Genomic DNA, 57,671 nt, shown 5'->3' on the forward strand with positions numbered 1-57,671 from the left:
CGATTTTTGGAGTCATTATCGTGATTGCCATGTCTTACATGGGGGTTTATTCATTAATCAATGGAATCCCTGAGCTATTTAAATAAGCATGAAAGGAGATTTTTATATGAACTCCCCTTTTCAATTGAATCCCGATGAGGCACGCAGATTGATCCGTGTCCAGGATTGGGATAAACCAACTGCAGGAATGGCAAATGGCTTTATTCAAGCCAATCTGGCTATATTGCCAAAGGAGCTGGCCTTTGAATTTCTGCTCTTTTGCCAGCGTAATCCTAAATCCTGTCCAATCATCGATGTGACTGAACCAGGATCACCGGTGCCAATGCTGTCAGCTCCAAATGCTGATATTAGAACCGACCTGCCAAAATACAGGGTATATAAAAACGGAGAGCTCGTTGAGGAGCTTTCAGACATAACCTCTTATTGGAATGATGATATGGTAGCATTTCTGATCGGCTGCAGTTTTACGTTCGAAGACGCATTGCTCAAAAATAATATCCCTATCCGCCATATTGAGGAAAATCGGAATGTCCCGATGTATAAAACAAATATTGGGTGTGTGGGTGCAGGCCAATTTGAAGGCCCTATGGTAGTGAGTATGCGGCCGATGACAGAGAAGGAAGCGATTAGAGCTGTACAGGTGACAAGCCGCTTCCCATCTGTCCATGGGGCTCCTGTCCATATTGGAAATCCTGAAGCAATCGGAATTAACAATATTCAGCATCCTGATTTTGGAGACTCTGTGACCATTAAGGAAGGAGAAGTACCAGTTTTCTGGGCCTGCGGGGTTACCCCTCAGGCAGTCGCCATGCATGTGAAGCCGGAGATTATGATTACTCATGCTCCGGGACATATGTTTATTACTGACTTGAAAAATGAAGAATTTTCGGTTTTATAGGAAAAAGGCGTCCAGTGGGCGCCTTTTACTTTTTATTTTTCAAATAATTAAGGGCATCATGATGATCCTTTTTCATAATCTGTTCAATTATTGGGTCTGCGGGTATGACTTCCCTGCTTTTTTTATTGATTGTCCGGTAAACGGGCCTGATCGACGAAACACTGCTTTTCACTTTCCATTCGCTATCCTGGAAGACAATTTTCAAATCGATGAGACCGAGATGATTGCCCCAGTATCCAGCCTGGACAGCAGCAGTCCCGTTAATGGTACCAGCCTTTAAGTCAATGCCAGGCAGCTTTTGCAGTTCATCTTTGACAGGAAAAACTGAATGGCTGTGCCCGAATAGAATGGCATCTAATCCTTTAACTTTGCTGAGGGCATGAACTGAATTGCCCTTTTTTTCATCCAGCCCTTTATCAGATTGGAGACCGGTATGGGCTAGAGCCACAATGATATCTGCCCCTTTACTTTTCATAATAGGAATAAAATGCTCGGCAGTTTCCTTAATATTTTTCACTTTAAGGTTTCCGCGAAAATACTCTTTATTCCATTCCGCCACAATCGGTGTGATAAAGCCGATGACTCCAACTTTCAGCTTATGCTTTTCCCCGGCTGTATCTGTGACCTCTTTCTCTATGATGGTATAGGGATTAAAATAATTCAGATCATCCTCATCGATCTGATTGCTGTCTTCAACATATATATTGGCATTGACATAAGGAAAGTTAGCTCCCCTGATACTTTCTTCCATAAAATCAATTCCGTAATTAAATTCATGATTTCCCACCGTCGCAGCATCATAAAGTAAAGTATTCATGGCTTTAAAAACAGGATGGACATTAGCCATGTCAAGCGGATGGCTTCTATAGGCATATTCATCCAGTCCATTCCCTTCAAGAATGTCTCCATTATCAAATAGAAGGGAGTTAGGCGACTCATTTCTTGCCTTTTTAATCAAGCTGGCCGTTCTTGAAAGCCCAAACTCCACTGTCTTCCTGCGGTCTTCGTAATCATAACCAATCATGTTCCCATGCAAATCAGTGGTTTCCAACAGGCGCAGATGGATGGTTGGCGGTCCGGATACTTCAGCTTCCGTCTGGTTCCAGACAATCAGCAGGGCTATGAATAATAACAGCGTGATTAAGTATTTTTTCATTCCCTTTTTCATTCCATCTCCCCCAGATGATCAAAGATTAGTTTTCTTATTTTCTCTAGATGCAAGAAAATTAATCAGAGATTGGGGACTTAAGTAAAAAGAAGATAAAAAGGAAAATTTTGAAACTTTTTATCATTCTATTCGTTATAAAAGAAAAAGAAAAAAGGAGGTCATGCATGGTTAAACAAAAAAAGTTCCTGGTTTGGTCATTGTTATTTTTTATTTTAGAATCAAATTTAGCAGCAGGTATTTCATTTTTTCTTCACTTTCCTCTGCTTGATACTCTTGCCTACAGCAGCTTTATTCTTTTTGCATTCAGCTTATTTGCTTTTTCACAGGGTGATGCCTGGACAAATAATGTGATTGCAGATTCAAAGCTGAATCTGATGACTCATATGAATGAAGAAGAAAGAGCGGATTTCTTCATTCATTTCAATCCGTTTCTTACAGGGACTTTTGCTTTTTTTATCGTTGGAATAATTATTACCGGGTATTTGTTTATAAGTTAATTTTATTTTTATGATAGGCTGTTTTTTTAGTTTTTAATGATGTCCGTTACGTTCCGCGGGGAGGAATGAAAGCCTATTCGGGTTCGCCTGCGGGATCTCTCATTCCCCTCTCCTCCCGCAGTACATTGAATTGTCTTCCGTAAATCATCACCGCACGAAGAAAATGCATAAGCATTTTCGAGGATCAAGTACTCTCCGCTCCAATCAACTCAGCAGATTAAATAAAATTTAGAGTTAAAACTTTAAAAAAACTATTATTGTTTGTAGAGAGTTTTTAATATGATTTTCTCCCAGCTTTTCCAGTTCATAAGGTTTTTCAGGCGTATTCTTGTGCGGACACCCTTTCCTGCCGGATACCTGAGTGCAGGTTCTTTTTCTCTGAGGATGCTCACTGCTTTTTTCGCAACGATTATCGGATCTTCATAAAATGGCTCTCCTTGTTCAAGGTAATGTTGAATTTTTGTCATATATGGATAATAAGGTGAGTCTTTTTTCAAGGATGATTCAGCTATCTTTTTTCCAGTTGTCCAGATGCCGGTCCTGAAGGATCCTGGCTCAATCAGCACAACATTTACGCCAAACGGTTTCATTTCAAGTCTAAGTGATTCACTCCATCCCTCTACAGCAAATTTTGATGCGGCATATGGCGATAAGCCTGGAAACCCGATTCTTCCGCTTATAGAACTCACATTTATGATGGTTCCTGTTCTTTGTTTCCGCATAAATGGCAGAACCGCCTGAGTAACTGCAAACGTTCCAAAAACATTTGTCTCAAATTGATTTCTATACTCCTCCAGCGGTATTTCTTCCGCAAATCCTGCTCCTGCATAGCCGGCATTATTGATTAGAACATCAATGGAAGGCAATTGAAGGATCAGGTTTTTAAACATTTCAATGGATGAGGACGAGGTGACATCCAATTCGTGAATGGATATCTGTTCATGAACTCCCTCTTGTCTAGCTTTCTCCATTAACTTATTGCTTTTATCCGTGTTTCTCATTGTTGCAATAACTTGAAAATCATCCTTTGCGAGCTCAATGGCCATCAAGGCTCCAAACCCGCTGGAACAGCCTGTAATGGCAGCATATTTCCTATCCAACTATCATCATCCTTTCTGCGTAATGATTTTTTCCATTTCGACTGTAAATAGATATATAATTAAATGAAAAAGTATTATAAAATAGTAAATATATTGATAATAAGAGGATGAACAAGGTGGCACACATATTTTTCAGCATTTTCCTGCTTGTATCCGGTTTGTCTTCATCTGTGCAGCAAAGCCAGGAGCCGATTGATTTCAATGTACATCTGAAGGAAAATGCCATTGTTATTGATTTACCTGCCCTAAAAAGCCCTGCTTTGAGTAGCACTTTAGCAGCTCCAGTAAAATTAACGGTGAAGCTGACCTATTATAAAGTATACCGGACACATTTTCAGGCACTAAACTCCGATGCAATTCACAGAAGTAATCAATATATGATCCCATATATGTTCCAGAGTAATTATCTCCGCATTTCCTGAAATTTTAAAGAAACTTAAAAAGTGTGGAGGAATGAAGTTGGAAACGATTAAATCATTTTTAAATAATAACGGCATAAAAAGATTCATCATTTTTGGAATTATAGTCCTGGCTCTTTACCTGTTGAGGAGCATGATTAATTTAATTCTGATTACATTCATATTTTCATTTTTGATGGATAGGCTTGTGAAGCTTGTCCTTTCGAGATTTAAACTGAATAGAAAACTGACTGTCATTACCCTTTACATGGGAATTATCGGCCTGCTTTCTATAGGGATAATCAAATATCTTCCTTTGATTGTATCTGAAATATCACAGCTGTTTAAACAGGTTGAAAGCTTTTACACCCAAAAACATGACAATATAGTAATTACATATATTGTTCAAATGCTCGAAACAAATGAAATTACGAAATATCTTGAACAGGGATTTGCCTTCCTGCTTCAGTATTTTTCCGATATTAGTCATATTGCCATCCAGGTATTGCTGTCTCTAATACTTAGTTTGTTTTTCCTGCTCGAAAAACCGAAACTTATCGAATTCACCTTGAAATTTAAACACAGCAAAATCGCTGACTTTTATAATGAAATCGAGTATTTTGGAAGTAAATTTGTGCAAACATTCGGAAAGGTAATCGAAGCGCAGTTTGTCATTGCCACTGTGAATTGTATCCTGACAACACTTGCACTGTGGATCATGGACTTTCCTCAGCTAATGGGATTGTCGATTCTTATTTTCCTGCTGGGATTAATTCCTGTTGCGGGTGTCATCATTTCGCTTGTCCCGCTATGTACAATCGCCTATTCTCTCGGCGGATTCATCCAGGTATTTTATATAGTACTTGTCATTATGGTGATCCACGCCATTGAAGCGTATATTTTAAATCCGAAGCTTATGTCTTCCAAAACGGATTTGCCTGTCTTTTATACCTTTATTGTCCTGATTTTTTCTGAACATTTCTTCGGTGTTTGGGGATTAATCGTAGGTATACCAGTGTTTGTGTTTATGCTGGATGTTCTTGAAGTCAAGAGCAACCCGCCGAAAATACAGTAATTTAAAAACACACAGTCCCGCTGTGTGTTTTTTTATCTTTTTAGAATCCCTCTTTTATTATCGGGCTGCTTCAGCCAATGCCTGAGCCCTTTTCCTGCGTGTAGTTCATCATTATATCTGGGAATGACGTGCAGGTGGCTGTGAAGAATGGATTGATTTGAAGCATCGCCCACATTCCAGCCAAGCGTATATCCATCTGGAGCATACTTTTTATCTAAATAATCCTTGGCTTTTTGCAGAAGTTCATATGTATCATTCCACTCTTCCGCCGTCAGGTGAAAAGCATCGGAATGGTGCGCTTTTGGCACTATGACCCCACAGCCCTCCAATACGTCCTGTTCTTTATCGTGCTGAAGAAAATAACAAGTGCTGTTTTCAAAAATGATATGTTGAAGAGGGTCCTGGTGCGGTCTGCAAAAAGGACAATGCTCCTGATAAGGCACTTAATTTTCCCCTTTCTGTGCAAGGTGATTTATCAGCAAATTCACTAAAGCGGCTTTATGTGAATTCTCATCGAATGCTGAGTTATTGATTACAGCCTTTCGGATGGACAGCTCCTTCAAAATTTCCTCTTCAGCCTTCCTCCTGGCTTCAAGAATCTTTAAAGTGCCTTCTGCCCCGCTTAAATGATTTTTCTTACCATATCCTTGACCGGTATAATAATGGATAAAACCTTCAGACCAGGATGGCGGCCGTTCATTTATCGCTTTCCTGAAAGACAAGTCAAGGTTATCCTGACTGACATAAATTAATATCGGATTCAGCTTTTTCACGGATTTTTCCAATGCTAATACATAATTCCGAACCTTTGTAAGGGGAGCTCCATATTTAATCATACCGACTGTAACTGGATTCTGTAAAAAACAGCATTCAAAAATATGTACCTTTTTGCCGCTGGCAGCTCGATTGGAAAATCGTTCCCAATTATTGATTATAAGTTTCATATTTTGCTCCAAAGGAAGCTCATAGATATCATTTTTAGATACTTTCTCATAAAATGTGTCTGGCATATCAGGTCCAATCTTTTTATACGGCACTAAATAGCCAGTATCTTCCGGAAAACTTTTTTCAATCATCCGGTCTCTGAATGCACTGTATTCTTCAAGCAATCGATGCCACTGGTCGTTTTCAAAATAGGCGACGCTCTCATAATCTGCCGGGTGATCCAGATCACCTTCGCAGAATAGCTCTGATTCAATACCGTTTTGCATCAAAACTTCATGAACCAATCTTGCGGTAGTAGATTTGCCTGAACCAGGGAGACCCTCAATTAAAATTAATTTTGTATCCATAGAATCACCTTCATAATATTTAGAATTCCCATTCTATTGTAATGCATAAAAAGAAAAACAAACAGCATTATTAACTGTTTGTCTCTTGGATGATGTTTATTTTATTTCCGTAAAAGCATTAAACAGATTTATCCAGACAGGCAATCAGGCGCTGCTCGATATCTAAAGCCAATTCTTTTAGATTCTGGTTATCAATCATGCTTATTAACGCGCTTGGCCTTGGCAGCCCTATCTTTGTTTTCCCTTTTTCTTTATATACGACAATTTTACATGGGAGAAAATATCCAACAATTTTATCTTCTTTCAGTACCCGCTCAGCCTCCTGCGGGTTACAGACTTCTAGCACCTTAAATTCCTCTTCCAATTGAAAGCCTTTTTCTTCAAGCTTTTCTTTAATATCAAAAGTCCAAAGCACACCAAACTGTTCATCTTTTAAATGTATTTCCAATGCTGTAATTGCTTCTTCAATGGATTTCTCTGTTTCAATAGTGTAAGCAAAATTCATGGCAGTCACCTCTTTTTATTTCCTTCTTAATGTAAACAGGCTGCTGTTTTTTACTATGGAATATTAATGGTTTTGGGGAACTGCCAAAATGTTTTTTATAACAACCATTTGTTGGTGTGCGGCTGAATTTCCGTCGCCATGATCATATAAAAGCCGGCACTCAAATTATTTGCGTTGTTTGTTAATTTCCATTATCAAAACAGTCAGTGCATCGCTCATTGGGGAGGCTTGCATGTTATTAATGATTTGTCCTCTTCTTTTTTCAAGTTTATCCAGGGACTCAATCAGGCTGTCTTTTGTTAAGTTCTCTTCTTTCAATGTAAGCGAGAATCCTTTTTTTAAGAAAGATTCTGCATTTAGTATTTGGTCTCCCCTGCTTTGTTTTTTGGTTAGCGGGATGATGAGCATTGGGATTTTTAAAGACAGGAATTCAAAGATGGCATTTGATCCTCCCCTGGTGACGACAGTATCTGTAGCAGCGAGGATATCAGCAAGCTCATTGCTAATGTATTCGAATTGTCTGTACCCTTTAACATTTATTAAACTGTCATCCTTCTGCCCTTTGCCGCAAAGATGAACAATTTGGTATATAGCAGTCAGCTCCTGAAGGGATGCCCTGATTGTTTCATTAATTTTCTTAGCGCCCAGACTGCCTCCCATTACAGTCATAATTGGTTTTTCATCTGTAAACCTAAGAAACTCCTTCCCTCTCTCCTTATCACCTGAGAAGATTTCCTTTCTGATCGGAGATCCTATGGCCTTAGTCTTTTTCGCAGGAAAATGTGCTGCTGCTTCATCAAATGAAGTAAAAATCCTGTCAGCAAACCGCTGGGAAATTTTGTTTGCAAGTCCTGGCGTCAGATCACTTTCATGAATATAAATAGGTATTTTTAATGAGCTTGCCGCAATAATAACAGGCACCGATACAAATCCGCCTTTTGAAAAGACAAGCTTTGGCTTCAATCTTTTGAGCAGCTTTCGAGCTTCGATAATCCCTCTTAACACTCGAAAAAAGTCTTTTGCATTTTCTTTATCCATGTAACGCCGGAGCTTTCCGCTGCTAATTCCGTAATATGGTATGTTAATCTCAGAAATCAATTCTTTTTCGATTCCTCTTATCGAACCGATATAGTGAATATCCCATTCTTTTTGAGAAAGTTCATTTATTATGGCAATATTCGGAGTCACATGCCCGGCAGAGCCGCCCCCTGTAAAAACGATTTTATTTTTCTTCATTTCCTACCTGCCTATACAATTTTTAATTCCATTATATATCTAAGATACCAGTTTAAGTCCGATTGCTGCACTTAATACCATTGCAATAAAAAATATCCGTTTGGCATCTTTGGGCTCTCCGTACAGAATCATGCCAAGAACAGCTCCTCCAGCGGCACCAATTCCAGTCCAGACCGCATAAGCTGTACCCATTGGCAGCTCTTTCATGGCCAGCGCAAGGAACAGGAAGCTGGCGCCAAAACCGCCAACCAGCAGGAATAAGGATTGCCAATTCCGTTTTTTGTGCAGGCTGTTAATCATGGTTACACCTGTCATTTCAAAAAGGCCAGCCAGAATTAAAAACACCCAGCTCATGAACTTTCAGCTCCTTTTGATTCATCTTCATTTGTCACTAGCTTTAAGCCCAGAACACCTAATAACAAAATAAGAACCAGTATTATTTTAGATAATTTCAAAGGCTCTCCGAAAAATATGATTTCAGATAAAACTGTACCAGCAGTGCCTAAGCCAACAAAGACAGCATAAACCGTTCCCACAGGCAGGACTTTGCCAGCCATGATCATCAAATAAAAACTGACTGCTATGCATAGAATGGTCCCTGCCCATGATAATGGATCATCCGAATGCTTTAAACCAATCACCCAAAACACTTCAAAAAATGCGGCTATAAATACCTTCAGCCACTGCATGAAATCAGCCCCTTTTAAACGAATAGTATTCCCGGAAAAAGAAAAAAGCCCGGAAGATATCTGATGAACAGTATCTCCCAGGCTTTTATCCTTCCGTGGCATAGCTAATATTGCTATGAGTTTTCTCTCGGACCAGGCCAGCAGCTGCTGCGGAACCCTAGAAAACCTTTTTATTAGATTTACTGGCATTATAACAAAATAAAATCAGCTTTTCCATAATAATAGATGAAAATAAATATCAAGACACATGATCAGCAAGGACATATTCTTTTTCCCATTTCCTGCTGTCTGACATTTCAGCTGATAAAGAATGCGGTGAGCACGTGGATGCAAGATGGCTGATTGATGGCGGATAGGGACTTATCCTAATATGGCCTTTAATATAGCTCAAAGCCATTTCATAGTCGAAATCACGGCAATAATCAAAATAATAATGAACGATTTCGTTTTTAATCCGAAATGAGGGATAGATTCTTTCAATAAGAACCAAAAGCTTCAGCATCTCTGTTTTGTTCATTTTACCAATCCTTTATTATTATGTTAATTCAATTATTGCCTTTTTTACTAAAACAAAACCCCTGCATCTCCGCAGGGGTTTCGCTTTACATATCCAATTCAAGCGCTACCGGGCAATGATCGCTGCCCATAATGTCGCAGTGAATCTGTGAATCTAGTATTCTTTCTTTTAGCTTTTCGGACACGATAAAGTAATCAATCCTCCAGCCGATATTCCGCTCTCTAACCTTGGCCATATATGACCACCAGGTATAAGCTCCCTCAGCATCAGGATATTTATAGCGGAATGCATCAACAAACCCGGAACCCAGCAATCTGGTCATTTTTCCGCGTTCTTCATCCGTAAACCCTGAGTTGCCCCTGTTGGATTTAGCATTTTTTAAGTCTTTTTCGAAATGTGCCACGTTTAAGTCCCCGCACATGATCACAGGCTTAATTTTATCCAGGCCGAATAAATACTCCCGAATCCGCTCTTCCCACTCAAGGCGGTATGGAAGCCTGGCCAGGTCACGCTGTGAATTCGGAGTATAGACATTGACGAGATAAAAGCCATCATACTCAAGCGTGAGGATCCTGCCTTCAGGTTCTGTTTCCTCATCATTCAATCCATAGCGGACAGAAAGCGGCTCTTTCTTTGTAAATACAGCTGTACCGGAATACCCTTTTTTTATCGCATAATTCCAGTATTGGTAATAGCCTTCCAGTATAAGTTCGATCTGTCCTTCCTGCAGTTTGGATTCCTGAATGCAAAATATGTCTGCATCCACTTCTTTGAAATAATCCATGAATCCTTTTTTCACACATGCCCTTATGCCATTCACATTCCATGAAACGAGTTTCATTGTTATTATATCCCCTTATGTTAAAAAATCTGCCTGATTACAACATTACCATGGAAATTCAATACTTGCACAGTTAAAGTACTGTAACAGGAACGGCAATTCACAAGAAAATGCATCCTATTTTTATAAGCGTTGCTTTATTGCCTGAATATCATGGTACCGGCATTCATCTGCACTAATTTGATCTTTTCCCCCCGCTTAATACTTTCATATAATGATGCCGTCAGCTCAAAGGATTTGCCATTATCCAGCCGTATCCAATATTCTTCATGGGTGCTAAAGTTGCTTAAGTAATTATCAACCGAAGTCAGACGATATTTCTCATCTATTTCCCCTTCGTATTCAGTCATTTTGGTCTCCGCAGCTACAAGACCTGAAATGAACCCGTAATAGACGACCAGCAATACGGCTGCCATTTGAATGTAAAGACCTGATTCCATCCACTTTTTCAATTGTTCATCCCTCTGTTTCTATTGTTTGTAGTGAGCTACCCTCAATAGATTGGGATAAACCTTAGAATTTCAAACGTCTATACAATAAAAAATGCCCAAATTAGTGGGCATTTTTCACATTATTCTCTTACTGCATCATATAACAGTATGGCTGCTTTTTCAGGTGAATCAGCCTGGCTGATTGCAGAAATAACAGAAACACCGTCAGCCCCTGCCTTAATTATAGGAGGTGTATTTTCAGGAGTAATTCCGCCTATTCCTACAACAGGAATTTGGATATGAGCAGATCTTAATTCTGTCAAAAAAGTAAGTCCCTGAACGGCTTTGGCATCTTCCTTTGTGGATGTGGGATAAATAGGACCTATCCCAAGGTAATCTGCGCCTTGACGGATCGCTGTTTCCGCTTCCTGCATGCTGTGCACTGAGACTCCCAGGATTTTGCTGCCAATTTTCCTGCGGACCGCATCGGCTGGTTCATCGTCCTGGCCTATATGGACACCATCTGCATTTATTTTAAGTGCCAATTCGATATCATCATTTACAATAAAAGGGATACTGCTCTCTTTGCAGATTGCTTGAAGCTTTTTTGCGAGCGATTCCTTTTCTTTGCCATGAAGGCATCCTGCTCCTTTTTCACGGAATTGAAATAACTTAATTCCTCCTTTGATGGCCGATTGAAGGACTTTTTCAGGATCCTGATGGCAATTAGTGCTGCCCATTATAAAGTATACTTTTAATAAGTTTCTCATTGCCTGCGGATTAACGGCCATAAACTTCAGTCTCCTTCTTCCTTCTATTGAACGCCCAGTGATTGGTAGGACCATGACCGCTGCCAATTCCCAAGTCAAATTCAATGGCGGCCTGGATGAATTTTTTCGCTCGATCAACAGCTTCTGGCACAGAAAGACCGTCTGCGAGGCCAGCGGTAATGGCAGCCGAAAAAGTGCAGCCTGTTCCATGTGTATTGGCGGTTTGTATTCTGCTGCTCTTAAATTCCGAAAAACTTTCTCCGTCAAATAGAAGGTCTGCTGCTATGTCCTTTGCTTCGTCATGGCCGCCTTTTATGATGACATTTTTTGCTCCAAGGTGATGCAGCTTTTTTGCTGCTTCTCTTTTATCCTCCAGCGAACGAATCCTTATGTCCGTTAAAACCTCTGCCTCTGGAATATTCGGGGTAATCACCATAGAGAGCGGAATAAGACGCTTCTTCATCGCTAATATCGCTTCATTCTGAAGAAGACTTGCTCCTCCCTTTGCAATCATCACTGGATCTATGACGACATTTTTCCATCCGTATCTCACGATTTCATTGGAAACACTCTCGATTATATCTGCACTAAAAAGCATTCCTGTCTTTACAGCGTCAGGTCTGAGGTCCTCTCCTATCGACTGAATTTGAGCAGACACTGCCTCTGCTGTCATTGGATAAACTCCCTGAACGCCCTTGGTGTTTTGAGCCGTAACAGCAGTCAAAGCAGACATGCCGAAAACACCGAGTTCCTGAAATGTTTTTAAGTCTGCCTGAATGCCCGCGCCGCCGCCGCTATCTGAACCCGCTATGGTTAAAGCTTTATTCACTTTCATTTAAAAGCCTCCTATCCGATCGTTTTTTCAAAAGATCCATATGCTTCAACATCTGCAGCAGAAATGTTATATAAGCTATTCAAAAACTCTGCTTGGAAAGTTCCTGGGCCTTTGCCATCCGATTTTACTGCTGCAATTTCTGCGGCAGATCCATAAACGATCAATGAAGCTGCTGCCGCTTTTACAGGATCCTTTTCAACAGCAGCGAAAGCTCCTATTACAGAAGTAAGAAGACATCCGGCACCTGTTACTTTCGTTAGAAGAGGATGGCCATTGTTAATGGCAAATGTGGATCTTCCATCTGAAACGATATCCTGTTTTCCTGTGATAACAGTGACTGCACCAAGTTCTTTTGCTGCCGACTTAGCAAGCTCAGAAGTGTTCCCTGCTGCTTCAACTGCATCTACGCCCTTAATACTCCATTTCTGTCCTGCTGCGTTGGCAATTTCTGCTGCATTGCCTCTTATGATGGTAATATCTAATTCTTCTAATAGTCTTTTAGCTGTTTCTGTACGATAGGCCGTCGCGCCGACACCAACAGGGTCAAAAATGACCGGCACTCCATGCTGATTTGCTGACTTACCCGCTATGAGCATGCTTTTTACTTCTTTTTCAGTCAGTGTTCCCATATTGAGAACCAATGCGCCAGCTATTTTAGCCATGTCAGCTGCCTCTTCATGTGCATATGCCATCACTGGTGATGCCCCAATAGCCAGAAGGCCATTTGCCGTAAAGTTGGTTACCACCACATTGGTGATATTATGTACCAGAGGATTTGTATCTCTTAGTTTTTCCAATAGGCTGCTAATCTCCTGAATGTTCACATTAATTCCTCCTTTAATTCATAACTAGTCCGCCATCCACAACCAAATTCTGTCCTGTAACCGCCCTTGCCCAGGGAGAAGCGAAGAAGACTATTGCATCAGCCACTTCTGCAGGATCTGTGACTTTTTTTAATGGAGTTGAGTTTTCGATAATTTCAAAGACTTCCTCGGATGTCGAAGCACTGGCGTCTGTCGTTCTTAACAAACCGCCTGATACCATATTCGCAGTAATCCCATATTGGCCCAGCTCATTCGCCATATTCCTGGTGAAGCCTAATAGAGCAGCTTTGCTGGTCGTATAGTCATGGTAGGGTACAACTGGATTCTGGAATAGATTGGTCCCAACCGAGATTATCCTGCCAAACTCCTGTTTTTTCATATCTTCCAGACCAGCCTGGACTGTGTTTAAAGCCCCAAGAATTGCACCTTCGAGCTGGTTTTTGTAATCGTCCCATTTAATTGTTTCTGCATCTTTTTTTGAAATAGGGTCAAATTGAAAGTTCACCAGTGCATTATTGACTATGGTTGTAATGGGGCCTCCAAAGTGTTCCTTCGCCTTTTGAAACATTGATTTCACTTGACCTCTGTCCCGGATATCAGCACGAATGGCAATGGCTTTTTCGCCAATTTCCTTCTGTAGAGCATGTGCTTTTTCCTCGCTATGGAAATAGTTAATGACAACTCTCGCCCCTTCCCTCGCGAATGCTTTTGCTGTTTCTTTGCCCAGCCCTCTGCTGCTGCCTGTAATAATGACAATCTGATCGTTAAGATTCATAGAAAATCCTCCTTATTGATAGCCAATTCATTTGTTTTTGAGAACAAAATAAAAACCAGATCCGAAATTGGACCTGGCTGAATAATCTAAGAGAAAAAACATCGTTCCCCGCAATTACTACTTTCCTACGCTGGTATGATCCAGATCAGGTCCGAAGGGTAAAAAACAGTCCGGTTTCTTTCTCAGCCCGCGAGCATCGGGCACCCCTAGCAGTAAAACTATTAAGTTGGCTGATTTCATCTTAGCCTGAAACGTTAAATCTGTAAAGTCTTGCAATTCTGCCTGTTCCTCTTTAAGGTTTAAATAGAAATACATAACTTGGAGGAATCAAAGAATGGCTGAACACCAATTCCATTTAAAAGCACATTGGCCTGGACTTCGTAATGATGTTGGAGAAATTGAGACTGGAGGGCTGAAAACAAAGGTTTCCATTCCCCCAGAAATGGAAGGTCCCTGAATCGGAACAAATCCGGATGAAATGCTGCTTGGGGCTGCAGCAACTTGTTATATCATTACCCTGGCAGCCATGATGGAACGAAGCAAACTCGAAAAAGAAGACCTTACGATGGAATCAATTGGAATTGTGGATGTAACCAAAGGAGTGATTACGTATAGGAAAATTATTCATCGCCCCCTTATCTTGTTAAAAGCTGATGCGACAGAAAAGGATCATTCACTTGCGCGAAAGCTGGCGCAAAAAGCTGAAGCATCCTGTATGATTTCCAGGGCGATTAAAGGAAATGTGGAAATAGCACTGGAAGAAACCATTCTAATTGCCAAAAGAGCATCCAAATAAACCAAAAACCGGCATGTTAGCCGGTTTTTAATCTTAGAGAGCCCACTTTCGGATTGCTTTTGCAACACCAGCGTCATCATTAGTTCCCGTAACAGCATTGGCTGTTTCTTTCACAATATCCTGGGCATTTCCCATTGCTACTCCCCAGCCAGATTCCTCTATCATGGCAATATCATTTAAGCTGTCTCCCATTGCCATTACATTTTCCATCGAAATGCCAAGAATCTCAGTTACCTTCTGGATACCTCTGGCTTTATTGATGCCCAGAGCATTTACCTCAATATTAGTTAAGCTGGAATTTGTAATTTCCAGGTCCCCTTTTGTTCGAAGCTCTTTATGAATGAGTTCCCTGATCTCATCATCTGATATATCAAATCCAAATTTAAGCCATTCATGGTCATGAATATTTTCTGGCATTTCATTCATCCAAACTTGTTCGCAGCTGGTTGCCCAGAATTTGGTCTTATGTGACTGGGATAAATTCCACATCCATTCCATTACTTTAGAATCAACAGGAGTCCTTGTGATTAATTCTCCACCAGGGCCAAATATTTCACTGCCGTTGACCGTGATCAAATAGGAGTTCAATTCCAAAGAATCAGCATGATCGCCTGCCGTGAGCCTGGATCTTCCCGTGCTTAAAATAACTTCAATCCCTTTTTCCTTCGCCTCCCGTATTGCCTTGCGGTTTTCATCTGGAATTTCCCCTCTGGAATTCAACAAGGTTCCATCCATATCAAGAGCGATTAATTTGATCTGTGGAGCAATATTTGATTGTGACATAATAATCTCCCTTCTTTCTTGCACAATAAATCCATTATATAAATAAATAATCGTCCCATCAAAAACAAAGCATTTGGGCAGAATCATTTATTCGAAAATAGCGATCATTATTCCCAATCTAATTGTATAGGCCAGAATTACTCAATATGAACAAATGAGGAAATGATGAATGTTCCTTGTTATTTTTGCTCCTTCTGTTCTTAAGCTATGCATGGATGTGGTTTTATTTAATCGGATTAAATAATCAGGCGCAGACCAAATGGTATGCGCTTTTTTTGTATAATCTTAATAGATGCCAAAAGTTGAAGCGATTTACTTGTATCTGTCGTCTAACTGTCAGGAAACAAAAGGCAGCCGGAATCGGCAGCTGGCAATTTAGCAAGGAGGCAGTCATGTGAGCTCTGATGATTATGTAAAACGGTCAATTGCTGATCAAGTGGATCGTGCTCTCGTTCTTGAAATGATCATGGATGAGTATGGAACCGTTTTGAAGAGATTGATATACAGCTATGTGAATGATTGGAATGCGGCCAGCGATTTAACACAGGATACCTTTATTACTGTTTATGAGAAGCTGGAAAGTTTCCAGCAAAGATCTTCTTTTAAAACATGGATTTTTACAATCGCTATTAATAAAAGCAAAGACTATCTTAAAAGCTGGCATTATCGAAATATGGTCCTGAATGAAAAGGTTTTTTTCCTGAAGAAGGATAGAGAAAAAGATCCGGAAGCTTCATTTCTTGAACGGGATGAACATCAGGAATTGCTAAAAACGATTGAATCCCTCACAGTAAAATACCGGGAAGTCTTCCTTCTCCATTATTACCAGGATCTCAGTCTGGCTGAAATAAGTGAAACCCTTAATATTCCTATTTCTACTGTTAAAACAAGACTGTACAGAGGACAGGAAAAAGTGAAGAAGATACTATCTGCTGCAGAAAGAGGTGAACAGCATGGCTGATCTGAATCAGGAAGTGAAGAAAGAGTTGAATGCTGCATGGACGAAAGATTCTGTTTTCACAGAAGAAGAAAAACAGAGAGTCAGAAACCGAATCGCCACTTCTGCTGCTAAAGGCAGGAAAAAAGACTATGTTCCTAAGCTTCTTTCTGCCGCTGCAGCTGCTGGGTTTGTCCTGTTGATTGGCGGGATTGCCGGAATCCAGACAGATGACTTTAACAAGCAAAATGGACAGGAGACTGTCATTTCAAATAAAGATTTTTATTCCGGCCTTACAGAGGGTGCTATGCTAAATAACTGGAAACTGAATGGTTACGAGAAGGATTCATATGGCCGCATAACTGCAGTTTTTACTGGAAAGGCAGCGGTTACAGGCATTCTGGATTTTCAGGATGAAATTGTATACTTTCAGCCTGATCGTGATTCTTTAAAATTGCTGCCGATCATGGATGGCAAGACCATAAAAATAACTTTTAATGAAACCGATCAGGAGATGCTAAAAAAGGTATTTGGCACAGCCGCACCCATTAAAGCAGAAAGTGTTTCTTTAATTTTAGATGGATATCGCGCACCGGAAGGCGCTGTACATCAGGCTGAAGTCTTGGAGCTGGCAGCCCCAAAAGAACCTCAATTCCATGCTGTTCCATTCCAGCTGGCCCTAAATATTAATGCGGAACTGGTCCTGCCGGAGCCTTTAAACCATGTGTATAAAGAATTTTCTTTAAGAGGAACGGATGAGATCTTAAGAGGTTTAAGCCCGGCAGAAGTATTCCAGCTGTACTTATTTGCTGAAGAAATTGAAGATTATTCTACTCAATATGCATTGTTTAACCATGATCCGGAAATCGGAAAACCATTCCCTACCCTGAATCATTACCTGAATGCTATAAGCGAGTCGCCATCGATCCCAGAAGAACAGACATTATTGCATAGGGTGAAGAATGCACATTTAGAAGAAGTCATTAGCGATGACTCTTCAGCATATATTTCCATATCTGAAGAGGATGGCTTTGGATTCGGCCTCAGCAAAAACAGCGAAGGAATATGGAAAGTAAACTGGATGCCAACCCAATAAATTGGCTGAGCTTGTACCGTTAATGGTGCAGGCTCTTTATATTTACCTAAATAGGCCACCAAAGAACACAATGATTGCTAATACGGATGAAAGAAACAGGGTGAGGATAATGGAAAATAATACATGAAAACCCGCTTGCCAGTTTTGGACTTTCTTTAAAACAAAAACACTCACGAGGAAGACAATGACTGTCAGAAGCAGAAGAAGCGAAAATGGACGATGGCCGATATTATTCAGATAAATATCATACAGAGGCGAAAAACCCAGCAGCAAAAATAAACCAAGACATATAAACGATAAGATGAAAACAAAATGGCTTAGTTTTTCCGGCATGGTTAGTCCCCCTTCTATAAAATGGACTTCTCTTAATAAATTGTATGAAAACATATGATTTTATAAAACTTGTAATTTATTCATTGTTTTTATATGGTATAAATATCTTTAGGTATACTAAATAAAAAGAAGGTTTTTTTGTGAATAAAAATTTATTGATCACTTTTCTTACTGCTGTATTAGGTGCAGTATTATTTTCATTAATGCATATTCCGGTCGCCTTTTTGCTTGGTGCATTGACTGCTGTTATGATTGGAAGCCGGCTCAGCAGGATTCCGTTTTATTGGCCAGCCGGATTTCGTGATGCGGGGATTATCATCGTCGGATACAGCATCGGGCTTTCATTTACACAGGAAGCAGTTCTGCTTATCCTGCAGAAGCTCCCTTTTATTTTGCTCGTTACCGTCTGCATGGTTCTCTTTAGCGGCATATCTGCACTTCTCATTGCGAAATTAATGGGCATCGACTATCCCACGGTTTTAATCGGCAGTATTCCCGGAGGTCTGTCTCAAATGATTCTTCTGGCAGAGGAAGTCAAAGGAATCGATATCACGGTTGTTACCTTTATGCAGGTCGCACGGCTTTCCATGATTATCTTCATTGTTCCTGTACTGGTATTCGGACCTTGGCTGAATGTCCCGAGCGGTTCCGGTTTTGAAGCCGCAGAACCTTTATGGGGTCATTTATTCCCAGATATTTTACTCTTTGTCTTTGTTTCTTTTGCCGGCATAATCCTAAGCAAACGCCTGAAGCTCCCTACCCCGTACCTTCTCGGTCCGATTATGGGAACAGCGGCCCTTGTCCTTTCCGGTATAAATGGACCCGGACTCCCGCCTGCTGTTTTGGATTTATCACAGCTATTAATCGGGGCTCACATCGGCATGATGATGAAGCCTGAAAAGCTGGACAGTAAGGTCAAAACCATTTCTCTGGCTGCCTTAAGCGGCCTGCTGCTTATTGCGTGTTCGGTGCTGCTTAGTTTTATGATTATGCACTTTTTTCACCTTTCCCCTGCCACCAGCTTTTTAAGCCTGGCACCCGGAGGAATGGACCAAATGGCCATAATGGCTCATGAAACCGGCGCCGACTTAGCCATAGTAACAGGCTATCAGCTATTTAGGCTGTTTTTTATCTTCTTTGTAGTACCTCCGTTTTTAAAATGGAGCTTTTTAAAGTTTAAGAAATTGGAATCCACAAGCTAAAAGAAGGGACTGCTAAGCGGCAGCCCCTTCTTTTGCTATTTATTTAGTTAATGACAATGGCCTGTGATCCCATTAGCTCCCAGGCTTCTATAAACTGCTGTTTGGGCACCTTTTTATTTTTTGTGCCATACGGGTCGTTAATATAAATATATTCCTCATCATATCCGGTAATTGCAACACTATGCATCTGGAATGTCACTTCAACTGGCCCCCCCGGTGTATTCCAGGTTTCAAAGGATGCTGCTGGCGATAGGCTTGCAGTTGTAATAATCCAGACTGGCGATCCTTCTGCAATTTTTTCAAGAAGCACATCAAATGGCTTGCCAGTCAGATTCTCGGCACGTTCAGGAAAATACTTTTTCGCCAGTTCGAAAATCGGCCCCTGATAAACGCCTAATCCTGGTCCATCCTCCATGTTGCCGACAAAGCCTTCATTGGGATTCCCGTATTTACCTCCGTTATATCTAAGCGGCACCCGGTTAATTTCCTGTGCTAATTTATTTTTAGATACTTGAATGCCTTCATAACTTATAATCATTGCTAAACTGGTAATCTCACATCCATTATACAGACGGGGATTATCCATTTGATTGTACAATGGCACATCCAGGAGAACGGATTTCTTCTGAATTTCCTGCTTTACAATCGGTACATGCTTTGCCTCGGCATGCGGAACTGCACTATAGTGAATTTCATTTTGTTTTGACGGTTCATTGCTCCCCATCTTTATGCTGCCAAAAGTAAGCGTCAAACCGACCCCGGCTGCAACAGACATAGCAATAATTCTATTACCCAATTTACCCTGCTCCCTCTTAATCTAGCTGTTTTTTTTATAACATTCCAGTTTGATAAACTCAGCTTCCATTGTGACATAGCCGCCCTGATATGACAAATAGCTTGCTGACTGGCAAATTCTTTATGTTTTTTGTCAAAATGAATCCTTTTTGCTTTTTTCTGATGAATATCGTCTTCTTTTGATAGCTTTTGTCAGGCGGCAGGAAAAAACGGGATATCATGCTGAATAGTTAGTTAGAAGTTGTTTCGGAACTGGCATCCGAAGGATTCAGAATCTATTTTTTATGAAAGGGCTGAGTAAAATGGATACGCAATATATGAAAGCTTATACAATTAAAGAGGTTTCGAAAATACTGAATGTGCCTCCTGGAACATTAAGGCAGTGGGAAAAGGATTTAAATGGACTTTTGCTGATCCCCCGGTCAAAACAGGGAGCCCGCTTTTATACAGACCATGAAATTGCATTGCTTGAAAAGGTGAAGCAGATGCGCGACAAAAATTTAAGCAAGGATATGATCCGTGAATTAATGCAGAAACATATGGACTTTGCTTCTGAAACCGGTTTAGAAGCAAATGAAACATCTTTGGCGGCTATAAATCAGGAAACAGGATTACATACAGAGCATCAGGCTGCAATGGACGCCGAACAGTTCATGGCATTGATGGATAGTTTCAGGGACAGTTTAATTGCAGATGTCAGAAATGAAATTCGCAGCGGCGTTCGAAAGGAAGTTTTAGACGAAGTGAAAAAAGAAATTAGCAAAGGATCATTGCATACTGTTAAAAGCCTGTCGGATTCGATCTATAAATCAGGAGAAAAAACGAAAGCAGAAATTGAATCACTTGGCGCAAGGATTGAGCAGTCTTCTGAGAATACTTCCGAAGCGTTCGGAACCCTATCAAAAAGGGTGGCGAAAAATACGAAACGCACTTCAGATCAAATTCATCATTTGACAAACAAGCTGGCAGAATCCTCGGAAGCATCTTCTGAAGAGTTCAAAACCATGATTCATTACATTTCATCTTCTGCAGAGGTGACCAGCACCGAAATCAGCTCGCTGATTGAAACGTTAAACACAGACAGAGAAATTTATATCGATACCATAAATAAAGAACGCGAACAATACTGGCATGAGGTAAAGCAGCGGGAGGAGGTTTTTCAGGATATGATTGTCTCATTCCGAAGCGCGGCTGCTGCACAGGAACCCGGGAAAAAATGGTGGGAGTTCTGGAAATAGGTTATGTGATTTATTTTTGTTGTGTGTCAATTAATTTATGTTCATTCATAAAAGAACCAGGAGAATATGTTCTTCTCCTGGTTTTAATTTTGCCTTCTATCTGATGCTTTTTGGTTTGGGTTTTAATAGAGGCCCATTTACTGGGAGCCTTCACATTCAATCTGATAATGAACCCGGATTAATGTTTTTCCCGTAAAAAATTTCGTCCATCTCCGTTGTGAGCCGCTCAGTGATCTCTTCAGCTTCCTGGGGATCAAGCTTGTCCTTCGTGTAACCAAATAAATAATTATCCAAATCAAAATCCCTTATTTTACATTTTGTGTGAAAAGTGTGTGCCTGATAAATATTCACGTCAATCATATCAAAATCTTCTTTTGCTTCTTCAGGAATATAATTTTGGATCGAACTAATATCATGGTCGATATAGAGTTTTTTCCCGTCCTTGTCCCGTGTAAATCCCCTGACTCTGTAGTCGATTGTCATGATATCCGTATCAAAGGAATGGATGAGGTAATTAAGGGCTTTTAGCGGGGAGATTTCTCCGCAGGTTGATACATCTATATCAGCCCGGAATGTGCTGATTCCTTCGTCCGGATGATATTCAGGATAGGTATGGACGGTAATATGGCTTTTATCGAGCTGCATGACTACATTATCAGGCAGCGGGCCAGGAGATTCATCATAAGATTCATCCGGGACTTCTACTACCGGTCCTTCAGATACCAGGACGGTCACACTTGCGCCTTGTGGCACATAATCCTGCTGTGCAACATTCAGGACATGGGCTCCAATAATGTCGGAAACATTCTTTAATATTTTTGTAAGCCGCTCCGCACTATATTCCTCATCAATATAGTCTATATAGGCTTCTCGCTCTTCCCTCGTCTTGGTGTAACAGACATCATACATATTAAAGCTGAGTGATTTCGTCAAATTATTAAAGCCATGGAGTTCAATTCTTTGTTCCGGTGTTAATTTCAACATTTCTTCCCCCTTTGCAGCAGCTATGCATCTGTTCATTTTTATAATTATGTTACCCAAACTATCCTTTTAAAAACAGAAAATATCTAATCGCGCAGCCAAAAGCGTTAGAGAAACTGCCAAACGGGGTAGAAAAATAAGGAAGGCATCAATGTTTTGCATTTCCGTATTTTTAAAACTTATAATGAATGGGCATACCTTTGATATGGGTAGAAAGGTATATGGGAGGAGATTTATTGAGGAAGTTTTTATTTATTTTTATCCTGTTAATTATCGGTTTTGCCTTTTCACAGCCAGATGGGAAATTGGCAGATGAATCTAATTCAGGAACTGTAATTGATAATATAAAATCTGAAATTCAGCTTTTAAAAGACAATGAAGATGTTCTAGCTATTTTAAGCGGTGTTATGGAAGAGGCACAAAGCTGGGCAGATGAATTCCTTCAGACATTCGGGCAATATACCGGCGAGAAAAATCAAGCTCCAGAGGATAAAGCCGAAAAGCCTGTTTTGGAAGCCCCTGATGAGCAAACCTTTTCTATTCATAATATAGAAATAGGCGATGATAAGACGGAAATCGAAAGCAAGCTCGGCCCCTCGAAACGTTCCTCCGCAAATGAATTTGGAACAGATTGGCATGCTTATCATGATCAATATCAAAATTTTGTAATGGTCGCTTATGACAAGCAAGAGAAAGCTGCAGGCATATATACAAATCAGGATTTGATTTCTTCATCAAAAGAGATTGCCTATGGAACGCCAAAGACTTCAGTTTTGCAGCAGCTTGGAGAGCCGCTGGACAAAATGAGAAAGGGCTTTGTCATCTATCAGCTTGAAAAGAATCGGGATTATGATCTATACGAAATGGATGGGAATTATGTAACCATATTCTATGATAAACATCGTGACAATACTGTAACTTCAATACAAATAATCAGTAAATCACTTGAGGAACAAAAAAATTCCTTTTATGCTGATGCCAGCAGCTCTCTTAAGGAAGGGTTTGAATATCAGCTTTTCGATATTACCAATGCCGAGAGAGTAAGTCACGGAGTGCCTGTTATGGAGTGGGATGATACTGTGAAGGAAACGGCGCGAAAGCACAGCAGCGACATGGCGGAAAACAATTACTTTGACCATACCAACCTGCAGGGCCTATCCCCTTTCGACAGAATGCAGGCGGATGAAGTTTCATTTATGGTCGCCGGGGAAAACCTTGCTTCCGGCCAATTCAGCAGTATCTTTGCTCATGAAGGATTAATGAACTCACTCGGCCACCGCAAAAATATTCTTCGTGCCGATTATGAATTTTTGGGTGTTGGCGTTGCTTTTAATTCAAAGTCACAGCCTTATTATACGGAAAATTTTTATGCCAAATAAAAGCTCCCGCTTCTGCAGGAGCTTTTTTCGTGGCTGTTCACCTTTATGTTCGTTCAGCCTAGTGTGAAAATGACGTATTTAACATTTCCCTCTTTTGTGCATACCATATATCATCCTATTTAAAATTAGGGAGATGAGGGTGACACAGATGGCAGTTGTGAAGGCACGTGAACAAGATATAGATTTGCTTGCCCGCCTCCTTCGTGCTGAAGCAGAAGGAGAAGGCCAGCAGGGCATGTTAATGGTAGGAAATGTGGGGATTAACAGAGTCAGGGGCAATTGTTCTGATTTTATAGGAATTCGTACTATTCCGGAAATGATTTATCAGCCGCATGCTTTTGAAGCAGTCCAGAAAGGCTATTTTTATCAGCGTCCAAGAGAAGTGGAAAGAAGACTCGCAAGGAGGGCTGTAAGAGGGGAACGGATTTGGCCAGCCAAATTTGCTCTATGGTATTTCAGGCCTCCTGGGGATTGTCCAGCTACATGGTATAACCAGCCTTTGGTTGGAAGATTTAAGCTTCATTGCTTTTATGAGCCTACAGCGGAAGAATGCGAGAACATTTACAATACATTTTAAGAAAAGCGGAAGCGCCTTGCCCAAAAAGGAACGCAGACTAAGAACGCCACGTCCTGTGGCAACGTCTGCATGACCCGCATCCTCCCAAAAGCTGCCGCTTTTGGTCGTGCGATGATTATGCTGACGAAGCCTTCCTTGTCCTGCGGGCCACAAGCACAAGTCGAGCCTCTCAGAAAGGCGTTCTTTGCTTTTTGGGAGGATTGTCCGAAATGTGGAGGCGACTGCCCAGGGACGACAGTCATAAGACGGTTCCTGTAAGAAGGTGTTTTTCCTTCTGAAAGGAACGGCTTATGACCCCGAGTCCCTAGGAGCCACAACAAGACAAGCTTGTGACCTCGAGGGGGTAGGCTGCTTGCGCTAGACAGTTATCGACGTTCAAAATTTTATACTTATCTTTTAAAAGAATCCCTGCCACTTATTTTTGGCGGGGATTTTTTCCTGAAGATTATATTTCGAGATCGATCAGAATGCCCTTTTTCACGTAGTCAATTATTTTCCCGGCTTCATTTAACACTCTTTTTCTCCCATAATGATCCTGCATCCATTGTTCCTTCCCTGTTGCACCATCATCAGAACATACAAGAGAATAGTGAATCCACTTCGGCATATACGTCAATAATGTCATGTGCAGCCTTCTCATGTGAAAAGGAGCCGTCACAATGATGATATTGGATATGTTCTCCAGACCGCACATCCGATCCATAACCAGCATAGAGGCAAGCACATTTTCTTTTGTATGAAGAGAGATATTCTCAATGAAAAGGTCTTTTGAAGGAATTCCGTATCCTATTGCTTTTTTCATTAACATTTCTGCTTCCGTCAATTCATCGCCAGGCCACTTTACACCGCCGGAGAAAAGTAATTTACTTGCCCTGCCCTCCTGATAGAGTCTGATGGCCTGAGGAAGTCGATATTTTGCTGCTTTGCTGCTTCCTGGCACAAAAATTAAATCCCCATTTTGCAGATTATCTTCAATCCCATAGTACAGCAGCTTGGATATATCATCCTCATTTAAATGACTGGGGCTGAATTCCGAGATTTTCACAAATCTCCCTCCTTTCGTTCCCAGCTTTTTAACTGCCTATATTATACTATTCATCAAGGACAAGAACTCTACTATATATGCCTAAAACATAAGAAAAAGCAGCGGAAATCCGCTGCTTTAGATTAGAATGTTTTGCCTTTGTCTTTTGCACGTGCAATAGCATCAGCTTTGATTTCTTCAGCTTTATCTGGCATAGCGTTGTGCCCTTCCACGAAAAGACCCTCGAATGAAGGAACACCGAAGAATTGCATTAATACGTTCAAATAGCGGTGACCCATTTCCATCTCTGCTGCAGGACCTTCTGAATAGATGCCTCCGCGCGCCTGGATGTGAATTGCTTTTTTATCAGTCAGTAATCCAATTGGACCTTCTGCCGTATACTTAAAAGTTTTGCCGGCTACTGCCACAGAATCAAGATACGCTTTCATTACTGGAGGGAATGAGAAGTTCCAAAGCGGTGTAACGAACACATATTTATCGGCTGCAACGAATTGTTCGCTTAATTCTGATAAGCGGCCTACTTTCGCCTTTTCATCTTCTGATAATTCCTCAAAACCTTTACCGGACTGAAGCTTACCCCATCCGCTGAATACATCCACATCAATTTGCGGGATATTTTCCTTGTATAAATCAACATGAACTACTTCATCATTTGGATTGGCTTCCTTGTAGGAATCAATAAAAGCCTTTCCTGCTGCCATGCTATATGACACCTTATCGTCATGTGGGTGTGCTGTAATATACAATACTTGAGCCATAATTCAATCACCTTTCCATTTTGAGTTGACATTTTAGTTTGAATCAGAAATAAAGTATGTATTCATCTGCAGTATGAACTTTTTTATTCTTAATCCGAGATAATCATATTCAAAATAAAATAGAATTTCAAGTCATCTGCTCATGCCTATTTTTATTACCCTTATTATTTGAAAATTAATCCACTGAAGATAAAAAAAAGACCCAATACGGGTCCTCAATTATTCTTGTTCTTCAGTTGAGTATGGATTAGTTCCGATATTTTTTCTCATATCGTCTGTCAGTTCAAAAGGAATGCTTGAGTTTGCTTTGTCATCTTTTTCATAGTTCATTTGCACGCTACCATCATAATGGAACGGTTTATTTTCCATGCCAAGGTCACCCCGAATAGTTTATTTTTATTTTATTATACACTGAAAAGGACCTATTTTATCAGAAAAATTCAAAAATTATATATTTATTTTCCTGCTTCTATTGTCCCCATGAAGCAGCCATTTTTATTCGGATTATCAAGAATTAAAAAAAGCATTATTCCCAATAGGAAATAATGCTCAAATTTCATCAAGGGGTCTTTTTCTTAATTTCCACCAGTTTAAGCCTGTTATCCTCAATTGATTTTACTTCAAAATGAAGGTGATGATAATCCAATGTTTCCCCTTCTGCAGGGAAATGGCCTAGTTCTTTCAATAAGAATCCGGCAAGAATATCCTCATCTTCAGGAATTTTTGTTTTAAAAGCTTCATTAATTCTCCGGATTGAGAGTTTCGCGTGTACAATAATATGATTTTCAGTCAATTCATCAATAAGGATCTCGCTGCCTTCATCCGTTTCATCCTCTATTTCCTGCCCCAGCATGGCTTCAAGAATATCTTCATGTGTAATGATCCCTTTTGTTCCGCCATATTCATCAAGAACAATGGCAAGATGTTTCCTTTCTTTCATCATCATTTTGAATACCTTGTCAATGCTATGAAATTCATATACAAACAAAGGCTCCAGGTCAGTAAAATCTTTTAAGGTTTTTGCAGGGTGACTGGACCAGGCCAGCAATACCTTTGAATGAAAAACTCCGACAATATTGTCCATATTGTCTTTATATACCGGATACCTAGTAAAACGGTTATTCATTACAATATCCTTTGCCTCTTCTATCGTCGCTTCAATAGGAATGCCTTCAATGTCCATTCGCGGGGTTTTCAGTGCGTCGCTGACATCTAAATTATAAAAATCAATGATCCCTTTAATTCGCTGTGTTTCTTCTTCATGGAAGGTCCCTTCGCTTGTAGCGATATCAACCATGGTAATGAGCTCTTCTTTTGAGACAGATACAGAATCTGCTTCATTTTTAGAAAGGAATTTTATGATGACTCTTGTGAACTTTGATATTAAAAATGTTACCGGCTTCAAGATAATCATAAGAACTCGAATTACCGGAAACACAAGATAGGCAATTTTGTCGGCAAAGCTTGCAGCAACTGATTTTGGCAGAACTTCTGCAAATAAGATAAGTGCTACAGTTAAAATCCCTGTCGCCACACCCACATTAAAGCCATAATCCAGCGCGATGATGGTAACCAGTGTCGGCAGCATGATATTTGCAATATTATTGCCGATTAATATAGAAGTAATCATCTCATCTGGTTTCGAAACAACCTCTAATATTCTTTGGGATTTTTTATCATTGTTATCAGCTCTGGATTTTAATTTCATTTTGTTAACAGCAGTCAATGCCGTTTCACTTCCCGATAGGAAAAAGGACATAAACATAAAAAACAAAATAGCAATAAACAAAGTTGGTTTCCTCCATTTTTATCAATACATTCATTCGTAATTGTTTTTACCCGATTTGCACAAGCAAAAACTGTGCCCGGCAAATTTGAATAATTATCCATTCATTATAAAGTAAATGAAAGCTTATCGAAAATAATAAGCATTTTCGATAGGCTGTTGTTGAACAAATATTCGTTTTATCAAAAAAAAAGCTGACTAAAAAGCGGTTCCAATTGGAATCGCTTTTGGTCTTATCTCGATTTTTGTGTGAATTTAAAGGAATGCTATAGTCATAACATGAACTTTTTCAGCACTTATAATACTTGTTCCTTTATAACTAATAATGCACCCACTGTCCGGAAATAACATTCCTGCAGCCTTTCAATTCTAAATAGACTGCCAGAAAAAGGATTCCATTTTCATTTTGTATCTTGTATAATTTATTTTAAGTTGAGTTTTTATTTATATTTAATGGCTCATTGTGGCCTTACCGTCGTCTTCACCGGTCTCAGTTACCTTCAGGATGGCGACGGCTCCTTTTTGTGCGTGGTTAAACTGGTGAGTCACAATTGGATAGCTGCCTGCCTTGGTAACTGTAAATTCGACTACTGCACCGCCGCTTGCAGGGAGCATAACCGTTTGGAGACCTTGATAGCGGTTATAAGGGTTGCCATCAATGTATACATTATCAAACACAGTACCAACTACATGGAAAGAGCTTACTTCATTTGGTCCTATATTATTAACATATATCCTCACCTTATCCCCTACTTTAGCCAGAAGCGGATTATCCTTAAGGGTGAACGTATCCCCATTAGTATTGGGGTCTCCTTCCTTTAAAGCTTTTGTGGAGAAAACCACATGACTGGGAACGCCGTTTGTAAAATCCTCCAGATCGTTGTACTTATACCACTCGTTTTGAATAATTGTATATTCCCTATCAATCTCTTTGTCAGTCGGATATCCGTCTTTGGGCTTTACAATTATAGTTCCGTGCATTCCATTTGCTATATGTGATAATACCGGTGTCGTACCGCAATGATACATAAACACGCCTGGTTTATTTGCAGGGTAACTGAATGTTCCCGTTTCATCAGGATGAACGTTGGAGAAATCTTTTGAAGGAGCTGCGTGTACAGCGTGAAAGTCCATGCTGTGCGGTATTGCAGGATCCATATTTTTTAAGGTGAAGTTGATTGTGTCCCCTTCATTGACGACAACTACAGGGCCTGGTGCTTCACCATTAAACGTCCATGCTTTATAGAATTTTCCTTTGTCGATTTCAACATTCGTGATTTGGGAAGTCATTTCCACATTTACTTCATTCGGTCCGACTCTATCAATTTTCAATGGGATGGGTTCCTGATTTAAGTTTTTATGCGGAGCGATTGCCTCGGGCTGAGCTGTTTCTGCCGCCAGAACCTTTTCCTCAGGCTGAAGGGAACTTTCCAGTGCTGCCCCTGGCTGCATCCCGTTATTAACCCTAAGCCAATAGCCGAAGTAAGCAGATATTTTACTCCTTTTTTCATCTTGATTTCCTCCTTATACTCGATTGGTATATCTGCTTTTATCATATGGTAAATATGGACTGAATTTGGTGATTTTTCTCACAAGGCATTGAAATTCTGTGAAGAGTTTGTGAATTAGTGATCAACATTTTAATATTAAAAAGGATAGAAGTGTTATTGCTTTGAACAGCGATTATGATGCTATAATCGCCTGGTATTTCAATCATGCCGACGATATAAGTGCATTTCAGCTAATTAATTGACACTTTACATCTATATTACTTTGTAAAAAATTGTTCCTATCTATCATAAATGGTTTATAATCATTAAATGGAGTTTAGTTGCATCAGATGGATAAAAGGAGAATTAATTAGAAGATGGATTTTATTATGATATTAAAAGCGATTATTTTGGGATTTGTTGAAGGAATGACTGAGTTTGCTCCTGTGTCCTCTACAGGACATATGATTATTGTGGATGATATGTGGCTCAATACAAAAGAGTTTTTATCAAAATATGAAGCTAATACTTTTAAAGTCGTCATTCAGCTCGGTTCCATTTTAGCGGTTGTAATTATTTTTAAGGAACGGTTCATTGAAATGCTCGGTCTTGGGAGAAGAAACAAAAACACTGAAGAAAAACAAAGCCGTCTGAAATTGTCTCAAGTGATTGTAGGGTTAATTCCTGCCGGGATACTTGGCGTTTTGTTTGAGGATTATATTGATGAACACCTGTTTTCAACTGAGACGGTTTTGATTGGTTTGGTGATTGGTGCATTTCTGATGATTTTTGCTGATATTTTTGGAGGCAAAAACCCGAAAACCGTTTCAGTCGATCAAATCACTTATAAACAGGCTTTATCTATTGGATTGATTCAGTGCTTCTCACTTTGGCCAGGGTTCTCCCGTTCAGGTTCAACCATTTCAGGAGGCGTCCTGCTTGGCCTGTCACACCGGGCTGCAGCTGATTTTACTTTTATCATGGCTGTGCCCATCATGGCTGGCGCGAGTTTTCTATCATTAATAAAAAATCTCGAGTATTTTTCAGTCGATGCGCTTCCTTTCTTTATTGCAGGCTTTATCAGTGCATTTGTGTTTGCCTTGATTTCGATCCGCTTCTTTTTGAAGATGATCAATAAAGTTAAACTTATTCCTTTTGCTATTTACAGGATTGTACTTGCAGGGGTTATATATTTCATTTTTCTATAAACAATGAACCCGGGCCTTTGTGGTCCGGGTTTTCTTTTGGTTAATTGTCCGAAGTCAGGGCAAATTCGGACTCTCACACTGGGATTTCGCCTCTTTCTGTCCGAAGTCGCGGCAGGTTCGGACTCTATGAGCGTCATGTCATTTTCTCCTGTCCGAACCAATTGCATATTATTAAAATAAATTTTTAAAGAAGCTGAAAATCACCCTCGGAATCCACAGTACGGTACGAATAAGTAAGGAGATCATAATGGAATCCATAAATTCATTAAATATTTCCCGCAGCAGCCCTGTTTTTCGTTTATCTCTTTTCTTGATGGAGTTTCCCGCCTTCCTATTCTTGATCCGCTTTATTTTTCACATCGTCTACAATGCGTTCAGCTGCTTTTCGATATAAGTTGCTCATGTGAACGAGTGAAGTGGCCAGCAGGACTTTTTCAAGCTGGGCTGACTGATCTTCATTTAGCTCTTTTGCTTCCTCTGCAGCCCTGGATGCCTGATTTTCCAGATCACTCCTAAATGCGTCGACATTCAGTTTAGTTAAATCGAGGTAAAGCTGATAAAAATGGTCCAGGTCCATCCTTCCTTCTGCTGTTCGTGTGTTGACGCCATTTAACAGGCTTTTTATATCGTTTATGGACAGTGCGCCTTTAAGCTGATAAATAAAAGCAATTAAAATAAGGTGCTCCTTTGAATATTTTTTATTTTTGACAGGAAAGAACAATTTCCCTTTTGCATAGTTATTTATCATTGTCTTTGTCAGCACTTTTTCCTCTTCGTTTCTCGTCGTGCTGCCAAAAGAATTTTCAAATAGCTGGATCACCTGATCCATATATAAGTCTATCTGCGGGATATCTTCCAATTGAATCTGATTATCCGCAATGAGTTTTTCCGTTTCCATATTCATCCCTCAAATCTTCACCTGATATTACATAAATTCTACTTAAAAAAGCGCAAGTTGTAAATATTGACTAGATGATGTTTTATATATATTATATTAAGTAGTTATTAAAACTACATAAAAGAACATTAGGAGGAGATATTATGAATTCATACATCCGGGAGCCCATAAACGGACTGACCCATTTGGCAGGAGCGATATTATCCTTTGCCGGATTGCTTGCCATGGTTATTAAAGCCTCACTGACCACATCGTCACCGCTTGCCATTGCTGCTGTTGCTATTTTTGGAATCAGTTTAATGCTGCTCTATTCAGCATCAGCTACCTATCATATGGTGATAGCCAAAGATAAAGTCATTGCCTTTTTAAGAAAGCTTGATCATTCCATGATTTATGTATTGATTGCAGGTTCCTATACACCTTTTTGCCTTATAACATTAAATGGTGTGACCGGCTGGGTTCTGTTTTCCATTGTTTCTGCTGTTGCTTTATCAGGGATACTGTTTAAAATGATCTGGTTCAGCTGCCCCGCTGGCTGTCAACAGCTTTATACATTGCAATGGGGTGGATTATTGTTTTTGCTTTTTCGCCTCTTTCTGAGTCTTTAAGCAGTACTGGTGTAATGCTTCTTTTACTTGGAGGCATCCTATACACGATCGGCGGAGTGATTTATGCGATTAAACCAAAATTCCTGGAGTTTAAACATTTGGGTTTTCATGAGATTTTTCATATTTTCATTATGATGGGAAGCATGGCACACTTTCTTTGTGTATTCATGTATGTGATTTGACAGATAGTTAAAAAAGCGGACACCCCTCATGTCCGCTTTTTTTATTAGCTGCCTTCTGCATCCTTCAGAACAGCTTCTAATTTCTGATCAGAAAATCTGACCATGTTTTTGTAGATGTTCATGATAGATTCAGCATAATTAGTACCAGGTACAGCCCATTTCCCATTCAGTTCCTTCCAAAGCTTCGCCGAACCTCTTTTCACAAGGCTGAAACGCGGATCGGCCAGTGGATATTTAGAAGGCAGAGGCTGTGTGGAAGCATAGGCATATAAATGCTGAATATGTCCCAAAACTCCTTCCTCCTGTGTGGAAAAGCTTGCTCCTGCGGCTCCATTCCCTGTTGCGCCAATTCCGGCAAAATTATTCTGGCCAGGCTTTACATCACCGGTAAAGCGCAAATAGTTGGTTTCATGCATGGCCTGTGCGAAAGCTACATCCCCTCTGATACCATAATATTCTCCGATAGCCGAATAGAATGAACCTAAATTGGCGGCGTTTGGATTAAACTGTTTTGCATATTGATTCATATGCTCTGGTGACAAATGGGTTACTCCCAGAATGGAATAACCTTTTGGTTCAGAAGGCACTGCCGGCGGGGCGTCTGACAGTATATAGGCATCTGCTATTCCTGCTTTCTTTACTGCTTCCAGTTGTTTTTCTGCATTTTCCTTCGTACTGAAAGCACCGGCCTGTACCCTGTACCAGACCGTGCCTGAAATTTCAGCAATAGCAATAACTGATTCAATGCTTTTATTTTTTAGAGCGGCAGCCATTTCCTCAGCATTCTTTCTATTTGTAAAAGAACCGGCTATCACTCTGTATAAATTACTGGGATCGACTGGTTTTGGCGGATGCGGCGGGACTGCCGGTTTGGCTTTAAGGCTAAAGGCTTTTGCCATTCCATTAACATGTCCCTGTGCCACTCTTTGTCTCCACAGCGGATCTTTCATTAAAGCGGCATCTGCAGAATTATCAATAAACCCATTTTCTGTTAATAGGGCTGGCATGGCAGATTCACGCAGGACATGAAAGTCAGCTTTCTTCTTGCCTCTATCGATGAGCTGATTCAGTTTTGTGACTTCAGCATGGATAATATTCTGATAGCTGGCTGTTTGGGAAGTGCTTCCAAGGCTGTTATGAATAAAATCTTCATACCCCTTCGCTGCACCATTCGCGGCATTACAGTGTATGGAGAGGTAAAAATCCGCCCCCCAGCTATTGGCTTCAGATGTCCTTTGGCTCAAACTTTTAGTCGTATCATTTTCACGGCTCATTTTAACTTCTATATCCTGATAGATGGTCAATAAGATATTTTTTATATTTTTTGCGATATCAAGTGCAATATCTTTCTCTCTTATTCCGTTTCCCTGAGCTCCTGGATCAGTGCCTCCGTGTCCAGGATCTAAATAAAGCTTCATGGTCCTCACTCCTTTTTAATTAAATGCTATATCAAAGTTTTGGAGCTTCCCAGTTCATTATAAATCAATTTAACTCAGCAAGTACTTGCTTGTAATATTGTATGTTTGACAACAAAAATGGCTTGTACACGTGACCAGGCAATTTTGATTCTTATAGCTGGAAACACAAAAAATTGGCTTTTATTGGCGAGATTCTAACCCGATAGCTACCTGCAGCATGTTTTCATGATAATAAGAAGCACGGCTCATTTTCTTCGTGAGATATGTAAATTCAGTGAAAAATATAAAGCAAGCCAAGTTTAGGCTTGCTTTTCTGGCCAGTTCAATTTGCTTTGTGAAAATGTGAAGTATGATACGGGTTTATATCAGGGGTGAGAAACGATAGCCTCAAATTGCCCCTCGAACGAGTACTTTGTTATTTGGGCCGGCAGGATAAGGTGGTCGCCTTTTTTCAGATTGTATCGATTTTTTCTTATGATTAAACTCCCTGTCCCGTTTATTATACTGATTAGTATAAATGGCACTGCTTTTTTCATCGCAGCATTCTCTTGTATCTCCCATTTGCTTACAGTGAAGTTTTCAGTTTCCAAGTACTTTATAAACCGATTTCTGCCCTTCTTTACATACTCTGGCTGAAGTTTTGGCAAATAATGAGGCACTGTCGCCACTTCAATAGCCTGTCTTAAATGAAGTTCGCGTTTCTTTCCATTGCTGTCTATTCTGTCGTAATCGTATAGTCTATAAGTGGTATCCGAACTTTGCTGAATCTCCAGAATAAGAGTCCCTTGCCCTAGTGCATGAACGGTCCCGCTGGGTACGAATATAAAATCCCCTTTCTTGATTTGGATTTTATTCAGAAGTTTTCCCCATTCCTTTTTTTCGATTAAACTTGTTAGTTCTTCTTTAGTTTTTGCATTATGACCTAAAATGATATGAGCATTCTCTTTACAGTCCAGGACGTACCAGCATTCATTTTTACCAAACATATCTGTCCCATGCTTTTGTGCATATTCGTCATCAGGATGAACTTGAACAGATAAATCTGAATTGGCATCAAGCAATTTTACCAGAAGCGGAAAATTTTGTGCAGGATGGTTTCCAAATAATTCTCGATTATCTGTCCAAAGTTCACTAAGCTTCTTCCCAATAAACTTTCCGGATAAAACTGTGCTATCGCCATTTGCATGTCCAGATATTGCCCAGCATTCACCTGTCTTTTCAGAATTAATATTATAGCCAAATATATTTTTAAGAGCTGTACCTCCCCAGATCCTTTCTTGGAAAACAGGCTCTAAAAATATTGGCTGTTCCACAAAGTCCCTCCTAAATTAGTCTTATGTACTTTTAATATATGTTTTTTAATAATAAAGGACTGGACATGTTATTCAGATTTTTATAACTCCATTATTTAAATTTTTATTCAAAAGCTACAGTAATAGAAATTCATCAACAAACTTTTTTCACTCTTAATAGGCTAGATTCTCACTCGATATTTTCATTCCAGCCGTATGCTAATGATGAAGATAATTTTTAGGGGAGTGAGAAATTCATGGGTATGTGCGGCAAGAAATATCTTAAGGATCATGACAAGCACGATGACTTCTGCGAGGTACATGAACACGACTGCGATTGCCACTGGAAATCAGAGAAAAATAGTGATAATTTTAAATTCCATCACAATTTTCATAAAAATTGTGTAGAAGATGTTCTGGAAGCTATTGATAAAGCTCAGAAAAAGGTGAAAAATGAGGATGATTGCAAGACATCCTGTAAGGATTCCATTGATAGGCTCATGGGAGGATCCAAAAAGCCGAAGAAAAATACGATCCCATTTATCCTCTATTGTGGAGACTGTGAACCATTTAAGGCCACCGGCGTGACGACATTTACTCATCACTCAAAGGAGAAAAAGTTTGCATGCATTACGTCTTTTATTTTTAAAATAAAAGAATTTGATGGTAAATGCGCAGTTCTGGAATTATTAACGTTCAAGCAATGCAAATCATCAAGAGATCCATTTAAACACGCTTCAAAGGATTTTTGCTCTCCTTGCAGCCAAATAGATTTTGAAAATATTGAAGATCTAATTGGTACAGGTATTTGTATCAACGTGGATCTCTCATGCTTCTGTGCCGTTACTTGCCTGCCTGCTGTCCGCATTTAGAGCCTTGTAAGTGATTTTCTTGAAATGAAATTAGAAGTTAATAATTCAAACAAAAAAGGTGTACCTCATTAGGTGCACCTTTTTACCTTTATCCCCCAAATGCCTCAAGAACGTTGACTACTTCATTAAAATCCAAATCCGCTTTTTCTGTTTGTTTATTAAGTGGATAATCCTGCTTTTCTTTAATATTTAAAGTAATGGATCCGCCCTCTATCAGCCTCTTCAATTCCGCTATTTCAGCTAAAATTACCTCACTGCTGCTGCCTGCTGCTTTAGGATGCAGATAGTTATGAAGTGCCGATAAAAGCAGATGCATTAAAGTCTGATTAGCTGCATGGTATTTTATCTGCTCCTCCACTTTTGCGGATACAGAGATATTGTTTCCAGTTTTCACATCAATGAAGGATTCGGAAATCGTTATAGCTGTTTTATTAAGATAATCCGTATATGTTTTGGACATTAGCGTCATCCCTAACTCTTAACGGAAATGGCAGTGCTATTTCCTTTTTCCTTTTTAATTTGATTCATTTTTGCCAAAATCATCAAACCTTGAACATTAAGCTTTTCCATCCCCTCTGGAAACATCAGCTCAATTGGACGGCCTCTCTCGGACCATCTGACTGCAGCTTCGAGAATCTGCTTTTGTGCCAACTTGGCCGCTCCACCGACTGCAATATACCGGACTGCCCCTTTAATCTCTCTCGAACTGCTCCGCACCCGGTCAAAATGCTCCAAGTATTTTACCGCCATTGATTTTAGCTGCGGAATAATATATTTGCTGATATCTTTTCTTACTCCCGCAAACGGCTCCACATACCATTCCGAGATCCCCGCTGCCAATTTCTCCTCTAGCTCTGCTCGTGAATCGAAGCGATACAGCTCATTTTTGCTTACCTTTTGAATGATATGGTCAAGAAACTGATTAATGCCAAACGGTTCACCTTCTATAGAAGCAACTGGTTTATTATTCTTTATTCCTACAAAATCCACAGAATCTCCACCAAGATCTCCAATAATAATTCCTTTTTCTGATTCTTTAACAAGTTCATGATTTGTTATTCCCAGAGTTTCCTGGTCCCGGGTTAAACCAAGGTAGGCACAGGCTCCTTCTGCCCCGATAATAACATCATTAATGTTAAGCTTGACTTCGAGCTCTTTTGGTTCACTCAATCCTGGCACCTTGTGGAAAATTATTGTATGAGAACCAATTAATTTCTCTTTCAGCTTTGATTTACGCTCCTTATACTGTGTTGTCGGTAAAGAAACAGCTAATTGATCGATAGAATAGGTGATTTCTAATTCATCAGACTTCTGAAGGGCTGCATGATAAGCTGCTAATCCAAAAAGCAAAATATACGTTCGGTCCTCATCAACTTTTTGATTATTAAATGAAGTTAAACTAACATCCTTTTGTCTGGCAGCTCCCATTCCAATATAAAAGATTTCTCTTTTTTCTTTAACAGCTCTGCTTTTTACTTCAACGATCAAATTCTCCTCAAAGATAATATCCTCATCGTCATATGGTTTTTCATAAAACTCGCTGTCAAAAAGTGCAATTGCATTTGGAAGCTGGTACTCGGATATCATTCCGCTATCAGAGGCCATCGCTTTATACCAACTGTTCCCTATATCAACCGCCAGAAAATTTCGTCTATCCATTTTCCCTCACTCCTCCTTTAGAATCTTATGCGGGATAGGAGTCCAGTTGTGCCCGTCTTTTCTTATTAAAATTTTTACATATTGGGTTATAAAGGCTCCTTTTTCTATTAGGGCAGGTGCCTATACATAGTCATTTAACACGCATAGTATGCTATATCTTGACTTCAGGAGGCCCCAAAATGTCTGAATCGCATAAAGATAAACATGAGAATGAATGCAAAGCGATTACTCATAATTGTGAATGTGAAAGCTGCATCGAACATCATCCGCATGTCAGCATTGGTAAAATCGTTACAAAGGTACCTGTAGTGCTGGCTGAACTTACCTTACAAATAAATATAGATGCCTTAATAACATTTCCAGAGCCAGTTCTGGAAATAAAGGACATTAAGAAAACAGTTAAATTAACACAATGCAGACTATTATTACCTACAAACAAATTATTTATTAAAGGCTTTGTCCGGAAGAACATTCAATATGCGAGCCCATGCCCGGACATTGAAATGCACTCAGGTAAAAGCATTGCTTCTGATTTGCATTCATACACTGTGGATGTACCCTTCCAATGTGTGAGTGAAATTAAAAAATTCTTAACAAAGCCTGAAATGCCGGAAATGAACAATAGAAAGGAATTTGACTTTCTTATCTCTAAACCTTTGCCTTCAGGCCATCCCGAGAAGGATGAGCTGCAGACAAAGGATCTTTCCCAGTTCCACCAGGAAAGCACCCAGCATTATAACGAGCTTCCGTTTTGTGAACTAATATCCAGCAGAATAATAGAATGGGATGAAGCCATCGACCGGTCTCCACTTCCCAACTGCACTCCGTTGGGAGAAGGAATTTTTACAAAGGTTGAGGAAAAAATGGTCTTGGATATAACATTGAAGGTACTGCAAAAACAGCAGATCCGCGTATCTTCCACAACAAATGATGATGATTGTTTTCATCACTGTGATTAACGCTCAAAAAATCACTAACTTGAAGGTAAGGAGGGGATTGGAGAGGATGCTTTTTTAGACAGCACCTTCCTGGAATCATGAGAAATGACAGTAATCCTATTAATAATTTAAAAAAAGATAATATTGAGCAGCCTGCCCAGCAACTTTACTATTATTCTGGGCAAGGGAATCCGGACAGCAAAAAGAGTGAAAGCGAGCCAAACAAGTCTAAGCCTGCAGGGAAGCAAGTAAAGAAGTCAAACCCTTTATTTTCGCCCAAAGGGACTTCCCTACCTTTTATTTTGGCGCCGCCAAAATTAGAAGACAGGCAAATCACTCGTTATAAAGAAAAGCCCTCAGGAACAACTTTAGATAAGGCATTGATTGCTAAGCCGAAGCCTGTTAAAGAAAAGGGTCAGTTTGTCAATAAAAAAAGTATAAGTATTCCAAAAAGGTTAATGGATTTGCTGACCCCATTTTCTCCGATGCTCAGCTGGTCTCCTTCCTTACCAAGTAAATTTTCAAATAGTATTCATTATAAGACAATCGGAAGAAATGGCCAGCCTGGCTATGAAAGCCACTTCAAGGAAAATACTTTGCAGATCAGAGATAATGCATTGGATAAGGCTGAAGAATCTCAATATTCTCAAGAAAATACGAGTTTGGATGAAGAAGTAATGGAATCCAATTTTCTTAAACAAGAAAAGGAACTGGATTTAAAGACTAATTCAAACAAAAATGAAGTACTGGATTTGGTTCATGAGTTCTCTGCAATCCTTGAATCTACAAGCGAAGCAAAAAAAGAAGAGACTTCTATATTAGATGATCTGTTAATAGATGATCGAGATTACAAGAAAATAGACAAACAAGTCCATGAAAATGAATTTACATTATTAGTGGAAAAAGGGTTGTTACTTAAGGAAGAAAGTCAAGATGAAAAAGTTCAGTTCGATGAATCCCCTGGCATTTATTATGAACCGAGAGTAAATAATGATAGTTCATTGGAGAGTGAATTTGTTTCATTGCTGGAAGAATCGTCTTCATCAGAATCAGACATTGATTCATCTATACAGGATCAAGTCTTTTCTTTGATGGCTGAATCTTTGTTTGGCTGTAGTGAGTCCAGTTCCTTTATGGCAGAAAAACACTCTGAAAATAATACTGAACTTGAGGAATCCTCCTCTTCAGGTGAGGAATCTAAATTTTGTTTTGGATATCAAATGAAAAATAATGATGAATCCTCTGATGAAAAAAAAGAATTCATGCATGATTTTGATTCCCTGCAGGAAAAATTATCCTCTTTTATGGAGGAATTATCCTATATAAGTGATCAGGTTTCATCAATTATAAGTGGGGAAAGTACTTCACATGGAATGTATAGAGCAGCTGCTGATAATGATAAATATCAAAAGATATCGTCTTTGTTAAAGGATTTTTCTTTCATGATGGAGGATGATGAATCTATTCATGGTGCAGATGCTGCTCAAGATGAAGTAGATCATAATGATATAAACGATAAAAGCACCAATCTTATTGATAAGTTCACATCAGAACTTGATTCATCTAACAATTTGGACGAATTGGACCTTTCTAAAAGTGAATCTTCCAGTATGTGTGAAAACACTAAAGAGGTATGTAACGAGAAAGGTGAAATATGTCTTTTCGACCACCACAGCTCCGTACCCTGCCGGACAGGGCCAATCGTAAAGGTACCTGTAATGGTGGCAAAATCAGAATTAGAAATTAATCTATTTGAATGCTTGCCTTTCAAACTAACAGTCAAAGAAATTAAAAAATTGGAATGGTCGGTTGAATCACTGCGCTGCCGGGCACTGCTGCCATCAAATATTGCTTTTATTAAAGGGGTGATTATAGCTAGAATTATTTATGAAAATAATGATTCCCTGCAAATGGTAAAGATACCCCTTCCTATTGAGCATATGATTGATTTATACTGGCTTTCCACCCCAATGCTGCCAGAAGCTAACGCCAATAATGAATACACGTTTCTAACTAAAAATGGAAGTAATTCCCATCATGAATTCTTTCAGCAATTTACAGATGAAATCTATTGCCAGCTTCAAAAGATACATGTTGTCTGGCATGATAATGTCGGATCAGGGTCAACAGTGGAAATCCAGGCCAATGCTATATTATGTCTGGACTTTTTCCAAAAGCAATATGTGGAATTATAATGAGAGGGTATCTTTTAAGGATACCCTCTTTCCGTATTAACATAACAGGCTTTTCTTATCCGTTGCCGTTGCCGTTGCCTAATTGACGCTGAGTCAATCGAACAACAAGATTAACTTCCGCTTTTTCAGTAATTTTATCAAATCTGCCGAATCTGTCAAAATCGCTTAACACGTCCACTTGTGTTACATTTGCATTCAGCAATTTACATTTGATCGGTTCGTTTAAGAATTCAAAAGTAAATGAACCAAAGCTGCAGCGGTCTGCCCCCATGCCATCTTTTGCAAGTTCTCTAATTTCATTGGTCTGGCTGCTCTTATTGCTAAATTGCCAATCAATATCCGGGAGACCGTCTACTAAAGAGTAACACTTGAAAGGAGCATTGACACTGTAATCTTTCACACTGCCTTCACACCCGTCCACATACTGAATGTTCTTATGAATATAACCCTCAACATACAGCTTTACAGCAGTTGGAGCAGTATCTGGAAATCCCTCGGGAATAACAGGTACTGCTTTACATTGAGTTAAATACACATTTTTTCTAATGTTTTTAATATCCGTTGCAGGAGAAGGAAGATAAATATCTGATTCTGTTAAAGTTTGGATCGGAACATCACCTAATACAACCGTTTCCTCTATACTGCCTGTATTTGTTGCATCTCCTACATCACAAAAAGATGTATGAGATTTTGCTGTATCGCATGCCGGAAGGGGAGGACATTTGTCTTTGCCGCTTCCACACCCGCATGAATGGTTCCTCTTCATACAATCACTCCTTAAATAGTTTTTTAGTCAAATTGAAAGCAAGCTTAATGGTTTTCATTGACTCACTATTATATATGTAAGAAAGAGCTATATGGAGTGGACAAGTATATCATGGCATATATATCAATTCTTAATATTATTGAAAAAACCGCATTTACCCAAATTATTAAACAAATTCCGGCACATTAAACGACAAAATAGATATGGACTAAATCCTCTCCTATCAAACTATGCAAATGCCAAAAATAACTGCTCCTCCGGCAAAAATCCACTAATGCACTACTTCATTCATCTATAGTTTGTCTCACTTTCTGCATATGATAAATTGAGCTTAATTAATAAAGGAGGAAAAATTTTGAAAAAGGATAATAATTGTATTAGTACGAACCAATCCGCATCTGTAGAACAGTGCGAGAGTTTTCCGGTAACTCCTATTACAACACCTGGTGGAGCAACACCTGGAGGAGAAGCAATTTTAAGAGTTCCGGTAACTCTTGCTGAATTGAATGTGAGAACCAATCTATCTGCAAAAATTCATTTCCCTGATCCAGTGCTGGAAATCAAGGCTATTAAAAAGAGGGTTAAAATTGTGCAGTGCACACTCCTTCTTCCTGGAGCTGCTGGTTTTGATCCTTTTGCACCTTCACCAACGCCAATTCCTTTATTTATAAGAGGTTTTGTTCGTAAAAATATCCAGTACGCTACTCCATGCCCACATTCATATGGCAGCTCATGTGTTTCATCCGAATTAAAGTCATTAACTGTTGATACCCCATTTGAATGTACTACTACAATTGCTGCCGAAGATTTCCTGAACCCGCCACAGCGTCCGATGTTTAATTCTGAATCAGAATTCGATTTCTTTAGATCCCAAGATTTAGGAAAAGGTTTTCCTGAAAAGGACCATTTGCTTTCAAGCGATCTTTCCCAGTTTCATCAGGAAAGCCGCCAATTCTATAATCAATTTCCTTTCTGCGAATTGCTCGCAAGCAGAATTGTTGAATATGATGAAGCTATAGATCGTCATCCACTGCCAAATCATGCTGCTTTCGAAGAGGGAACCTTCCAAACAATAGTAGAAAAAATGTTCCTCGAATTTACAATTAAAGTTTTACAAAATCAGCAGGTTCGTGTGAATGTTCTATAATCTACCTTTCCCTAAAAATTAAGACGGTTAGACCAATGCATTATCTTGGCAATTTCAGAACGAAATTGCTAAAGATAATGCATTATTATTTTCACCAAGTTATCGAATTCATAAAAAAAACCCGTTAGCGGGTCAAATAAAAAAACGATTATAATATATTCAGAGTTAAATCAAAAATACAATCGACTGCATTTATCTATACTGTTTATGTATTTTACTCACTCCAACTCCGCTTTGGTATTCCAACTAAATCATTCTGAGTCCGGGATACAGACTCAGAATGAACAATCTGCATATAAATGGGTGATACAGTTTTCCAGCTTTCATCACTGGACAGGATGAGAAGATAATAACCGCTTTATCTTATGCGATACATGCCTTGAATCTTTTCTACAAATTTTTCACGGGCAGTTGCTGGTGTCTGTGCATTTTTTTGAGCTGGCCAAGGCAAATTGCAAGGTCCCTTTTTCGGCGGCTGTACGAACCTCGGATTAAATTGCTGGGTTTGCAATAATTTAAAGAATAGTGTTATTTCCATTTTTTCAGTAATCTTATCGAACTGGCCAAACCGGTTGAACTCCTTAAAAAGATCGAGCTCATTAACTTCTGAGAAAATTAATTTACAGTCAATCGGTTCATTATAAAATTCGAATGTTCTTGAACCACCCATAGAATGGTCAGCACCATGTCCCGTTTTATCAAGGAATCTTCTTTCATCCACTGATGATTTTCTGCTTAAAAATTCAATCGGATGATTAAATACCTGAACTTGCTGATTACAGCTAAAAGAAATGTCGGTACTAAAGTCCGTAATGTACCCGCTGCATTCTTCTACATATTGAATATTTTTATGCACAACACCAGTAATGAATAACTTAACATACCCTGGATTTTGAACTGATGGGATTGCTTTACACTGTGTGAGGGATACATTCTTGCGAATCCATTTAATTTCCCTGGCAGCTGTTGGAAGCTTAATATCGGCTTCGACATCCGCCTGGAGCTCCACCTCTGCCAGAACGACAGGAATGTCATAAACAGGAACCTTTTGAATGTCCGCAATAGGGGCAAAAGATCTGTTAAAACAATCTACTGTCTTGGCTTTCGAGATGTCGCAGGCTCCGCTATGACCTTTATTGCCGCACCCCATATTTTTCTTCATACATTTCACTCCTTATATTTTTTAAATCAAAGCAGAAAGAGTACAAAATAACATAATTGAGTAACTTCTTTCTTTTGACCTACTATTTATATATGTATAAAAGACAAGGATGGCATGGACATTTATAATAAGCTGGAACATTTTTTTGGACATTCATTACATAAGACGCAATCAATCTGTCTTAAGTGAATATTGCAGATACCCCATTTTTTAAATCAATTAACGTTCCGAATTCAGCAAAAATGCGTATGATAAACTAACTTTTAAGATTGGAGGGAGAATTACATTTGTCAAACACAAACCTTCGAAAAGAAAAGCTTATTTATTGTTCTGTCGTTACTGAGCTCCAAGCAGCCCAGGTTACAAAAATTTGCCAGGATTATGGTATCCAATCGGTAATCAAACTGAAACCCTATGTAGATATATCCCAGCTGAAAAAAGCATTAAGAACGAAAATGAAGGATAAATTATATGATCCATGCCCCTGTGGCAAAGGGAAGAAATTTAAATTTTGCTGCTATAAGGACGAATTGGAGATAGAACTATAATGTTCTTAATTATAGGAGAGGCAGATTTTATAAATTGATAAATTAAATGTTGGTTAATAGATTAAAATGTAAAGGGGAGCATTACTATTTGCCCCCTTTTTTTAAATGGTAGACTTAAAAAACTCTGAATACTAATAGATAATATAAATATTCTTATGCCTTTTTAGCGCGTAATTTCTTTACGTTGGAGCCGCAGCCGCAGTCTCCATTTCCAGTTCTTTTTTTCTTGTAGCCCGCTCCCTTTATCGAATTTCCCATGTAAATTTTATTTTCATCTTTTTTTTGTGGATTACCTGTTTGATATCTCTTTGGCAACTCCCTTTTTTTATTCAAATGAACTCCTCCTACCACAAATAAATCCACCACAATATATATTATGAGACTTTTAGCTGCAACGTGTTCAGGCTAATACCCAATTTAACGATACAGAGTAATAGCATATCAGGACAGGTGAATTTGTGGCCTTTTTTCCCCGCTTGTATGGTGATGAAGGGAAATTGCTGCTTCAGGCATTGTATACATATTACTGCTGCAGTTTCTGCTGGGGAAAATATCCTGCCCCTTGCTCGCAATTGATAAAACATCATAGATAATCTTTGGTAATATTAGCAGAAGTGATCTAGTACTTATCCGCTCTGATTGTTTTGTTGCTATATACAATCGAATAATATAATGTCACAAGAGTAAAATAGTTAAAAAAGAATAACCGGCGCCTAATCGGTACGCCGGGTTTAGTGGACTAATCAATAATTTTAAGACTTAGTGGATGGTACCTTTTTTCTACTACTTTATAGCCTTTAACTTCTGTTTTTCCTTTATAAAAGGAAACAATAAAATAAGGCAACTCAGGATAGGAATTATTATTCATATCATGTGTAGATGGAACGGCTGGTGAAGTAGGGTGCGAATGGAAAATTCCAGATAGCCCCTCACTCAATTGTTCCATTTCCTGAACGGCTGCCTTGATGGATTCAGCAGACATCATAAACCGATTCCTATTTTGATATTCATTTTTTATTTTCCATAAAGTAGTACATTGGCCCTTTGCTCCTGAAAGAAGCCCGCAAGCTTCATACGGCAAATTGCTCCTGCAATAGCTTATCATCTCTTCATAAATTTTTTTCTTAATTACTATATTAAATTTATTTAAATGATTTTCGCTAATCTTCTTTCCATTGGTTCCCATAGTTATTCCCTGATTGCGCTGGCTGTGTCGTTTTGCTGCGCAATGTGAAAAAGTCCATTGCTGCTGTGTTTGTTTGTTTCGGGAGCGGCTGGTATTGCCCTTGACTGGGATGGTATTGCCCTTGACTGGGGTGATATTGCCCCTGAAAGTTTTGGGGGCGTGCGCTCCCTCCTTGCTGCTGAGACAGCATTCTTTGGAACCAGCTGGCGGATTGCTGGCTTTGCTGCTGTCCCGCCTGCTGCTGTCCCGCCTGGTACTGACTTTCCTGAGGCTGGCTTTGAACTGGCTGTTCCTTATCGGGTGAACTTTGCTCGGAAGGATTTTGAAGTCCAGCTGTGTATGGAGATAGGGGCTGCTTGATATACTGTTTAATAAAGTTCTCCTTTTCCTCAAGGTTGGATTCCAAGGCAGTAAATTGGGCTTTCATTTGTTTCATTTGTTTTTCCCAAATCTCCCTGTCCTTTTCATATTGTGAGATTTTATCCTGATACTGTTTCATATCTGCTTTGAACTGATCTAATTGCTGGTTCAAAGCCCGTTCACTTTCTTTTTTTACTTTATAAATTTCAATGTCCTTCGCCTGTAATTCTGAAGCCAGCTGAGCATTCATCTTTTCAAGCTCTTCCATTTTTTCAACCGTTGCTTTCGTTCTCTTGAGCTCACCTTTTAACTCGTCAATTTGTTTAGACCAGGAGCCTTTCTCTGCATCAAATTGGTCAGATTTTTCTTTATATACATTTACCTGATCCTGAACATGCTCCAGGACCTGAAGGTAAGAATCTTTTTCACGTTTATAGTGATCAGTTAATGAATTAAACTCCTCTATTTTTGTTTCAAGATCTTCTTTAAGTCTGAGTTTCTCAGATTCGAATTGTTCCAGACGTGTGAGTGAATTTTGAGCTTTGTGAAGCTCAGTTCTCATTATCTCTATCTGATTCTCCAACTCATCCTTTCTTGCTTCTGACTTCTCATAGTCATCCTTTATTTTTACTAGCTCCTCCATAAGCACACCCTTCTCCTTTTTAATTTGATTAAGCTCTATATTCTTTGATTCCAATTGGTGTTTTAATGAGGATGTCATCCGTACTAATTGTTTCATTTCTGTAAATACCTGGTTTAAATTTGCCGTGATTAAATCCATGCGTTTTTCGTCTGACTTCCGATGAGAAGAAAGGACTGAAAAGTTTTCATTGAAAGCAGCATTTTCTTCCTCCAGTTTTGCAAGCTTTTCAAGAAGACCGATTTTTTCTTCTTCAAAACTGTTATTCTCATCTTTTAGCTTGCCCATTTCAATCTCACGGCTTTCCAGACGGTTAAGCACTTCCATTTTTTCTTTCTCTTTTTGTTTTAGTTCTGTCTTTAAAGCTTCCATTTCTGCCTTAAGATGACTGACTGACTCTGCTGAATTATTTTTTTCAGACTCCAATTGGGTTATCTTTTGTAGATAAGATACGTTTTTCTGACTTAATTGTTCCTGATTTTGGATTAAAACCCGTAATTCTTGGCCCATTTTTTCGTTTTCTTTGATTTTCGCTGATGCTTCCTCTGATATCTTTTTAAAATTTTCCTCCAGAGATTTAGCATTTTCCTCAGCCTGGAGCATTCTTTCGGTTGCCTTTGTTAATTCACTGCAATAACTTAGATTTTCTGTTTCCAATTCACTTGCTTTCGCTGTAAGTATGCTGATTTTTTGTTCTGCTTCTTTCAGCTTCTGGCCAGCCGGTTGCAATTCATTTTGCAGGCATTCAATTATTGTCTTATTATCATTTCTTTCCTTGTGTAATTTTTCCAATTCTAATGTTTTATCAGCAAAATCCTTTTCTAACTTTTGATTATGCTGCAGTAAATCATTTTGTTTCTCCTGAAGCTGCTGAAGCTCTGAAGTTTTATCCGCGAGTTCCTTCTCCAGTTCCTGATAGGTCTGTTCAGAAGTCTGAATATGCTCCTGTAAATGATTATGTTCCTCCTGCAATTGCTTCAACTTTGATGTTTTATCCGCGAGTTCATGCTCCAGTTCCTGATGGGTCTGTTCAGAAGTCTGAATATGCTGCTGTAATTGATCATGCTCCACCTGCAGGTGTTGCAGCTTAGATGTTTTGTCAGCGAGTTCCTGCTCTAGTTCCTGACGGGTCTGTTCAGAAGTCTGAATATGCTCCTGTAAATGATTATGTTCCCCCTGCAATAGCTTCAGTTTTGACGTTTTATCCGCGAGTTCCTTCTCCAGTTCCTTATGGGTCTGTTCAGAAGTCTGAATATGCTGCTGTAAATGATTATGTTCCTCCTGCAATTGCTTCAGCTTTGATGTTTTATCCGCGAGTTCCTTCTCCAGTTCCTGATGGGTCTGTTCAGAAGTCTGAATATGCTGCTGCAAATGATCATGCTCCTCCTGCAGGTTTTCAAGCTTAAAAGCTTTTTCAGTCAATTGACTTTCTAATTTTTGATATTTCTGTTCAGCAGTCTTGTTATCTTCCAGTAAACGATTATATTCCTCCTGCAATTTTTCAAGCTTTGAAGACTTCTCTGCCATTAGATTCTCTAATTGCTGGTTCTTCTGTTCAGCTGTCCTATTTTCTTCGAGTAGCTGATTATGTTCCTGCTGCAGCTGTTCCAGTTCAGAAGTCTTTTCAGCCAGAACGTTATTTAATGATTGGTAATCTTTTTCGACTGACTGGAAATTTTGTAATAATTGCATTTTCTCATCTATAGCCTTCCTTAACTGCGATGCCAATTGATTTTCTTTTGCTTTTGATTCATCTGCGCTTTTTTCATGCTCACTTAACACCATTCTCAGCTCATTAACACTTTCCATAGCTGTTTTGAGCTCCTGATGATTATGTTCCTTTTCCTCTTCTGCTTCCTTTAAAGCTGCTGTTTTAGCTTCAAGCAATGCCTGGAGTTCTTCAAATTGCTGATCCTGATCTTTTAGGTCGTGATTGAGGTTTGAAATTTCCTCTTTTAAGCTATTTATTTCTTTTTCCAGCTGATTTTTCTCTTCTAAATGTTTTGCCGTTTTCTCCCTATCCCATTTGGAAAACAATTTTGGATTGAGTTCACTTTGCATGAGCCTTTCATTTTCTTTAGTAAGTCTCTGCATATCCCTTTTCAGAAAATCATTATCATATTTCATCTGCTTTAATTGCTCAATATAATTTTGAACAACTCCATCATGGTTAGCGCGAAAATAAGAAAGCTCCGATTCAAGATGTATTACTTTCTGCTGCAGCTGAACATAAGTCAGTCTTTCAACTCTGCTCCTTCTTAGCATCATATTCCTCTCCTTTAGGCAGATACCCATTCCTTTATCTCCTAGTTTATGCCCTTCAGCTAAAAACGTGTAATGATGCAGAACCAATAAATTATTTAAAGAAGCACTTTGCCTGGATGGCTATCCGGATAAAAAAACTTGTATCTAACATATATGTATTCAGGAAGAATAGGTAAATTATCCAAGAATCAATTAATGCCAATTGATGCAAGCCCTTCAGTATGGATTAAATTTATTTGCTTTTTAAGCCGTGCAAAAAAGGCTAACTCAAAGGGTCGATTACATCGATCATTCGAGTTAGCCTTTTCATTTTTTCGGTTAGGAGCTATGCTTCCATTTATCATTTCAAAGAATTTATTTCTTTCTGTAATAACCCTTTCCCGTACTCATACAACTGAAAGTCAATTTCATTTTTCTGCTCGATCAGCTTTCTGATTTCCGCTGGAACCTGTTCCATTTTCGGACGTCTTTTAGTTACATTGTGCTTATTATTATAAGGGGCATTCCATCCAAGCTTATTTCTCATAATTGCTAGGGACTCATTAAAACGCTCCGTTATTCCAACCATCAAAAAGTGTTCTTCGATATTTTTTTTAGCTTTTTCTATTGATGCAGTACCATCCCCGGAAATCATTTTTGTTTGTAAGTTATGAATTTGATTTTGTATATTTCTATCCTCACACAAAATAAACTCCTTTAAAGTTAAAGACATAGCTTTTTTATTTAAAGGGTGCCGAGGGCTTTCCCTTAGAAAGTAATAAAAGGAAATGACACGGTCTACAGGATGGCGGAGCATTGTGAGATACTGAACAGGCTGCGATAAAGCTTCATGCAGACCAAATTGAAAATGGCCCTGTATCCACTTTACAGAAGAGAGTCTTGAGTTAGGTGTTCCCTTTAGCTTATTATAAGCGTCCTCATGTCCAGCATAAAAGGAACGGATTTGATAAATACCATACTGTTTTTCTATTATTTTCCTCATGGAGGTACCAGCTGTTTTTGGTATGTGGATAAATATTATCACTTTTCATCCCCCGTAATTCATTATTATTCATTAAGCATTTGTTAAAATACTTTTAAAAATTGGTTCAGATGCTCTGTGTTCAATATCCAGCTTGCTTTAATGCCAGGAACATTTAGTTCAGTTGTTTGACCGACAAAATAATGCAGCTTGCCTCCCGTGGATGTATTCACTAATACATCACTCATTTTAAAAAATGTATTAGAAGTAAGGATAAGAACTTTGGGATGATTTTGCTGAAAGACACTGTTATACATCCCTGAACCTGAAGTGCCTGCTATAACCTTTGCATTGCGGAATAAATTAATTTGCTCTGATATTTTTAGTTCCTGAGGGTGAATAATTTTATAGCCGTTTAAAGAAAAAATCCTTTCAACAGCTTTCTCATTCAGTAAACCTCTCCGCTGATTTTTCAATTTTGACCTGGAGACATAAATCTTTTCAGCCCCTGTCCCCCTGTCATAGTAGTCACCGATTCTTTTCCATGTTTTATAGGCAAATGATGAGGTGTATTTTCGTAGACAAAAGGATTGAACTGGTATATGAAGTCTTTCACATACGATCGGATTGTCCAGATATACAATTTGCCTCGTGCTAATTCCGAAGGGTTTAAGCAAATCGAGCTTCCAGCTGGTTCGATCTTCTGGATTCATAATGAATTTTACCTTTTTAACATCAATATACTTTGTAATCCATAGTCTTGAGATAACCTCTAATAAAAAATGCCCGAAGCCGCTTTTCTCTCCGCTTAAAAAAATACAATCACCTTTTTGATATTTCGTATTTTCTATATTTACCTTTAGTGAGAATCGATTTAATCGTTGATTATAGGTCAGATGGTTTGTTGAGGAGTTAAACTGGTAATGTCTGAAGCTATCAGGAAGAATAAATTTTCTGTTATGGATAATTGTCTGATTCCTTATGCATAAAGTATTTCTAAGACTTGCAACATAAAAATCCTGTGTTACACATTCATTTGGCAAGTTTATACCTGGAAAAGGCAGCACGGGTGGAACGATTTGAGTTCTTTCTGGATTTCTTAAATGATATAGAGTATTCTGCGGTAATATTCCTAATTTAAATTCTTTAAAGTCTTTGGCTGCACATATTTCTCGGTACGGAATCACCTTCATGTAATTTCTGCTCACAATTTCACCCTCCAAAAAATTTCCGGTACAAAATATTATATTCTTCCTAATGTGGATGGCTTGGATTATTGTCCAGACAAAGGGCAAATAAAGGTTAAAATATTTAGGCTCGGCCCTGTTAACTATTGTGAGCACACTGCTTCTCAATCGGAATATATTAACATTGGGTTAAAGGTTTATGGAGATTTATGCTTTCTGGTTTGGGTAATCAGGAATGGTGTCTGAATTTACGCAAAAGCCCATACACATAGCAGGAGAAGCAGCATAACATACAAGTAGGTTTAACCCTAATATAATAAAGCGAGAGGATGATCAGTTAATGGATTTTAAGTCAATTAACGGCGGACAGGAGACTTTATGTATAAAAGTAAATAAAGTTTATGACTGGGTAACCCGCCAAGTTGATGTGCCACTTATTGCTTTTAATGCAAGTGATCTAGCAGCTGGAGCAATTGAGTTTGACTGTGAAAATGGCGGTGTAACGCCAGATACAGACCCATGTGCAGTTCTAGGAGGAAATTACACAGTTGAATGTTTTGCAACTGATGAAAATGGTACTCCTGTTGACCCTCTAGCACCTGGATCAATTCTTTGCCAGGAAATCCCTCAGCCGGATGGCCGTGCAAGCGGGCAGTTCCAGTTGCCAGATGGATCAACAGTTACTTTGCAAAAAGTAAAGGTTTTAAAGAAAGGTTTTGTAGTTGTACGAGTAACAAATCCAAATGGCTTGTCATGTACAACTGGGCCGATTCCTTGGGCTGTATCTGAGAAATTCTTCTTATGTGCGCCTCCAGGAACTTTCCTGCAATGTGAAATTACAGACTTTGAATGTGATGCCAACTTGATTTGCCGCGCAACTGCTACGCCTGGTGAATTCGAATTCCAGCAGCTGGATATTTCAATTAACCTGTGTCAAAACGTTCAAATGGAAGCTTTGGTAAAGCTTGAAATTACAGCTGAATTCTGCCAGCCGCGTCCTGACATGCCTTTCGTTTGTCCGCCGCTTGCGTTCCCGCCTCAGTGCCCGACTGTATTCCCGGGACCTGGTCCATCACCAGCTTAATAGATCATGAAAAACTAGAATCTAAGAGGAGTGCCCGCTCCTCTTTTTTTACATTTAAAACGCTGATTGATAAAGTTTTATATTTTACTCAGCTCTTACCCTCAGAAACATTAACATTTACCCTTACTTAAAGGCATAAAGTGTAAAGAAAACATTTGGTAATGGAATAGGAGTGATACCTTGTTTTGGAAAAAGAAGGAACCTGAAATTGTTAATAGTATCGCCTGGTTCAGTTATTCCATTATGCTTCCTGAAAAGGAGGAGGAAGAAGAGGATATTATGGTAGTTGGAAACTTGAATATAAGAAATATCGGTACAGCTGCATTAAATAATCCCCTCATTTGTCTGCGGACAAAACCTTCGGAAAATGTGCGGCTTGGCGGAAAGATCGGTTCAGTAAATCATACCGCTCTCATGATTGATGGTTCTAATACAGAAGCCTGGGTATATATAGATGATGACTGGAAGGAAAAAGCATTAAAGATCGGTGAACACTGGTTAAAGCCAGGAAAATCCAAGGCGCTTGAGCAAGGGACAAATTTAAATTTTGGATATGAGCTGCAGGTTTCTTCCAAGAAAAAAGATAGATTCGTTCTTGTGGACGGTTTTTTTTATTGTGATGAACAAAAAGATGGAATCGGTGCCTTAAACAGCATTTCTATTAATTTTTAGGTGAATGTTATGAGAATATTATTTATTTCTTCAGGTTATACAGGGATATATAAATTTTTTGAACAATGGATTATGAAAGAGCTTCAAAAGAAAACCAATGTAAAACAATTTGATCCCCTAACTGGCATTGGAAAGCTAAAAACAATGGTAAATCAGTTTAAACCGGACATTGTCATTGTCCTTCTGGGCTTTAAGGTCCCTTTAAAAATAATCCAATGGGTAAAGACACAAAAGATTAAGACGGCAGTCTGGCTAACGGAAGATCCTTATTACATGGATAAAACGGAAGTGCTAATACCCAATTATGATTATATTTTTACTATCGATACGGCAGCCAAAGATTTCTATATTAAAAAAGGGCACCAGCAAACTTTCCATTTGCCATTAGGAACTTCAACAGAAATATTCAAGCCTATTCAGGCCGGACCAGCTTTTATAAGCGATATATGTCTGCTGGGCTATCCATATCCGGATAGGGTGAAGCTTATCCAGGTTCTTCTGGAAAAAACACCTTATAAAATCAAGGTAATTGGCAAATGGAGAAATAAATTAATCCGGCTGCAAAATCACCCCAGATTGAGAATTCATGATATTTGGGTGGAACCATCGATTGCGGCTCAGTATTATAACGGAGCAAAAATTGTATTAAATACGCACAGGCCCTACAATTTACATCAAAACAAAAATCGGATTGGCATTAAGGGCAATAGCATAAATAATAGAACCTTTGATGTAGCAGCTTGCGGGGCTTTTCAGTTAATTGAGTACAAAGAGGATTTGCCAATCCACTTTATCGAAGACAAGGAGATCGTATCATTTAAAACGGAAGATGAACTGCTTCAAAAACTTATTTTTTATATTAATCATGAAGAAAAGCGCAAGGAAATTTCGGAACTCGCAAACAAGCGCGTCCTTAAAGAGCATACATTTGAAAAAAGGATGGAAGACATGCTGAGTAAGCTCCAATGACAATAGTAAGTAAAGACTATCATTGGCAATTAACCTACTCCGCATCTTCACTGTTCCATGGTTTTGTTCCGCGATGCAGTTTTCTCTGAACCCCTTTGTCATGTACCCGATGTTCATCGGTTAATGCATTTATGGGATAAAAATCCCAATGCCTTACAAGCTTTCTAAAAAAGCTGCGTCACCGGCCTTCCAATTGTCAGGGTGGTCATCCCACCCTTTCACTACCTCTAAGCAGGATCGACTGTGCATAAAGGAATTATGATCAACCCTCCCCATTGGATATCGTGTAACTCCAACTAAGGGGCGTATAAAAGTCCTTGTAATCCTATTCCCTGTATACACAATGACTTTTTGTCTGCCATATAAGACATGAATTTTGGGGTTCATTTGAAACGCCGCTGCCATTCTCTCGAATCGGGTTGGATAGTATATATCATCATCAGTTAAATAGGTTACTAAATCTCCCGTTATCCTTCCGAGTGCTAAATTAATGCAGGTTGCATATCTGGTTGTTTTTGGGCGATCCTCGGGACTTACTCCTGTCTGAATTAGTGTAATCCGGGGATCTTTATCAGCAATTTCATTTAATACATTTTTAGTTTTTGCATTAGAATTGTCATCTACAACAATGAGCTCCCAATTGGGATATGTTTGCTGCTGAACACTTGCAATGGCCTCACGGACTCTCTGAGGACGATTATAACTTGTTAAAATACAGCTTATTTTCAGGTTAGGTTTATTTTTGGTGGCTTTAGACATTTTATTCACCTTGCTTTTTTCATTTTCTGTGCGGGCTTTCTTCAATAGGGCTTTTTTTTGCCTTAAAGATAAATGAGGAGTTATTCCGCTGGTTTTCTTTCTGAGAAAATTTCCCTTGGTGACTCCAGCAAAATTTTGAACTACCACCAACAAATAATACACCTCCCTTACTGCTGAATAGATAAAGCCGCTACACTAATGTATTCATTAATTGATGGAATTAGCTCTCTTTTAAAAAGGTTCAGTGGTTCGTTATTTTTTAACTTTGTAGTTTGGCTGTAAAGGTTTCAGGATGCCATTTGAAGTCTTTACATTAATGATTCTTTTGGCTGAGGGCATTTTTCTGCCTTGATACGATGCATTGGAGGAAATCTTTTTATTAACCTCATGGCAAAAGCACATAGTCTCACCGCCTTTTATTCGCACTGATTCGCGCTGGGCACTTCAAAGGTCCCTTAGTAAGTTTGAAGCTTTCCGTTTACATATTTTTTTGTAGAGTACCCTGCTTTTGTACCCTTCACCACAGGCATTTTATAATTGTTTGCTGTGAGCTTAACCGCTTTTCCGTAATTCGGGTCACTTCCTAAATAATATTTATTAACTTTTTTACAAAGACACATAGGAGCACCTCACTTTCTTAAGATATACTATTCGTGAGCTTGTCTTCAGTTTGTGCTAATATACATATTCTTCAACTTTTTTAACTAACAAATTTTGAATCTCTTTTTTATGGCAAAATTCTTATTATGTCGTCAGCTACTTGAAAACTTAACTCAGGCCTTCTGCTTTTTACAAACTTTTTTAATTCCTGGATTGTAGGGTAATCATTCAAAATAGGATTGGGACCAATAAAACATCGGGCATCATCAATTAAAATTACATGATGCCTAACATGATGCTTTAAAATCTGATCTAATTCATCCAAAATAGGAGTATCTCTATCCCCTCTGGCTGTATCTATTGAATCTGGTACATAATGTCCGTCCAGCCAAAATACACAAGGTACATTAATAGACTTCAGCATGTCCCCCAATACTAAGGAGCTATCACCATGCACAATATTCACATGTGAATGGCTGGAAAATTTTATTTTTGCTTCATTATATAGGTCTTTATCTAATTCTATTGAGACTATTTTATTGAAATTATTTAATACTGCCTCAATCATGGCACCTTTATAAGTACCAGTCTCTATTAACACCTGTATGTTATTTTTTTTCTGGTATTTCTTTACTGTTTCTGGTCTGATTTTGTAGGGTTTAGCTTCCAATAACCAAAAACGCATAGTCTCTTCTCTTGTTAATGAATTAGGCAAATATAAGTTATTTCTCCAAAACTCCAATATATTTTTATACTTATCTTCCATAAATAATCACCCTTTATTTGTTATACCAATTAAACCCGGAAAACTATAAATAAGGATTTTTCACGGTTAGCTTATTTTTCAAAAAAAGATCGATATAATAAATCAACTTTTTTCCTGAATATTTCAGAATTGAAAAAATCGATTGAGTGGCATGCCTTGTAGCATAGGCTATAAAGCTCTTTAATATCATCTTCAATAAATGGATCATTTAACAATCTATCTAAGCTCACCCTGCTATGCTGTAATGAAGGGTCAATAAAATGATTTAACTGCCTTTTTAATTCTATCTCATTTTTTTCGATTTTAAGATTGAAAGTCTTAGAAAGAATTTTTAAGCATCCAAGACTATTGTCCAGGAATTGGTTATAATCAAAGATGAGCCTTTTATGGCCTTCTGTCTTTTTCAAACTTAATAACGTTCTTTGCTGCCAAAGCTTCAATGCTGTAATGTCTTTAAAGTTATATGCTTTTTTGAATGAATGAATAATGTCTACGGGATTACGAACCAGGATTACATAATGGGGAGTGACAGATAGTTCATTTAATACCTCATTCCATAGTGCAATAAAATGGCATGTTCTTGGATCTTTCCATCCCCATACCTCTTTATCTAAATATTCTTTTGTTATATAGTCTTTCAATTCTTGTTTTAAATGGATGTAATCCTTCTTGTGCCACCATTCATGATGAATATTGTTTCCAACTGTTTTAAGCATCTTTTCATGGATCATTACAATTCTGCTGTTTTCCCAATAGCCTTTTGGATTTGTGCGGTCAGCAGGATAAAGATGGGATCCTACATCCACTCCCATTAAATTTATCGCCCTGGTCACCATTGAAGATCCGCATCTTCCTGATCCTATAATGCAAATTGCTTTATTTTCTCTAACCATAGTTTCTCCTTTCACATCAGTTGTTTTAATAAATCTGCTTTTTTCTGAAGACTTTCCGGTAAGCAAATAGATGATTGGTAATTTGTTATTTTTACTGGGAAAATTAATGATAAAAGTTTGGAGGAAACTACTGCTGGCATTATTTTTAGAAGGAGGATAGCAGATGTAGATTTATTAGATGATTTTTTAACTGTTTACTTTTTTTCTGAGATATATTTTTGTACCATTTCCAGATTTTTGATATCAGTCAGATTATACTTACCTATTTCTTTTGTCCCCCCTAGTCCATTTGCAATTCCAATCACTTGTGTAGGCGATTTAATAGAATCAACGATTATATCCCCTTCATTCCCAATAATCCCCCCTGATACTAATTTTATTTCCTCTATTGATGACTTACCTTGCACCTCCCTAAAAAACTTTTCAGTATAGTCCATTAAAGGTATTAATGAGTATAGAAACCCCAATCGTACATCAAGCCGAAAAGAATTTAACCTTTTTTTACTGCTGTTTTTATAAAATTCATGAGTAAAATTGTTTATGCCACCATCCAAAACTAAGGCATTTTCCTTTAAACTTTGAATAATATTATGATTAATTACTTGTTCAGAAGATATAAAGGAAATAATAGCATCAAAAAAATCACTCATCTCTTCAAAATTTTGTAATTGTTTGATCCTATTTAATGAATATCTAGGAAGAATTAAGTTAAGCGCATTTACCAATAAACTAACCTTATTTTTATCCCGTGAATAAATATATATCTCTGCCCCTCGTTCAGCCAATCTTAACGCAAGTTTCCCAGCTATATTGCCTGCACCATAAATTAAGATTTTTTTATCCTTAAGAAAATCTTTAAAATAATTCAACATGTAAAGGTCTGCAGCTTCTACAGTCGCATCATTTGGTTTGTATGACTTGACAATTGAGGACTTTATAGTTTTTTTTGCAATACTCTCGAGATCAACATTTTTTTTGGATTCAACATCTATTAGAATATACTTGACCTTGCCATCGAGAAAATTCAAACATTTTACTGCTGAATGAATATTTGAAATTAAGAAATTAATCGTTTCAAATCCAAGTGTTTTTCTTCTTGGCAAGACAGTAAAGGGAGCTGAATCTCTAGATGTCATCCCTACTGTTGCTACAGTTATTGAATTAGGGGCAGTAAAACTTTTCAATTCTTTTTTTATCTTCTCAATCATTTCAGCTTATTTTCCCTCCTTTTATACCTGAAATTGATTGGTTTTTTATTTTTTCATTATTGATCTTTAATAATTTTATCTAGCATTTGCCCAATTTTTTCAGGATAATGGATTACAGCTTCTTTAAGTTTTTCTAATTGTCCTTGTAAATTCTCACTGCTTTTTATTTTGGGAACAGCAA

The 57,671-nt window shown here is 38.7% G+C and carries 61 protein-coding genes, 2 pseudogenes and 2 riboswitches (2 of these 65 cut by a window edge); of the genes and pseudogenes, 22 read left to right on the forward strand and 41 right to left on the reverse strand.

What is annotated here, in order from left to right:
* On the forward strand, positions 1–86 hold the 3' end of the coding sequence (locus tag ACXAD1_RS10970; RefSeq protein WP_206839686.1) for an NRAMP family divalent metal transporter. 1,105 nt of this gene lie to the left of the window's left edge; the window shows 86 of its 1,191 coding nt (coding positions 1,106–1,191); its start codon lies off the left edge, out of view; it ends in the stop codon at positions 84–86.
* Between the two features lie 20 nt (positions 87–106).
* Positions 107–898, forward strand: coding sequence for a putative hydro-lyase (locus tag ACXAD1_RS10975; protein WP_206839685.1), 792 nt, complete (start codon positions 107–109; stop codon positions 896–898).
* 25 nt (positions 899–923) lie between these two features.
* Here the strand turns inward: ACXAD1_RS10975 and ACXAD1_RS10980 are convergent, their stop codons facing one another.
* Positions 924–2,066, reverse strand: coding sequence for a metallophosphoesterase (locus ACXAD1_RS10980; RefSeq protein ID WP_206839684.1), 1,143 nt, complete (start codon positions 2,064–2,066; stop codon positions 924–926).
* Positions 2,067–2,230: 164 nt separating this feature from the next.
* Here ACXAD1_RS10980 and ACXAD1_RS10985 point away from each other — a divergent pair, with 164 nt between their 5' ends.
* Positions 2,231–2,563, forward strand: a complete 333-nt coding sequence (locus ACXAD1_RS10985; RefSeq protein ID WP_244671163.1) for a hypothetical protein — start codon at positions 2,231–2,233, stop codon at positions 2,561–2,563.
* A gap of 254 nt (positions 2,564–2,817) precedes the next feature.
* Here the strand turns inward: ACXAD1_RS10985 and ACXAD1_RS10990 are convergent, their stop codons facing one another.
* A complete protein-coding gene (locus tag ACXAD1_RS10990; RefSeq protein ID WP_206839683.1) occupies positions 2,818–3,663 on the reverse strand; it encodes an SDR family oxidoreductase in 846 nt (281 codons plus the stop codon).
* Positions 3,664–3,770: 107 nt separating this feature from the next.
* On the opposite strand from ACXAD1_RS10990, the gene ACXAD1_RS10995 reads away from it, so the two are divergent.
* Both ACXAD1_RS10995 and ACXAD1_RS11000 read left to right on the forward strand, forming a co-directional pair.
* On the forward strand, positions 3,771–4,085 hold the full coding sequence (locus ACXAD1_RS10995) for a hypothetical protein (protein ID WP_211202540.1): 315 nt from the start codon (positions 3,771–3,773) through the stop codon (positions 4,083–4,085).
* Between the two features lie 37 nt (positions 4,086–4,122).
* Positions 4,123–5,136 (forward strand): AI-2E family transporter, encoded by a 1,014-nt coding sequence (locus tag ACXAD1_RS11000; protein ID WP_244671162.1) that lies wholly within the window; start codon positions 4,123–4,125, stop codon positions 5,134–5,136.
* Positions 5,137–5,168: 32 nt separating this feature from the next.
* Here the strand turns inward: ACXAD1_RS11000 and ACXAD1_RS11005 are convergent, their stop codons facing one another.
* The 13 genes from ACXAD1_RS11005 to ACXAD1_RS11065 form a co-directional block, all read right to left on the reverse strand.
* Entirely contained in the window at positions 5,169–5,579 is a 411-nt protein-coding gene (locus ACXAD1_RS11005) for an HIT family protein (RefSeq protein ID WP_370222640.1), read from the reverse strand.
* On the reverse strand, positions 5,580–6,428 hold the full coding sequence (locus ACXAD1_RS11010) for a P-loop NTPase family protein (RefSeq protein WP_474910032.1): 849 nt from the start codon (positions 6,426–6,428) through the stop codon (positions 5,580–5,582).
* 118 nt (positions 6,429–6,546) lie between these two features.
* Complete coding sequence (locus tag ACXAD1_RS11015) at positions 6,547–6,933, reverse strand: DUF302 domain-containing protein (protein WP_206839675.1); 387 nt, start codon at positions 6,931–6,933, stop codon at positions 6,547–6,549.
* A 165-nt stretch (positions 6,934–7,098) separates the two neighbouring features.
* Positions 7,099–8,169 carry an undecaprenyldiphospho-muramoylpentapeptide beta-N-acetylglucosaminyltransferase gene (locus ACXAD1_RS11020; protein WP_474910033.1) on the reverse strand — a complete coding sequence of 357 codons (1,071 nt, stop codon included), beginning with the start codon at positions 8,167–8,169 and terminating at the stop codon, positions 7,099–7,101.
* A 39-nt stretch (positions 8,170–8,208) separates the two neighbouring features.
* Positions 8,209–8,523, reverse strand: a complete 315-nt coding sequence (locus tag ACXAD1_RS11025; protein WP_206839671.1) for a DMT family transporter — start codon at positions 8,521–8,523, stop codon at positions 8,209–8,211.
* Positions 8,520–8,858, reverse strand: coding sequence for a DMT family transporter (locus tag ACXAD1_RS11030; protein ID WP_370222634.1), 339 nt, complete (start codon positions 8,856–8,858; stop codon positions 8,520–8,522). The genes ACXAD1_RS11025 and ACXAD1_RS11030 overlap by 4 nt, the downstream gene beginning before the upstream one ends.
* A gap of 72 nt (positions 8,859–8,930) precedes the next feature.
* A riboswitch (guanidine-I (ykkC/yxkD leader) is annotated at positions 8,931–9,030 on the reverse strand.
* Between the two features lie 66 nt (positions 9,031–9,096).
* Positions 9,097–9,375 (reverse strand): hypothetical protein, encoded by a 279-nt coding sequence (locus ACXAD1_RS11035; RefSeq protein ID WP_206839668.1) that lies wholly within the window; start codon positions 9,373–9,375, stop codon positions 9,097–9,099.
* An 85-nt stretch (positions 9,376–9,460) separates the two neighbouring features.
* Positions 9,461–10,216, reverse strand: coding sequence for an exodeoxyribonuclease III (gene xth / locus ACXAD1_RS11040; RefSeq protein ID WP_370222630.1), 756 nt, complete (start codon positions 10,214–10,216; stop codon positions 9,461–9,463).
* A gap of 137 nt (positions 10,217–10,353) precedes the next feature.
* Positions 10,354–10,668, reverse strand: coding sequence for a hypothetical protein (locus ACXAD1_RS11045; protein ID WP_035330901.1), 315 nt, complete (start codon positions 10,666–10,668; stop codon positions 10,354–10,356).
* Between the two features lie 119 nt (positions 10,669–10,787).
* On the reverse strand, positions 10,788–11,438 hold the full coding sequence (gene thiE / locus ACXAD1_RS11050) for a thiamine phosphate synthase (protein WP_474910034.1): 651 nt from the start codon (positions 11,436–11,438) through the stop codon (positions 10,788–10,790).
* Positions 11,428–12,252: a bifunctional hydroxymethylpyrimidine kinase/phosphomethylpyrimidine kinase gene (gene thiD / locus ACXAD1_RS11055; RefSeq protein WP_370222626.1), complete on the reverse strand. Its 825-nt coding sequence runs from the start codon at positions 12,250–12,252 to the stop codon at positions 11,428–11,430. Before thiD ends, thiE begins: the two co-directional genes overlap by 11 nt.
* Before the next feature lie 11 nt (positions 12,253–12,263).
* The gene (gene thiM / locus ACXAD1_RS11060) at positions 12,264–13,076 is read right to left on the reverse strand and encodes a hydroxyethylthiazole kinase (protein WP_474910035.1); all 813 of its coding nucleotides are present in this window, start codon (positions 13,074–13,076) and stop codon (positions 12,264–12,266) included.
* 13 nt (positions 13,077–13,089) lie between these two features.
* Positions 13,090–13,851 carry a 3-oxoacyl-ACP reductase gene (locus ACXAD1_RS11065; protein WP_370222623.1) on the reverse strand — a complete coding sequence of 254 codons (762 nt, stop codon included), beginning with the start codon at positions 13,849–13,851 and terminating at the stop codon, positions 13,090–13,092.
* Positions 13,852–13,956: 105 nt separating this feature from the next.
* Positions 13,957–14,069: riboswitch (TPP riboswitch) on the reverse strand.
* A gap of 116 nt (positions 14,070–14,185) precedes the next feature.
* Here ACXAD1_RS11065 and ACXAD1_RS11070 point away from each other — a divergent pair.
* Positions 14,186–14,647: pseudogene (locus ACXAD1_RS11070) on the forward strand (OsmC family protein).
* Positions 14,648–14,680: 33 nt separating this feature from the next.
* Here the strand turns inward: ACXAD1_RS11070 and ACXAD1_RS11075 are convergent.
* Positions 14,681–15,430: a Cof-type HAD-IIB family hydrolase gene (locus ACXAD1_RS11075; protein WP_206839659.1), complete on the reverse strand. Its 750-nt coding sequence runs from the start codon at positions 15,428–15,430 to the stop codon at positions 14,681–14,683.
* Between the two features lie 394 nt (positions 15,431–15,824).
* Here ACXAD1_RS11075 and ACXAD1_RS11080 point away from each other — a divergent pair, with 394 nt between their 5' ends.
* On the forward strand, positions 15,825–16,391 hold the full coding sequence (locus ACXAD1_RS11080) for a sigma-70 family RNA polymerase sigma factor (protein WP_206839657.1): 567 nt from the start codon (positions 15,825–15,827) through the stop codon (positions 16,389–16,391).
* Positions 16,384–17,463 carry a hypothetical protein gene (locus ACXAD1_RS11085; RefSeq protein WP_370222621.1) on the forward strand — a complete coding sequence of 360 codons (1,080 nt, stop codon included), beginning with the start codon at positions 16,384–16,386 and terminating at the stop codon, positions 17,461–17,463. Before ACXAD1_RS11080 ends, ACXAD1_RS11085 begins: the two co-directional genes overlap by 8 nt.
* Before the next feature lie 42 nt (positions 17,464–17,505).
* Here ACXAD1_RS11085 and ACXAD1_RS11090 read toward each other — a convergent pair whose 3' ends face one another.
* Complete coding sequence (locus tag ACXAD1_RS11090; protein WP_206839652.1) at positions 17,506–17,796, reverse strand: hypothetical protein; 291 nt, start codon at positions 17,794–17,796, stop codon at positions 17,506–17,508.
* 140 nt (positions 17,797–17,936) lie between these two features.
* Here ACXAD1_RS11090 and ACXAD1_RS11095 point away from each other — a divergent pair, with 140 nt between their 5' ends.
* Positions 17,937–18,998, forward strand: a complete 1,062-nt coding sequence (locus ACXAD1_RS11095) for an AbrB family transcriptional regulator (protein WP_206839651.1) — start codon at positions 17,937–17,939, stop codon at positions 18,996–18,998.
* A 43-nt stretch (positions 18,999–19,041) separates the two neighbouring features.
* On the opposite strand, the gene ACXAD1_RS11100 is transcribed toward ACXAD1_RS11095, so the two are convergent.
* A complete protein-coding gene (locus tag ACXAD1_RS11100; RefSeq protein WP_206839650.1) occupies positions 19,042–19,794 on the reverse strand; it encodes a C39 family peptidase in 753 nt (250 codons plus the stop codon).
* A 301-nt stretch (positions 19,795–20,095) separates the two neighbouring features.
* Between ACXAD1_RS11100 and ACXAD1_RS11105 the strand changes: the two genes are divergently transcribed.
* Positions 20,096–21,031, forward strand: a complete 936-nt coding sequence (locus ACXAD1_RS11105; protein ID WP_370222616.1) for a MerR family transcriptional regulator — start codon at positions 20,096–20,098, stop codon at positions 21,029–21,031.
* Positions 21,032–21,187: 156 nt separating this feature from the next.
* Here the strand turns inward: ACXAD1_RS11105 and speD are convergent, their stop codons facing one another.
* Entirely contained in the window at positions 21,188–22,012 is an 825-nt protein-coding gene (gene speD, locus ACXAD1_RS11110) for an adenosylmethionine decarboxylase (protein WP_206839921.1), read from the reverse strand.
* Between the two features lie 236 nt (positions 22,013–22,248).
* On the opposite strand from speD, the gene ACXAD1_RS11115 reads away from it, so the two are divergent.
* Together ACXAD1_RS11115 and ACXAD1_RS11120 are read left to right on the forward strand one after the other, a co-directional pair.
* Positions 22,249–23,391 (forward strand): CAP domain-containing protein, encoded by a 1,143-nt coding sequence (locus ACXAD1_RS11115; RefSeq protein WP_370222615.1) that lies wholly within the window; start codon positions 22,249–22,251, stop codon positions 23,389–23,391.
* Positions 23,392–23,539: 148 nt separating this feature from the next.
* On the forward strand, positions 23,540–23,968 hold the full coding sequence (locus ACXAD1_RS11120) for a cell wall hydrolase (protein ID WP_019379782.1): 429 nt from the start codon (positions 23,540–23,542) through the stop codon (positions 23,966–23,968).
* 445 nt (positions 23,969–24,413) lie between these two features.
* On the opposite strand, the gene ACXAD1_RS11125 is transcribed toward ACXAD1_RS11120, so the two are convergent.
* The 5 genes from ACXAD1_RS11125 to ACXAD1_RS11145 form a co-directional block, all read right to left on the reverse strand.
* On the reverse strand, positions 24,414–25,013 hold the full coding sequence (locus ACXAD1_RS11125; RefSeq protein WP_370222614.1) for a YdcF family protein: 600 nt from the start codon (positions 25,011–25,013) through the stop codon (positions 24,414–24,416).
* Positions 25,014–25,135: 122 nt separating this feature from the next.
* Positions 25,136–25,771, reverse strand: coding sequence for an FMN-dependent NADH-azoreductase (locus tag ACXAD1_RS11130; RefSeq protein ID WP_206839645.1), 636 nt, complete (start codon positions 25,769–25,771; stop codon positions 25,136–25,138).
* A 219-nt stretch (positions 25,772–25,990) separates the two neighbouring features.
* Positions 25,991–26,140, reverse strand: a complete 150-nt coding sequence (locus ACXAD1_RS11135; protein ID WP_370222612.1) for a hypothetical protein — start codon at positions 26,138–26,140, stop codon at positions 25,991–25,993.
* A 190-nt stretch (positions 26,141–26,330) separates the two neighbouring features.
* Positions 26,331–27,560 carry a CNNM domain-containing protein gene (locus ACXAD1_RS11140; RefSeq protein WP_474910036.1) on the reverse strand — a complete coding sequence of 410 codons (1,230 nt, stop codon included), beginning with the start codon at positions 27,558–27,560 and terminating at the stop codon, positions 26,331–26,333.
* 447 nt (positions 27,561–28,007) lie between these two features.
* Entirely contained in the window at positions 28,008–29,009 is a 1,002-nt protein-coding gene (locus ACXAD1_RS11145) for a multicopper oxidase domain-containing protein (protein WP_474910037.1), read from the reverse strand.
* A gap of 415 nt (positions 29,010–29,424) precedes the next feature.
* Here ACXAD1_RS11145 and ACXAD1_RS11150 point away from each other — a divergent pair, with 415 nt between their 5' ends.
* Positions 29,425–30,255 (forward strand): undecaprenyl-diphosphate phosphatase, encoded by an 831-nt coding sequence (locus ACXAD1_RS11150; protein WP_370222608.1) that lies wholly within the window; start codon positions 29,425–29,427, stop codon positions 30,253–30,255.
* A gap of 331 nt (positions 30,256–30,586) precedes the next feature.
* On the opposite strand, the gene ACXAD1_RS11155 is transcribed toward ACXAD1_RS11150, so the two are convergent.
* Positions 30,587–31,153, reverse strand: a complete 567-nt coding sequence (locus ACXAD1_RS11155) for a DUF1836 domain-containing protein (RefSeq protein WP_206839919.1) — start codon at positions 31,151–31,153, stop codon at positions 30,587–30,589.
* A 143-nt stretch (positions 31,154–31,296) separates the two neighbouring features.
* Here ACXAD1_RS11155 and trhA point away from each other — a divergent pair.
* A pseudogene (gene trhA, locus ACXAD1_RS11160) lies at positions 31,297–31,943 on the forward strand (PAQR family membrane homeostasis protein TrhA).
* A 44-nt stretch (positions 31,944–31,987) separates the two neighbouring features.
* Here trhA and ACXAD1_RS11165 read toward each other — a convergent pair.
* Positions 31,988–33,361 carry an N-acetylmuramoyl-L-alanine amidase gene (locus ACXAD1_RS11165; RefSeq protein ID WP_474910038.1) on the reverse strand — a complete coding sequence of 458 codons (1,374 nt, stop codon included), beginning with the start codon at positions 33,359–33,361 and terminating at the stop codon, positions 31,988–31,990.
* Between the two features lie 365 nt (positions 33,362–33,726).
* Positions 33,727–34,674: a mannose-6-phosphate isomerase, class I gene (gene manA / locus ACXAD1_RS11170; protein ID WP_206839635.1), complete on the reverse strand. Its 948-nt coding sequence runs from the start codon at positions 34,672–34,674 to the stop codon at positions 33,727–33,729.
* Positions 34,675–34,916: 242 nt separating this feature from the next.
* Between manA and ACXAD1_RS11175 the strand changes: the two genes are divergently transcribed.
* Complete coding sequence (locus tag ACXAD1_RS11175) at positions 34,917–35,525, forward strand: CotY/CotZ family spore coat protein (RefSeq protein ID WP_474910039.1); 609 nt, start codon at positions 34,917–34,919, stop codon at positions 35,523–35,525.
* An 88-nt stretch (positions 35,526–35,613) separates the two neighbouring features.
* Here ACXAD1_RS11175 and ACXAD1_RS11180 read toward each other — a convergent pair whose 3' ends face one another.
* On the reverse strand, positions 35,614–35,985 hold the full coding sequence (locus ACXAD1_RS11180; protein ID WP_206839633.1) for a hypothetical protein: 372 nt from the start codon (positions 35,983–35,985) through the stop codon (positions 35,614–35,616).
* A gap of 11 nt (positions 35,986–35,996) precedes the next feature.
* Positions 35,997–37,184 carry a ParM/StbA family protein gene (locus tag ACXAD1_RS11185; RefSeq protein ID WP_206839632.1) on the reverse strand — a complete coding sequence of 396 codons (1,188 nt, stop codon included), beginning with the start codon at positions 37,182–37,184 and terminating at the stop codon, positions 35,997–35,999.
* 179 nt (positions 37,185–37,363) lie between these two features.
* Between ACXAD1_RS11185 and ACXAD1_RS11190 the strand changes: the two genes are divergently transcribed.
* Together ACXAD1_RS11190 and ACXAD1_RS11195 are read left to right on the forward strand one after the other, a co-directional pair.
* Positions 37,364–38,143, forward strand: a complete 780-nt coding sequence (locus ACXAD1_RS11190; protein WP_206839630.1) for a CsxC family protein — start codon at positions 37,364–37,366, stop codon at positions 38,141–38,143.
* Between the two features lie 77 nt (positions 38,144–38,220).
* Positions 38,221–40,317 carry a hypothetical protein gene (locus tag ACXAD1_RS11195; protein ID WP_474910040.1) on the forward strand — a complete coding sequence of 699 codons (2,097 nt, stop codon included), beginning with the start codon at positions 38,221–38,223 and terminating at the stop codon, positions 40,315–40,317.
* 55 nt (positions 40,318–40,372) lie between these two features.
* Here the strand turns inward: ACXAD1_RS11195 and ACXAD1_RS11200 are convergent, their stop codons facing one another.
* On the reverse strand, positions 40,373–41,083 hold the full coding sequence (locus ACXAD1_RS11200) for a CsxC family protein (RefSeq protein ID WP_206839626.1): 711 nt from the start codon (positions 41,081–41,083) through the stop codon (positions 40,373–40,375).
* A gap of 355 nt (positions 41,084–41,438) precedes the next feature.
* Between ACXAD1_RS11200 and ACXAD1_RS11205 the strand changes: the two genes are divergently transcribed.
* Positions 41,439–42,230: a CsxC family protein gene (locus ACXAD1_RS11205; RefSeq protein ID WP_206839624.1), complete on the forward strand. Its 792-nt coding sequence runs from the start codon at positions 41,439–41,441 to the stop codon at positions 42,228–42,230.
* A 358-nt stretch (positions 42,231–42,588) separates the two neighbouring features.
* Here ACXAD1_RS11205 and ACXAD1_RS11210 read toward each other — a convergent pair whose 3' ends face one another.
* Positions 42,589–43,392 carry a CsxC family protein gene (locus ACXAD1_RS11210; protein ID WP_206839622.1) on the reverse strand — a complete coding sequence of 268 codons (804 nt, stop codon included), beginning with the start codon at positions 43,390–43,392 and terminating at the stop codon, positions 42,589–42,591.
* Positions 43,393–43,679: 287 nt separating this feature from the next.
* On the opposite strand from ACXAD1_RS11210, the gene ACXAD1_RS11215 reads away from it, so the two are divergent.
* The gene (locus ACXAD1_RS11215) at positions 43,680–43,940 is read left to right on the forward strand and encodes a DNA-binding protein (protein ID WP_206839621.1); all 261 of its coding nucleotides are present in this window, start codon (positions 43,680–43,682) and stop codon (positions 43,938–43,940) included.
* Between the two features lie 153 nt (positions 43,941–44,093).
* Here ACXAD1_RS11215 and ACXAD1_RS11220 read toward each other — a convergent pair whose 3' ends face one another.
* The 5 genes from ACXAD1_RS11220 to ACXAD1_RS11240 all read right to left on the reverse strand — a co-directional run bounded on the left by ACXAD1_RS11220 (position 44,094) and on the right by ACXAD1_RS11240 (position 50,560).
* Complete coding sequence (locus tag ACXAD1_RS11220) at positions 44,094–44,273, reverse strand: hypothetical protein (RefSeq protein WP_206839619.1); 180 nt, start codon at positions 44,271–44,273, stop codon at positions 44,094–44,096.
* A gap of 406 nt (positions 44,274–44,679) precedes the next feature.
* Entirely contained in the window at positions 44,680–45,126 is a 447-nt protein-coding gene (locus tag ACXAD1_RS11225; protein ID WP_370222595.1) for a M67 family metallopeptidase, read from the reverse strand.
* Entirely contained in the window at positions 45,101–48,394 is a 3,294-nt protein-coding gene (locus tag ACXAD1_RS11230) for a coiled-coil domain-containing protein (RefSeq protein WP_474910041.1), read from the reverse strand. Before ACXAD1_RS11230 ends, ACXAD1_RS11225 begins: the two co-directional genes overlap by 26 nt.
* A 337-nt stretch (positions 48,395–48,731) precedes the next feature.
* Complete coding sequence (locus ACXAD1_RS11235; protein WP_206839614.1) at positions 48,732–49,415, reverse strand: sulfotransferase family 2 domain-containing protein; 684 nt, start codon at positions 49,413–49,415, stop codon at positions 48,732–48,734.
* 41 nt (positions 49,416–49,456) lie between these two features.
* Positions 49,457–50,560, reverse strand: coding sequence for a glycosyltransferase family 61 protein (locus ACXAD1_RS11240; protein ID WP_370222591.1), 1,104 nt, complete (start codon positions 50,558–50,560; stop codon positions 49,457–49,459).
* Between the two features lie 319 nt (positions 50,561–50,879).
* Here ACXAD1_RS11240 and ACXAD1_RS11245 point away from each other — a divergent pair, with 319 nt between their 5' ends.
* From ACXAD1_RS11245 to ACXAD1_RS11255, 3 genes are all read left to right on the forward strand, one after another.
* Complete coding sequence (locus ACXAD1_RS11245; RefSeq protein WP_206839612.1) at positions 50,880–51,623, forward strand: BMQ_0737 family morphogenetic spore coat protein; 744 nt, start codon at positions 50,880–50,882, stop codon at positions 51,621–51,623.
* A 180-nt stretch (positions 51,624–51,803) separates the two neighbouring features.
* Entirely contained in the window at positions 51,804–52,295 is a 492-nt protein-coding gene (locus tag ACXAD1_RS11250) for a hypothetical protein (RefSeq protein ID WP_206839611.1), read from the forward strand.
* Between the two features lie 9 nt (positions 52,296–52,304).
* Positions 52,305–53,264: a CgeB family protein gene (locus tag ACXAD1_RS11255; protein WP_474910042.1), complete on the forward strand. Its 960-nt coding sequence runs from the start codon at positions 52,305–52,307 to the stop codon at positions 53,262–53,264.
* Positions 53,265–53,417: 153 nt separating this feature from the next.
* Here ACXAD1_RS11255 and ACXAD1_RS11260 read toward each other — a convergent pair whose 3' ends face one another.
* The 5 genes from ACXAD1_RS11260 to ACXAD1_RS11280 all read right to left on the reverse strand — a co-directional run.
* Positions 53,418–54,170, reverse strand: coding sequence for a glycosyltransferase family 2 protein (locus tag ACXAD1_RS11260; protein WP_474911298.1), 753 nt, complete (start codon positions 54,168–54,170; stop codon positions 53,418–53,420).
* 580 nt (positions 54,171–54,750) lie between these two features.
* Complete coding sequence (locus ACXAD1_RS11265; RefSeq protein ID WP_474910043.1) at positions 54,751–55,389, reverse strand: rRNA adenine N-6-methyltransferase family protein; 639 nt, start codon at positions 55,387–55,389, stop codon at positions 54,751–54,753.
* Positions 55,390–55,460: 71 nt separating this feature from the next.
* Positions 55,461–56,282: a sulfotransferase family protein gene (locus ACXAD1_RS11270; protein WP_474910044.1), complete on the reverse strand. Its 822-nt coding sequence runs from the start codon at positions 56,280–56,282 to the stop codon at positions 55,461–55,463.
* Positions 56,283–56,476: 194 nt separating this feature from the next.
* Positions 56,477–57,490, reverse strand: a complete 1,014-nt coding sequence (locus ACXAD1_RS11275) for an NAD(P)-binding domain-containing protein (RefSeq protein WP_474910045.1) — start codon at positions 57,488–57,490, stop codon at positions 56,477–56,479.
* Between the two features lie 56 nt (positions 57,491–57,546).
* Positions 57,547–57,671: the 3' end of a UDP-N-acetylglucosamine 4,6-dehydratase family protein gene (locus ACXAD1_RS11280; RefSeq protein WP_474910046.1), read on the reverse strand. Its footprint extends 1,384 nt past the window's final position; the window shows 125 of its 1,509 coding nt (coding positions 1,385–1,509); its start codon lies beyond the right edge, outside the window; its stop codon occupies positions 57,547–57,549.

The organism is Cytobacillus sp. ABV4_503, from assembly GCF_056158445.1.

Coding starts and splice junctions, on each gene's coding strand:
- ACXAD1_RS10975 (WP_206839685.1), top strand. CDS start 107: ATGAACTCCCCTTTTCAATTGAATCCCGATGAGGCACGCAGATTGATC.
- ACXAD1_RS10980 (WP_206839684.1), bottom strand. CDS start 2,066: ATGAAAAAGGGAATGAAAAAATACTTAATCACGCTGTTATTATTCATA.
- ACXAD1_RS10985 (WP_244671163.1), top strand. CDS start 2,231: ATGGTTAAACAAAAAAAGTTCCTGGTTTGGTCATTGTTATTTTTTATT.
- ACXAD1_RS10995 (WP_211202540.1), top strand. CDS start 3,771: ATGAACAAGGTGGCACACATATTTTTCAGCATTTTCCTGCTTGTATCC.
- ACXAD1_RS11010 (WP_474910032.1), bottom strand. CDS start 6,428: ATGGATACAAAATTAATTTTAATTGAGGGTCTCCCTGGTTCAGGCAAA.
- ACXAD1_RS11015 (WP_206839675.1), bottom strand. CDS start 6,933: ATGAATTTTGCTTACACTATTGAAACAGAGAAATCCATTGAAGAAGCA.
- ACXAD1_RS11020 (WP_474910033.1), bottom strand. CDS start 8,169: ATGAAGAAAAATAAAATCGTTTTTACAGGGGGCGGCTCTGCCGGGCAT.
- ACXAD1_RS11025 (WP_206839671.1), bottom strand. CDS start 8,523: ATGAGCTGGGTGTTTTTAATTCTGGCTGGCCTTTTTGAAATGACAGGT.
- ACXAD1_RS11030 (WP_370222634.1), bottom strand. CDS start 8,858: ATGCAGTGGCTGAAGGTATTTATAGCCGCATTTTTTGAAGTGTTTTGG.
- ACXAD1_RS11035 (WP_206839668.1), bottom strand. CDS start 9,375: ATGAACAAAACAGAGATGCTGAAGCTTTTGGTTCTTATTGAAAGAATC.
- xth (WP_370222630.1), bottom strand. CDS start 10,216: ATGAAACTCGTTTCATGGAATGTGAATGGCATAAGGGCATGTGTGAAA.
- thiE (WP_474910034.1), bottom strand. CDS start 11,438: ATGGCCGTTAATCCGCAGGCAATGAGAAACTTATTAAAAGTATACTTT.
- thiD (WP_370222626.1), bottom strand. CDS start 12,252: ATGAAAGTGAATAAAGCTTTAACCATAGCGGGTTCAGATAGCGGCGGC.
- ACXAD1_RS11065 (WP_370222623.1), bottom strand. CDS start 13,851: ATGAATCTTAACGATCAGATTGTCATTATTACAGGCAGCAGCAGAGGG.
- ACXAD1_RS11075 (WP_206839659.1), bottom strand. CDS start 15,430: ATGTCACAATCAAATATTGCTCCACAGATCAAATTAATCGCTCTTGAT.
- ACXAD1_RS11085 (WP_370222621.1), top strand. CDS start 16,384: ATGGCTGATCTGAATCAGGAAGTGAAGAAAGAGTTGAATGCTGCATGG.
- ACXAD1_RS11090 (WP_206839652.1), bottom strand. CDS start 17,796: ATGCCGGAAAAACTAAGCCATTTTGTTTTCATCTTATCGTTTATATGT.
- ACXAD1_RS11105 (WP_370222616.1), top strand. CDS start 20,096: ATGGATACGCAATATATGAAAGCTTATACAATTAAAGAGGTTTCGAAA.
- ACXAD1_RS11120 (WP_019379782.1), top strand. CDS start 23,540: ATGGCAGTTGTGAAGGCACGTGAACAAGATATAGATTTGCTTGCCCGC.
- ACXAD1_RS11130 (WP_206839645.1), bottom strand. CDS start 25,771: ATGGCTCAAGTATTGTATATTACAGCACACCCACATGACGATAAGGTG.
- ACXAD1_RS11135 (WP_370222612.1), bottom strand. CDS start 26,140: ATGGAAAATAAACCGTTCCATTATGATGGTAGCGTGCAAATGAACTAT.
- ACXAD1_RS11145 (WP_474910037.1), bottom strand. CDS start 29,009: ATGCAGCCAGGGGCAGCACTGGAAAGTTCCCTTCAGCCTGAGGAAAAG.
- ACXAD1_RS11150 (WP_370222608.1), top strand. CDS start 29,425: ATGGATTTTATTATGATATTAAAAGCGATTATTTTGGGATTTGTTGAA.
- ACXAD1_RS11155 (WP_206839919.1), bottom strand. CDS start 31,153: ATGGAAACGGAAAAACTCATTGCGGATAATCAGATTCAATTGGAAGAT.
- ACXAD1_RS11165 (WP_474910038.1), bottom strand. CDS start 33,361: ATGAAGCTTTATTTAGATCCTGGACACGGAGGCACTGATCCAGGAGCT.
- ACXAD1_RS11175 (WP_474910039.1), top strand. CDS start 34,917: ATGTGCGGCAAGAAATATCTTAAGGATCATGACAAGCACGATGACTTC.
- ACXAD1_RS11180 (WP_206839633.1), bottom strand. CDS start 35,985: ATGTCCAAAACATATACGGATTATCTTAATAAAACAGCTATAACGATT.
- ACXAD1_RS11185 (WP_206839632.1), bottom strand. CDS start 37,184: ATGGATAGACGAAATTTTCTGGCGGTTGATATAGGGAACAGTTGGTAT.
- ACXAD1_RS11190 (WP_206839630.1), top strand. CDS start 37,364: ATGTCTGAATCGCATAAAGATAAACATGAGAATGAATGCAAAGCGATT.
- ACXAD1_RS11195 (WP_474910040.1), top strand. CDS start 38,221: ATGAGAAATGACAGTAATCCTATTAATAATTTAAAAAAAGATAATATT.
- ACXAD1_RS11200 (WP_206839626.1), bottom strand. CDS start 41,083: ATGAAGAGGAACCATTCATGCGGGTGTGGAAGCGGCAAAGACAAATGT.
- ACXAD1_RS11210 (WP_206839622.1), bottom strand. CDS start 43,392: ATGAAGAAAAATATGGGGTGCGGCAATAAAGGTCATAGCGGAGCCTGC.
- ACXAD1_RS11225 (WP_370222595.1), bottom strand. CDS start 45,126: ATGGGAACCAATGGAAAGAAGATTAGCGAAAATCATTTAAATAAATTT.
- ACXAD1_RS11230 (WP_474910041.1), bottom strand. CDS start 48,394: ATGATGCTAAGAAGGAGCAGAGTTGAAAGACTGACTTATGTTCAGCTG.
- ACXAD1_RS11245 (WP_206839612.1), top strand. CDS start 50,880: ATGGATTTTAAGTCAATTAACGGCGGACAGGAGACTTTATGTATAAAA.
- ACXAD1_RS11255 (WP_474910042.1), top strand. CDS start 52,305: ATGAGAATATTATTTATTTCTTCAGGTTATACAGGGATATATAAATTT.
- ACXAD1_RS11265 (WP_474910043.1), bottom strand. CDS start 55,389: ATGGAAGATAAGTATAAAAATATATTGGAGTTTTGGAGAAATAACTTA.
- ACXAD1_RS11270 (WP_474910044.1), bottom strand. CDS start 56,282: ATGGTTAGAGAAAATAAAGCAATTTGCATTATAGGATCAGGAAGATGC.
- ACXAD1_RS11275 (WP_474910045.1), bottom strand. CDS start 57,490: ATGATTGAGAAGATAAAAAAAGAATTGAAAAGTTTTACTGCCCCTAAT.